Source organism: Variovorax sp. YR634 (assembly GCF_900106655.1).
Taxonomy (GTDB): domain Bacteria; phylum Pseudomonadota; class Gammaproteobacteria; order Burkholderiales; family Burkholderiaceae_C; genus Variovorax.
In genome coordinates this window covers 111,871-155,087 of the sequence record NZ_FNOL01000017.1, presented here as the reverse complement: position 1 = coordinate 155,087, position 43,217 = coordinate 111,871, and the positions used below count along the sequence as shown (strand labels likewise).

Here is a 43,217-nt window from a genome sequence, read left to right as displayed (position 1 = left end):
TTTGGAGTCTTGAATGGTGTCCACCTGTGAGTCTGGTGGACACCATGCTGGTCGGGCCTCCCGGCGGATTCAAGATGCGTTGGCCGGACGCTTACTCTACGGATGCTTGCTGAAGCAGCTGGCTTGCTAGCAGGGGCTACGACTGCACGACTCGTGCTATTGCCCCTCACCTCTGCGGCATATCCTTAACCGAATACCCCAAACTAACCGTCGCATCCTCCGGAATAGCCGGCATCGTCGCATTCCAAGCAGCCCAGTCCGCCCGCATAGCAGCCAACCTCTCCGGCTCCTTCTTCCCCAGATTAGCCCGCTCGCGCTCATCCGCAGGAATGTTGAACAGGTACTCGTTCCCGTCCACCTTCAAATACTTCCAGTCCCCATCGCGCATCGCTTCCTGCCCGCGATGGTTCATGCGCCAGTGCAGCGGCCGGCGGAAGCTGTGCTTCGCGTCCTTCAGCACGGGCATCAGCGACACGCCGTCCAGCGGATAGTCCGGATGCGATGAAACCCCAGCCGCGTCAAGCATGGTGGCTGACCAGTCCATGGTCATGCACAGCTGCGTGCTCTCGCCGCCTTTTCCGATCACCGCGGGCCAGTGCGCGATCCATGGCACGCGGATGCCGCCTTCGGTCAGGTCCATCTTGCCGCCCACCAGCGGCCAGTTGTCGGAGAAGCGTTCGCCGCCGTTGTCGCTGGTGAACACCACCAGCGTGTTGTCGGCCATGCCGTGCTTTTGCAGCGCGGCCATGATCCAGCCGATGCCTTCGTCCATGTGATGGATCATGCGGCGGTACACATGAATGTTGCCGCCGGCCAGGTCGAACAGGTTGTCCTTCACGGTGGGCGCCTTGGCGGCGTCGTCGCGTGTTTCCCACGGCCAGTGGGGGGCGGTGTAGTGCAGGCTCAGGAAGAAGGGTGCTTCCTGCTCTGACATGCGCTCCACATACTCGACCGCCCGCTTGGAGAGGATGTCGGTGAGGTAGCCCTCTTCCTGCTTGTCTTCTTCGCCAAACCACAGGTCGTGGCGGCCGGTGGAATCGCAGTGGGTGAAGTAGTCGACGCCGCCCGACATGGGCCCGAAGAATTCGTCGTACCCCGAGCGCAGCGGGCCGAAGCTGGGCGGGTAGCCCAGGTGCCATTTGCCGATGAGCGCGGTCTGGTAGCCGCTGGCTTTCAGCAATGAAGGCAGGGTGGGGTGGTCGGTGGGCAGGCCGAGCGTGGTGCTGCCGCGGCTCTTGCTGTTGATGGGCTCTTCGGCGGCGCCGCGCAGGCGGTACTGGTAGCGGCCGGTGATCATGCCGAAGCGGGTGGGCGAGCACACGGGCGAGTTCGCGTAGCCCTGCGTGAGCTTCAGGCCGTTGGCGGCCAGGCCGTCGAGCACGGGCGACACGGGGCCGAACACGGCATCGCGGCCGCCGTAGCAGCCGAGGTCTGCATAGCCGAGGTCGTCGGCAACGATGAAGATGATGTTGGGTCTTGTGGTCATGTCTCTTTGACGTTCTTCTTGAAGGGGTTCAGGGCTGGTAGCCCGACTTCTGCACTACGGGCGCCCATTGCGCGCGGTAGGCTTTGAGCATTGCGGCGGTCTGTGCCTGCGTGCTCACCACCGGCGTCATGCCGGAGTCCTTGAACTTGCGTTGCGTGTCCGGGTCTTGCATGACTTCGCGGATCAGGTTGGACAGGCGCTCGACCTTGTCCTTCGACATGCTGTTCGGCGCGAAGAAGGTGTTCCAGCCGGTGGCGGAGAGATCGAGGCCGGCTTCCTTGAAGGTGGGCACGTTCGGCGCAAAGGGCGAGCGCTTGGCGCCCGACAGCGCCAGGATGCGCAGCTTGCCCGCGGCATGCTGCGGCACGACCACGTCTTCGGTGTCCACCGCAATGGGCACCTGCCCGCCGATCAGGTCGTTCAGCAGCGGGGCCGAGCCGCGGTAGCCGATCACCTGGGTCTGCACGTTGGCCTTTTCGCCGACCATGAGGCCGAAGAAGTGCGGCAGGCTGCCGGTGGCCGGCACGCCCACGTTGGCTTGCGTGGGGTTGGCGCGCATCCACGCCAGCAGGTGGTTCAGCTCGCGCACGGGCAGGCTGGGCGAGACGGCAAGCGCAAAGTTGTAGTCGTTGACGTACGACACGGGCACGAAGTCGCGCTCGGGGTCGTAGTTGTTGTCCTTGAAGACCAGCGGCGCGACGATCATCACGGCGGGGTTGGCGAGCATCAGCACGTTCTGGTTGGCGGGCGTGATCTTCACCTGCTGCGCCGCAAGGCGGCCGCCCGCGCCGGGCTTGTTGTCTACCACCACCGCCACGCCCAGCTTTGCGCCGAGCTTGTCGCCCACGATGCGCGCCACGCGGTCGGTGGCGCCGCCGGGGGCGTAGCCGACCACGATGTGCAGGGGGGTGTCGAACTTGGCCTGGGCGCTTGCCTGGGTGGCGAAGGCCGCCGCAAAGCCGGCAATGGCCAGCAGGCCGGCGGCGCGGCGGGTGAAAAGGGAGGTCGGCAGCATGATGGGCAAGTCCTTGTCGTCGTCTTCGGTCGGGCGGTGACCAGTAAGTGTGACCGCGAGGCTCGCGGTTGCGGACGATTCTGAAGACGCTGCGTTCGATTGATCAAATCAACCATTGCCGGGGTTTACCCCGCGACAACACCGGCCTCATCAGTCCACCTTCATGCCGGTTGCCTTGACGATGCGGCCGTAGCGCGCCTGGCTCGCGGCCAGGTGCTCACTGGCTGCGCTGCCGGTTTCTCCTAGCGGCACCATGTCGAGCGAGGCCAGCCGGGCCTTGACCTCGGGCAGGGCCATCGCCTTCTGCAGCGACTGGCGCAGCGTCTGCATGACCGGTTCGGGCGTGGCGGCGGGCACCATCGAGATATAGAGCACCTCGAACTCCAGGCCCTTCAGGCCCAGTTCGCTCACGGTGGGCACCTGCGGCAATAGCGGCGAGCGTTGTTTGCCGGTAACGGCCAGCGCGCGCAGCTTGCCCGACTGCACCTGCGGCAGCAGGCCCGGCGTGGCGAGGATGCCGGCCTGTACTTCGTCACCCATCAGTGCCAGCACGGCGGGCGAGTTGCCCTTGTAGGGCACGTGCGTGATCTTCGCGCCCGTTTCGCTGGCGAAGATCTCGGCGGCAATGTGGCCGGGGCTGCCGTTGCCGGCCGAGCTGAAGGTGGCCGGCTCGGCCTTGGCCTGCGCGATGAACTCGGGCAGCGTCTTCGCCTTGACGCCCGGGGCCACGCCGAAGCTCAGGCCAGAAGAGCTGAAGATCATCAGCGGCTTCAGGTCTTTGGCCGCGAAGGGCATCGACGCGTACAGATGCGGATTGATGGTGAAGGTGCTGTCGATGCCCAGCAGCACGGTGTAGCCGTCTGCCGGGCTCTTGGCGACCAGGTCGGCACCGATGTTGCCGCCGGCACCGGGCCGGTTGTCGACGATGAAGGGCTGCTTCAGGTCTTTCTGCAGCGCATCGGCCAGCGCGCGGCCGAGGATGTCGATGGGGCCGCCTGCGGGGAAGTTGGTGAGGAACTTCACCGGCTTGGTGGGGTAGGGCGCGTCGGCTGCGGTGGCGTGGGGGGCGATGGTGCCAAGGGCGAGTGCCGCGCAGGTCGTGATGGCAATGGCAAGGCGGCGCGTGCCGCCGAAGGCTTTCGGTGAACCGGTGGTCATGTCTCTGTTTGTCTCCTTGTTGGAGGCAACTCTAGGAGGCTGGGAGCACCGGCACAACTGAAAGCTCTTCTGCCAGGTATTCCTGATGGTTATATTCAAACGGCCGCTCGCTCAAGGAAAGCCCCATGTCAGCCATGAACTTTGCGCGCCTGAAGCTGCGCCATCTGCAATGCCTCGTGATGGTGGCGCAGGAGCGCAACCTCGTGCGCGCGGCCGAGGCGCTCTCGCTCACGCAGCCGGCGGTGTCCAAGACCGTTGCCGAGCTGGAAGAGATCGTCGGCCGCCAGCTGCTGCTGCGCCGCCGCCGCGGCGTGGAGCTCACGCCGGCCGCCGAGGTGCTGGTGCGCCATGCCGTCTCTGCCCTGCGCGGCCTGCGCGAAGGCATGGGCCTGGCCATGGACCATCCCGATGCCGACCAGTTGCGCGTGGCTGTCGGCGCCTTGCCGAACATGGTGGCCAACCTGCTGCCCGAAGCCGTCGCCCTGCTGAACGAAGCGCACCCCGCGCTGCGCGTGCGCGTGGTGAGCGGCACCAATGCGCAGCTCATGACGCAGCTGCGCCAGGGCGAAATCGACGTCGTGCTCGGTCGCCTCGCGCAAGCCTCGGCCATGGCTGACCTGGCCTTCGAACAGCTCTTCAGCGAGCCCCTGCTGTTGGTGGTGCGCCCCGGCCATCCGCTCGCGTCACGGCGCAAGCCGACGCTCGACGCGCTGGCCGCGCACCCGCTGGTGCTGCCGGTGTCGGGCACGCTGATACGGCACACGGCCGATGCCTTCCTGATCGCGCAAGGCCTGGCGCTGCCCAACCGGCTGGTGGAGGCGACCGACACGAGCTTCGTGGTGGGGCTGCTGCAGCGCTGCGACGCAGTATGGTTCGCGCCGCAAGGAGCGGTGGAAGGCTTCATCGCGCGCGGCGAGTTGAAGCGCGTGGCCATCGACACGTCGAGCACCGAAGGCCCGGTCGGGTTCACGGTGCGCCGCAGCGGCGAGCTGGGGGAGGGCGCGCGGCTGCTGCTCGCAACGATCCGCGGGATCGTGCTCAAGCGAAAGGGTTGAGGCCCTAGGCGGGAGCCTTGAGGTCGTTTTCCCGCAGCATCACGGGCTCCATCGAGCCCTGTGCCAGCCGGCGCCGCACGGCCGCGTCGATTTCCTGGGCATGAAGGCCGTAGGTGTTCAGTGGGTCGGCGTCTTCGCCGGTGCGGTAGTGATAGCGCAGGGTTTCCCTTCCGATGCTCGCGTTCACGTCGTGGCCTTCCACCGCCACCGAAAAGCGCACCGTGCCCGAAGCGTCGTGAAAGAAGGCGGCGTCAGCCATCGCAAGGCCTGGTGTGTGTCATGGGAGTCCTTTCGGTGATGCGCAGAAAGACATCCGCGTGGGGCACTCTAGTCCTTAATGCCGGTGGCGTCTGTCCGGTCTCACGCTTATGCTCTCGCCGGCATGGACATACAGAGGAGGAGCAGCCGATGAGTTCGTTGGAAGAAGTCTGGGCCTACCGCGAGGAGACCCTTTACCCGCAGCTGTTCGGCGAAAAGCACAACGGCATCTTCGTGTTGGACCACGACGACTTCACGTCGCTGGGCGCCGAAAACATCGATCCGCGCTGGCTGCACCTCGGCGTGTTCGAGTTCGAGCCGACGCCCACGCGCAACTCGTGGCTCTACGTTACTTCGGGCGGATCGACCCCCTGGGAGACGGAGCCTGCCGACTACAACCCTGAAGAATATTCATGGCTGGGCTCCGAGCTGGTCATCGAAGTGCCCTCGCAGCCCAAGGACCAGTGGCCGATCAAGCTGCTGCGCCGGCTGCTGGCCTACAACGTGCTGCTCGCGCACGGGCAATTCGGTGAAGACAAACCGCTGCTCGACTACGGCGGCCGCATCCCCATCGGCGATGTGATCCGCGAGAAGGGCGCCATCGGCTTGCGCTGCGTCGTGCTGGCGGAGCCGAAGCACTACCCCGCCACGGCGCAGCTGGCCTCGGGCCAGTTCGACTTTCTTCATGCCGTGGGCATCACCGATTCAGAAAAGGACTGGGCCAGGGCGCACAGCTCCGAAGCGCTGCTCCGGCTGCTCGAAGTGCATGGTGGCTTCCCCGTGACGGACCCGCGACGCAAGGCCGTCGCATGAGCCGTGCAAAAGGAGCTACAGCCGCACCAACAAAGTCCGAACCGTCGCGTGAGCGTGCGCTCGAGCTGGCCGAGTCGCTGCATGCGATGGGCGTGATCGAGGTCAAGCGCTTCTTCGGCGGCTTCGGGCTGGCCATGCAGGGCGTGCAGTTCGCCTTCGTCATGAAGAGCACGCTCTACCTGCGAGTGGACGACACCACCCGCCCGGAGTTCGAACGCATCGGGGCGACGCCTTTCACGTATGCCACGCGCGCCTCGAACGTCAAGGTGGCGAGCTACTACCAGGCGCCGGTCGATGCGATGGACGACCCGCACGTGCTGCGCGAATGGGCCGTGAAGGCTTATGCGAGCGCGGTGGGCGCGCAGCGGCCTAAGCCTGCTGCGCCGCGCAAGAAGCGCCCCGCTCAGGCGCCGACGTAAGCCGCGAGATGCTCGCCCGTGAGGGTGGAGCTGGCGGCGACGAGGTCAGCAGGCGTGCCCTCGAACACGACCCGGCCGCCGTCATGCCCGGCGCCGGGGCCGAGGTCGATGATCCAGTCGGCGTGCGCCATCACCGCCTGGTGGTGCTCGACGACGATGACCGACTTGCCTGCATCCACCAGCCTGTCTAGCAGGCCGAGCAGTTGCTCGACGTCGGCAAGGTGCAGGCCGGCTGTCGGCTCGTCGAGCACGTACACGCCGCCTTTCTCCGCCATGTGAGTTGCCAGCTTGAGCCGCTGCCGCTCGCCGCCCGACAGCGTGGTGAGCGGCTGGCCCAGGCTGAGGTAGCCGAGCCCGACGTCGGCCAGCCGGTCGAGGATGGCGTGCGCAGCCGGCGTGCGTGCATCGCCAGCGCCGAAGAACTCTTTGGCTTCAGTCACCGACATGGCGAGCACTTCGCTGATGTCGCGCCCGCCGAAGTGATGCTCGAGCACCGAGGCGTGGAAGCGCTTGCCCTCGCACTCCTCGCAGGTGGTGGCAACGCCGGCCATCATCGCGAGGTCGGTGTAGATGACGCCGGCGCCGTTGCAGGCGGGGCAGGCGCCCTCGGAGTTGGCGCTGAAGAGCGCCGGCTTCACGCCGTTGGCCTTTGCGAACGCATTGCGGATCGGGTCGAGCAGTCCGGTGTAGGTGGCCGGGTTGCTGCGCCGCGAGCCGCGGATCGCGCCCTGGTCTACCGACACCACGTCCGCGCCGGCAGGAATCGATCCGTGCACGAGCGAGCTCTTGCCGGAGCCGGCCACTCCCGTCACGACGACCAGCACGCCGAGCGGCACGTCGACGCTCACGTTGCGCAGGTTGTGCGTCTTCGCGCCGCGAATCGGCAGCTTGCCCGTGGGCTTGCGCACCTTTTTCTTGAGGGCGGCCCGGTCGTCGAGGTGCCGGCCGGTGAGGGTGTTGCTGGCCCGCAGTGCTTCGACGGTGCCCTCGAAGCAGACGGTGCCGCCGGCAGTGCCCGCGCCGGGGCCGAGGTCGACGACGTGGTCGGCGATGGCGATGGCCTCCGGCTTGTGCTCCACCACGAGCACGGTGTTGCCCTTGTCCCGTAGCCGCAGCAGCAGGCTGTTCATGCGCTGGATGTCGTGGGGGTGCAGCCCGATGGTCGGCTCGTCGAAGACGTAGGTCACGTCGGTGAGCGAGGAGCCGAGGTGGCGAATCATCTTCGTGCGCTGCGCCTCGCCGCCCGAGAGCGTGCCCGAGGGCCGGTCGAGGCTCAGGTAGCCGAGCCCGATTTCCACGAACGAGTCGAGCGTGTGTGCCAGCTTGGCGAGCAGCGGCGCCACCGATGGCTCGTCGAGGCCGCGCACCCATTCGGCCAGGTCGCTGATCTGCATGGTGCAGGCATCGGCGATGCTGATCTTCTTGATCTTCGAAGACCGGGCCGCCTCGCTGAGCCGGGTGCCTTCGCACTCGGGGCAGGTGCTGAACGTTACCGCGCGCTCCACGAAGGCGCGGATGTGCGGCTGCATGGCGTCGACGTCCTTGGCCAGGAATGACTTCTGCACCTGCGGAATCAGCCCTTGGTAGGTGAGGTTGATGCCGTCGACCTTGATCTTGGTCGGCTCCTTGTGGAGCAGGGCGTCGAGCTCTTTCTTCGTGAATTTGCGGATCGGCTTGTCGGGGTCGAAGAAGCCGCAGCCGTTGAAGATGCGGCCGTACCAGCCCTCCATGCTGAAGCCGGGAATGGTGAGCGCGCCCTCGTTGAGCGACTTGCTGTCGTCGTAGAACGCCGTCAGGTCGAAGTCGGTAACGGCGCCCCGGCCTTCGCAGCGCGGGCACATGCCGCCGGTGCGGTTGAAGCTTTGCTTCACGGTCTTGCTGGCACCGCGTTCGACGGTGATGACGCCGGTCGCCTTGACCGATGGCACGTTGAAGGCAAAGGCGCTTGGCGAGCCGATGTGCGGCTTGCCGAGGTGGCTGAAGAGAATGCGCAGCATCGCGTTGGCGTCGGTCGCGGTGCCAACGGTGGAACGTGGGTCGCCGCCCATGCGCTCCTGGTCCACGATGATCGCGGTCGTCAGGCCGTCGAGCACGTCGACCTCGGGCCGCGCCAGCGTTGGCATGAAGCCCTGCACGAAGGCGCTGTAGGTTTCGTTGATGAGCCGCTGCGACTCCGCGGCGATGGTGCCGAACACCAGCGAACTCTTGCCCGAGCCGGAGACGCCGGTGAACACCGTCAGCCGCCGTTTGGGCAGCTCGACGCTGATGTCCTTGAGGTTGTTCACGCGGGCGCCCTGCACGCGGATCAGGTCGTGGTGGTCGGCGGCGTGCGGTGCGTTCTTCTGTGTGTTCTTCGAGTCCTTCTTTGGGGCCTTGCTCATCGTGTCTCCGTCTTTTGGGTGATGGGTCAGCGCAGTTGCTGGATGCGGATCATGTTGCCCGCCGGGTCGCGCACGGCGCAGTCGCGAACGCCGTAGGGCTGTTCGGTCGGCTCTTCGACGATCTCGACCTTGGCGGCCTGCAGCCGCGCGAAGGCGCCGTCGAGATCCTTGGTGGCAAACAGGATCGTGGCGTAGGTGCCCTTGGCCATCATCTCTGCGATGGTGCGGCGCTCGTCGTCGGTGAGGCCGGGCGTGGCGGCCGGCGGATACAGCACGATCGAAATGCCGGGCTGGCCTGCGGGGCCGATCGTGATCCAGCGCATGCCGCCGTATCCGACGTCGTTGCGAACCTCGAAGCCGAGGGTGTCGCGGTAGAAGGCCAGCGAGGTTTCCGGGTCGTCGTGCGGGAGGAAGGTCGAGTGGATGGTGATGTTCATGGCGATAGTGCTAGGTAGGCAGGGGTGGCGATGCTAGCTGCGGCTCGAGGGCCGGCGCTTCTCGATTCCTGATCGGTCGTGTCACCTGCTTGGCCACGCACGAAGGCATTCCCTCGGTCGCGCTCGCTTCCTGGCGCCGGTAGCTGCCGGGCGGCATGCCGACGAGTTCGGTGAAGCGGGTGGTGAAGGTGCCCAGCGATCCGCAGCCGACCGCGAAGCAGACCTCGGTCACGCTCAGGTCGCCGCGCCGCAGCAGCGCCATTGCGCGTTCGATGCGCCGCGTCATCAGGTAGGCATACGGCGGCTCGCCGTAGGCGATGCGGAATTGGCGGCTGAGGTGCCCGGCCGACATGCCCGCGTCGCGGGCAAGCGTTTCAAGGTCCAGTGGCTGCGCGTATTCGCGGTCGATCCGGTCGCGAACGCGGCGCAGCCGTGCGAGGTCGCGCAGTTGCTGCGCAGCGGTGGGTCTGCTGGTCATCCGGCGGATCGTGCCACGGTGCGCCGCAGTGCTCAAGCCGAGTGGGGCGTTCGAGATCAAGGGGCTTTTGAATCGCAGATCGGCCGCTTGGTCTAATGGTGGACTCATGAGAAAAGTCGACCCCGAACGCCAGTCGCTGGTCGACGCCCTGCGCGGCTTCGCGCTGCTGGGCATCCTGGTCGTGAACATCGCGAGCTTTTCCTCGACCTACTACGGCGTCGGCGTGCCCGATCCGATGGCGCAATCGGCACTGGAGCGCGCGGCCCTGCTCGTCAGGACGCTGGTGTTCGAGACCAAGTTCTACCTGCTGTTCTCCTTCCTCTTCGGCTACAGCTTCACCTTGCAGATGCGCGCGGCCGAACGCGACGGCAAGCCCTTCGCGCCGCGCCTGCTGCGGCGCCTGGGGGCGCTGTGGGTCATCGGCCTGTTGCATGCGGTGGTGCTGTATCACGGCGACATCCTCACCACCTATGCGGTGCTGGGCGCGGTGCTGCTGATGCTGCGGCGGCGCAGCGATGTGTTCCTCGCGCGCTGCGCGGTCGGGCTGGTGCTGGCGACGGCGCTGCTCTGGGCCGGCATCGGCTATCTGTGGGCGCTGGCCGGCATTCCGCAGGACACGATGCGCAATGCCTACGGCGAGGCGGCTGCGGCACTGGGGGCCTATCGCGGAACGCCCGCCACGGTGATCGTCCAGCACCTGCGCGAGCTGTCGCAGATCTGGTGGGTCACGGGGCTGGTGCAGGCGCCGACGGCGCTGGCGATGTTCTTCGCGGGCTTCATCGCCGGGCGGCGCGGACTCTTCGCAAATGCCGATGCGCATCGCGCGCTGTTCCGGCGACTGCTGTTCTGGGGGCTGGCCATCGGGCTGCCAGGGGCCCTGGTGTATGCCTTTCCGTCGATACGGCTGGACAACGCCGTCCGCGAGCTCTACGGCCTCGCGGCCACGCTGCTGACGGCGCCTTTTCTTGCCGCCGCCTATGCCTCAGGCCTAGTGCTGCTGATGCAGACGCCGCGCGGTCACGTGCTCGAAGGCCTGCTGGCGCCGGCGGGGCGCATGGCGCTGACCAACTACCTGATGCAGTCGCTGGTGTGCGCATGGCTCTTCCTGGCGTACGGGCTGCGCTGGATCGGCACGGTCGGCCCGCTCGCGGCCACGGCAATTGCTTTCGCGATCTTCGCGGCGCAGCTGGTGCTGAGCCGCTGGTGGATGAGCCGCTTCGTCTACGGGCCGGTGGAGTGGCTGCTGCGCGCGTTCACGAACCTCGCGCTTCCTGCGATGCGCCGCAGGCGCTGATCCCTGATCGCAGCGTTTACGGTGGCGGAAGCGGCCGCGACCACAGCCACGCCAGCACCGTCGCCATGCACGCGATGGCCAGTACGGCGAGCCAGGTGCGGTGTGCGGTGAAAGAAACGATCACCGCGCACACCGCCATCGTTGCCGTCGCGCTCCACTTGGCGCGGCGGCTCACGGTACGGCCGTTGGCCCAGTTGTGCAGCAACGGGCCGAACAGGCGGTGATTCAGCAGCCAGGCGTGCAGCCGCGGCGAGCTGCGGGCGGCGGCCCAGGCGGCCATCAGGATGAACACCGTCGTCGGCATGCCGGGCACGACGACGCCGATGAGGCCGAGCACCAGGCACAGCAGCGCAAAGCCGTACAGCAGGGCCCGCGTGAGCGGGGAGTTCCGTTCGGGGGCTGGCGGCTCTGGCTTCAAGGCTGGATCAGGCCACAGCCTGCTGGTGTTCGCGCTCCTGGTTGCCTTCGCTCGCGATGCGCGTCTTCGGCAGGAACTGCGGGTACTCGCGCTGCATGAAATCGATCAGCCCCTCGCGCACGCTGCAGCGCAGGTCGAAGGCCAGCCCCGAGGTGGCGGCGGTGCAGAGCACGCGGACCTGCATGGTGCGCTCGGTGGCGTCGGTCACGCGCAGGTTGAAGAAGCGGCCGTCCCACTCGGGCGCGGCCTTCACGATGCGCTCTGCCTCTTCGCGCAGCGGCGCGAGCGGCATGCCGTAGTCGACGTAGATGAAGACCGAGCCGAGCAGCTGGGCCGAGTGACGTGTCCAGTTCTGGAACGGCTTCTCGATGAAGTAGGTCAGCGGCAGGATCAGGCGCCGGTCGTCCCAGATGCGGATGACGACGAAGGTGCCGGTGATTTCTTCGACGCGGCCCCATTCGCCTTCGACCACCAGCACGTCGTCGATGCGGATCGGCTGCGCCAGCGCAATCTGCAGGCCGGCGATGAGGTTGCTGAACACCGGCTTGGCCGCAAGACCGGCCACGATGCCGATCACGCCGGCCGAGGCCAGCAGGCTCGCACCCACCTGGCGTGCGCCGGGAAAGGTCATGAGCATCATCGCGCCGCCGGCCACCACGACCACTGTCATGGCGGTGCGCGCGAGCACGCGGGTCTGCGTGAGCACGCGACGAGCCTGCAGGTTGTCGGCGATGTCGGAGGGGTTCTGCGCCAGCACGCCGTCGGCGAAACCGCTGATGGCCTTCACCGTGAGCCAGGTGGCGGCGGCGATGAGCAGCAGTCCGTTGAGGTGGCGAACGTTGCCGATGAAGCGAAGGTCGTCAGGCGCCGCCTGGAAGATGAGCAGCAGCGCCACCAGCGGCAGCACGAGCCGTGCCGGCGCGTTGCAGTTGATCACCATCGCGTGCACCGTGGGTACGGGGCGGGTGATGCGCTTCAGGACAAGGCCGCCGATGCGGTGAACCAGAAGAGCGAGCGGGATGGCGACGAGGATGGCAATCCATGTGCCGAACCAGGGGTGGGCAAGTATCTCTTTGGTCATCAGGCGGTGGTCGTCGTGGCTGCTGTTGTCTCGTTCAGGGGTTGAAGAATTCGCGCCGCGTCGTCGCGCAGCTGCGTGGCCAGGGCCGTGGCCAGGTCGAGCCGGCGCAGCAGCCAGGGGCTGATGTCGTTGTCGAACGGGTCGGGCAGGGGGATCGGGCCACCGACGGTGGTCGAGCCGGCGCTCTCGGGGTGAGAGGGGCCGGTGGTGGGAGTGGTTCCGATGGCCGCCTCGATGCGCTGCGCGGTGCGGCTGATGGGGCCCTCGACCTCTGCCGGCGTGAGGCGGTCGCGCCGCAGCACGAGCATCGACTTCACCGCGCTCAGTTGCGCGAGCAACTGGTAGCTGTGGGCCTGCAGGTGTTCGAGCGGCTCCAACGGCGGTTGTACTGCGCGCGGCTCTGAAAGCGAGCGCTGCGTGGCCTGCACCAGCGCCGAGAGGCTGTCGTAGGCCTCGCGGCGCGCGAGACGCCATTCGAGCTCGGGGCTGCTGTCGATGGCCTGCAGCTGGCCCAGGCCGAGCGCCAGGCGCGCATGCCGGGCCTGCGCGGTGAGCACGCGCGACACCAGCGCCGGAATCTGCGTGCGCTCCCACGAGGGCAGCACGTAGCAGAAGCCCCAGGCCAGCGCTGCGCCGATGAGCGTGTCGGCGATGCGCTCGAACAGCGCGAAGATGGGCGCCACGCCCACGTTCAGCATGTGGGCCTGCACCAGGCCGAGCACGGTGGCCGCCACGGCGGTGATGAGGTAGCGCCGCACCGCGAAGCTGTGCGCAATGGCCTGCGCCACGGTCACGATCACGAGCAGCATCAGCGCCGACGGGTGCGCCGACAGCAACCCCACCGCGAGCACGCAGCCCAGCAGCGTGCCGGCCACGCGCGCGTTGCGGCGCTCCAGCGTCTGCGAGAGGCTGCCGCGCAGCACGACCACGATGGTCAGCAGGATCCAGTAGTCGTGAGAGCCCCAGGGCATCGACACGGCGATGGCGTAGCCCGCGGCAATGGCCAGCGCGGCGCGGATGGCGTGGCGCAGCGGCGGCTGGTCCCAGCGCCACAGCGTGAGGAAGGGGCGCAGCGACCAGTCGGTCGGGCTCACGAACAGCTGCCAGTTGGCGCGCACCACGGCAAGGTTGGGCTCGGCATCGCCGCGCGCCATGGCCGACAGGCGCAGCACCTCGTCGTTGATGTGGCCGATGCGGCTGGCCAGCCCGCGCGCGAGCATGGCAGCCGTGGGGCCGATGTGGCCGCCGCCTCCACCGTGCATGTTTGCGCTGTCGTCGGCCGAAACGTGGATGGCCGCGAGGCGCGGGCGCCGGTCGGCCACGGCTTCGGGGTGGCGGCCCATCATGAGGGCGTCGGCCAGCGCGATGGTTTCGTCGGCGAGTTCTTCGAGCACGCAGCGCATTTCGATCAGCGCCTCGGCGTGTGCGGGGTGGGCACGCAGGGTGTCCAGGTCGAGCTCGCTGGCCAGCAGCTGGTCGCGCATTTCGAGCACGATCACCAGCATGGCGGCCAGGCGCTGGCGGCGCGGGGTGCGCGGCGATTCGAGCACGATGTCGCGCGTGGCCTGCAGCTGGTCGGCCAGCGCGGCCTGTTCACGCAGCAGCTGGCCCAGCACCGGCGCGGGGGTGTCGCGCACGTCGCGGGTTTCGTCCTGCGGCAGGAACTGGCTGGCCTCGGTGCGCATGAGCGCGGCCAGCGAATACAGCACGTCGGCCACCGACTGGGTGCGAAAGCGCCCGTTGAGCGCCAGGTTGGCGAGCGTGGCCCAGATCACGTACAGGCCTGCGCCCAGGCCGAAGTGCCAGGTGCGCTCCAGCGCGTCGGCCATGCCGGTGGGCGCCGGCGTGGCCATGGAGAACACCATCGAGAACATCACCGCGATCGCGATCGGGATGCCCCGCTTGCCCCAGGCCATGGCCAGGAAGGCCATGAAGGTGGCGGGCACCAGCAGCAGCCCGAGGCGGATTGGCGCGGTGTGCAGCATCTGCACGGCAAAGAACAGCGGCAGGCCGATGAGCGGCGCCGGCAGCATCTGGAAGAACTTGCCGCGGCGCGGGCCGGGCAGGTCGGGCGGCGCGGTGACGATCACGCCGGTGGCGGCGGCCGAGGCCGCGATGGTGCCGAGCCAGAAGTGGATGCCGCCCGAGATGAACAGCAGGCCCAGCGCAACGGTGAGCCCGCTCGCGACGTAGTGGCTCAGCGCAATGCGCAGAGCGGCACGAACGCGGGGCGCGGCGTTGGGCCCCAGCATCGTCACTTGGCGGAAGCGTCGCCCTCGCGGGGCTGGGAAGGCTGGGAAGACTGGGGAGAGGCACCGTTGGCGGGCGCGTCACGGCGCACGCGCGTGAGCTTGCGGGGAGCGGGCTTCGCTTCGGCAGCGGCCGGGGTGGCGCCTTCGGCAGCTTCGTCGGCAAAGTCGACCACGGTGCTGCGGGCGTAGAGGTCAGCCGAGGCATCGTCCGCGTTCGACTTGGTCGAGGCGGACACGGCGCGCACGCGGTCGCTGGCGCGCAGCTTGTCGTCGACGTTGGCGAACTTGGAGTACTTGGCGAGCAGCGGCACCAGCTGGCCATAGATGCGCGGGGCGCCGGCCAGGCATTCGCGCTGTTCGAGGAATTCGGGCTCGCCCGTGAAGTTGCCGATGAGGCCGCCGGCCTCGGTGACCAGCAGCGAGCCCGCGGCCACGTCCCAGGGGTTCAGGCCGGTTTCGAAGAACGCGTCGGTGAAGCCGGCGGCCACGTAGGCCAGGTCGAGCGCAGCGGCGCCGGGGCGGCGCAGGCCGGCCGCGCGGGGCATCATGTCCGCCATGATGGCCAGGTACTGCTTGAAGTTGTCGCCGGTGCGGAACGGGAAGCCGGTGGAAATCAGGCACTCGTTGAGGCGGGTGCGCTTCGAGACGCGGATGCGGCGCTCGTTCATGTAGGCGCCGCGGCCCTTGGTGGCGGTGAACAGGTCGTTGCGGGTGGGGTCGTAGACCACGGCCTGCTCGATCTTGCCGCGCACCGACAGTGCGATGGACACGCAGTACACAGGGAAGCCGTGGATGAAATTGGTGGTGCCGTCGAGCGGATCGATGATCCAGACGTAGTCGGAGTCTTTGGCGCCGTATTCGGTGCCCGATTCTTCGGCCAGGATGCCGTGCCCCGGGTATGCGCCAAGCAGCGTCTCGATGATCGCTTTTTCGCTGGCGTGATCGACTTCGGTGACGAAGTCGTTGACCTGCTTCTGGGAGATGCGCACGGCCTCGACGTCGAGGGCGGCGCGGTTGATGATCGCGCCGGCGGCGCGTGCGGCCTTGACGGCCACGTTGAGCATGGGATGCAGGTTGGGGGACGACATTCTGGATTGTGAGAAGAACGGTGGGGTTGGTCCCCCGGAGGCGACCCGGCGATGCGGGCGGCGAGAATCGGGCATTTTACCGGCTCCGCCCGTTAGTGTCTCCAAACCCGCCATGCGCACCCGTTTCATCCTGATCCAGACCAGCCACGCCGGCAATGTGGGCGCCGCCGCCCGCGCCATGAAAACCATGGGTTTCGACGACCTCGTGCTGGTGGCGCCCCGCTGGGCCAACGTGCTGCGGCGCGAGGAAACCATCCAGCGCGCGAGCGGCGCGCTCGACGTGCTGACCAACGCCCGCATCGTCGAAACGCTGGACGAAGCCCTGGACGGCGTGACCCACCTGTGCGCCACGGCCATGATCCCGCGCGACTTCGGCCCGCCCACCCGCACGCCCCGGGAGCACCTGGAGCCGCTGGCGAAGCAGGGCGACCAGCACGTGGCTTTCCTGTTCGGCTCCGAGCGTTTCGGCATGCGGAACGAAGACGTCTACCGCTGCAACGTGGCGCTGAGCATCCCGACCGACCCGAAGTTCGGCTCGCTGAACCTGGGCGCGGCAATCCAGGTGGTTGCTTATGAATGGCGGCTGGCGCTCGGCGGCTACGAGGTGCGCGAGGCCATCAACCCGGTGCAGGCGGCCGATGCGCAGGCGGTGGCCGGCATGCTCGACCATTGGGAGCGCTCCCTCGTGGAGATCGGCTTTCTCGACCCCGAGGCGCCCAAGAAGCTCATGCCGAGGCTGCAGCAGCTCTTCAACCGCGCCCAGCCCACGCCGGAAGAGATCCACATCCTGCGCGGCATCGCCAAGGCCATGAGCGACGCAACTCGCCCGCCGCGAGGCTCGTAGCCTTTTAAAACCTTATCGCCTGTAAGCGATGACGGCGGGTTATAGACTGCCCGCCCCATATCGATATAACGACAAAAGGCAGCGATGTTCTCTCGACTGCGCGCCGACATCCGGTGCATCCTCGAACGCGACCCGGCCGCCCGCAGCGCCTGGGAAGTGATCACGGTCTACCCCGGCTTCCATGCCGTGGTGCTGCATCGCTGGGCGCATGCCTGTTGGACGCATGGCTTCAAGTGGCCCGCCCGCTTCATCGCGCACTGGGCGCGCTGGATGACCGGCATCGAGATTCACCCGGCGGCCAAGATCGGCGAGCGGGTGTTCTTCGACCATGCCATGGGCGTGGTGGTCGGCGAAACGGCCGAGATTGGCGACGGCTGCACCATCTATCAGGGCGTGACGCTGGGCGGCACCTCGCTCTACAAGGGCACCAAGCGGCATCCGACGCTGGGACGCAATGTGGTGGTGAGCGCGGGGGCCAAGGTGCTTGGCGGGTTCGTCGTTGGCGACGGCGCGAAGATCGGCAGCAATGCGGTGGTCATCAAGCCGGTGCCGGCAGGGGCGACGGCGGTGGGCATTCCCGCACGCATCATCCCGTCGAAGACCGACGAGAGCGCCGATGTGGCCGAGCCGCAGAAGTTCTCCGCCTACGGCATCACGCTGGACGATGACCCGCTGAGCCAGGCGCTGCGCGGGCTGGTCGACAGCGCGTCGGGGCAGGAGCACCAGATCGCGCTGTTGTGGCAGGCCATCGAGAAGCTGTCGGCGCAGCCCGGCACCAAGGACTGCGTGCCCGGCGACGCGGCGCGCGACGAGAGCTTCGAGGCGGACAAGCTCACGCAGCTCATCGGCAAATAGCGAGCCCGGCCGGCCGGCCTGACTAGCCGGCGCGCTTGGCGGGCGCGTGCAGCGCCCCATGCACGTGGCCTGCGTGCTGGCTGAAGGCCTCGGGTGCGAGCGCGGCGGTGTCCAGTTCCTGCAGGATGCCGCAGGCGCTTGCCGATTCGGGGCCACAGCACTGTTGGCGCAGCGCCTTCAACTGCTTTTCCAATGTCTTGAGCTCGGTGATGCGCGCGGCCACGTGGCCGATGTGGTCGTCCAGCAGCTGGTTGACCTCGCCGCAGTCTTCCTGTGGTGCATCGCGAAATTTCAGCAGGCTGCGGATCTCGTCGAGGGTCATGTCCAGCGAGCGGCAACGGCGGATGAAACCCAGGCGCTGGGCGTGGTCTTCGTCGTAGATGCGGTAATTGCCGTCGGTGCGCGCGGGCTCGGGCAGCAGTCGCTCGCGCTCGTAGTACCGGATGGTTTCGACCGGCGTGTTCGCGACCTTGGCCAGTTCACCGATTTTCATGATGCGGCAAATGTACGAGTGGAAATGAGCGGTTGACTCTACACCTGCTTCAGGGTTTCCAATCGATTCCATGACGAATCAGACCACTCTGAACCCGGTCACTCCGGCCCTTCACCCGCACGATCACGACCATGGTCACAGCCATGCGCACGGACACACGCATGCGCATGCTCCGGCCGAAACCTCCTGCTGCGGCAATCCGGTCTGCGGCTCGTCGCCAGCCGCCGATACGGCCGATATTCCGAAGGGCGCCTTGCTCTTTCGCATTCCCACGATGGATTGCGCCGTCGAAGAGTCCGAGATCCGCCGCGCGCTGGAGCCGGTAGCCGGTGTGCAGGGCCTGCGCTTTCGCCTTGGCGAACGCACGATGGCGATCACGGCTGATGCCGCCGCCTTGCCCCTGGCGCTCGATGCAATCCGCAAGGCCGGCTTCAAGCCCGAGCCTGTAGTCGAAGCGACAGGCGCGAAACCCGTCGCGCCGGCGCGCATTGCGGGCATGAGCATGGGCCTCGCGCGCCTCGTCGCCGCATTGGTGCTGGCCATCGCGGCCGAGTCGATCTCCTTCATGGGGCTCGAGGGCAAGGGCTTCATGGCCGCCGAGATGGTGCTCGCGCTGGGTGCCATCGGCCTTGCCGGATTCGACACCTACAAGAAGGGCTTCGGCGCATTGGTGCGCGGGCGCCTCAACATCAACGCCCTGATGGCCGTGGCCGTGACGGGCGCTTTCATCATCGGCCAGTGGCCCGAAGCCGCGATGGTGATGGCGCTCTATGCGATTGCCGAGCTCATCGAAGCCCGCGCCGTGGACCGCGCGCGCAACGCCATCCAGAGCCTGCTGGCGCTCGCGCCCGAGCAGGCCGAGGTGAAGCAGGCCGACGGCAGTTGGAAGACCGTGATGGCCGACACCGTGGTGCTCAACACCATCGCGCGCATCCGCCCCGGCGAGCGCGTGCCGCTCGACGGCGTTGTCACCGCCGGCTTCAGCGCCATCGACCAGGCACCAGTCACGGGCGAGAGCATTCCGGTCGACAAGACCATCGGCGATCCCGTGTTCGCAGGCACCATCAACCAGACCGCCGCGCTGGAATTCCGCGTGACGGCCGTGGCGGCCAACACCACGCTCGCACGCATCATCCACGCGGTCGAAGAGGCGCAGGGCTCCCGCGCGCCGACGCAACGCTTCGTCGACAGGTTTGCCGCCATCTACACGCCCACCGTCTTCGTGCTGGCGCTGGCCGTCGCGACGCTCACGCCGCTGTTCATGGACTGGACCTGGTTGCAGGCCATCTACAAGGCGCTGGTGTTGCTGGTCATCGCATGCCCGTGCGCACTGGTCATCTCCACGCCCGTCACGGTGGTGAGTGCGCTCGCATCGGCCGCGCGGCGCGGCATCCTCATCAAGGGCGGCACGTATCTCGAAGAAGCGCGCAAGCTCAGGGCTGTGGCGCTCGACAAGACCGGCACGATCACCGAAGGCAAGCCGAAGCTGGTCGAGTCCGTGCTGATCGACGCATCGGGCAACGAAGCCACGATGTTCGCCATTGCCGCCAGCATCGCGGGCCGCTCCGATCACCCCGTGTCGAAGGCCATCGCCGAAGGCTTGAAGGGCCAGCGGGACGAGGTCGGCGACTTCACCGCGCTGCCCGGCCGCGGTGTGCAGGCCACGCACGCGGGGCAGGCCTACGTGCTCGGCAACCACCGCCTGATCGAGGAACGTGGCCTGGGCACGCCGTCGCTCGAAGCCGAATTGAAGCGCCATGAAGAAGCGGGCCGCACTGTCACGCTGCTGGCATCGGACAAGGCCGTGCTCGCGCTGTTTGCCGTGGCCGACACCATCAAGGAATCGTCGCAAGCAGCGGTGGCGGAGTTGCGCGCGCTTGGCGTCGTGCCCGTGATGCTCACCGGCGACAACACCGCCACCGCGAAGACCATCGGCGCCCACGCCGGCATCGACGACGTGCGCGGCAACCTGCTGCCCGAGGAAAAGCTCGACGCCATCAAGGCCATGCAGCAGCGCTACGGCGCGGCCGCGATGACCGGCGACGGCATCAACGATGCCCCCGCGCTCGCGCAGGCCGACATCGGCTTCGCGATGGGCGGGGCCGGTACCGACACTGCGATGGAAGCGGCCGACGTGGTCATCATGAACGACGACCTGCGCCGCATCCCCGAGACCATCCGCCTTTCGCGCCGCGCCCATTCGGTGCTGTGGCAGAACATCACGCTCGCGCTGGGCATCAAGGGCGTGTTCTTCGTGCTCGCCGTGTTCGGCAGCGCGACGATGTGGATGGCGGTGTTCGCCGATATGGGTGCGAGCCTGCTGGTGGTGGCGAACGGGCTGCGGTTGATGCGCGTGCCGAAATAGGTCGTTGCTGTCGGCATTACCAGCGTGCCGCCCACTTCTCCAGCGGCACGCGCGCTGCATTGCACACATAGCTCACCGAGTGATACCACCCCGCGAGCATCATCAGCTCGACCAGTTGCGCGTGGCTCCAGTGTGCGTTCAAGGCTTCCCAGAGCGCATCGTCCACGTCGCTGGTGTCGTGCAGCTGGTCGACCATCGACACCAGCAGCCGGTCGCGCGGCGCGAGCAATGAGAGATCACCGTCTGGCGAGGCCATCACGCGCCGGTCGGTCTCGCTGAAGCCGGCCGCGTCTGCGAAGCCTGCCCAGTGCACACCCCATTCGTACTCCGCGCCGCAGCGGGCGCAGACCCGCAGGATCACGATCTCGCGTTCGCGCAGGCTGATGGCTGCCTTGCGGCCCAGCAGGTAGCGACCCAGGTCGAGCGTGCGCTCGGCCAACGTGGGGTTCACGGCCATCACGCGGAACAGCGCGAGGACCTCGGGCGCCTGTGGCGGCGTCATGCGCGTGAGCAGTTCGCCGATGGGTTCGGGGTAGGGGGCTTCGAGTGGGGGGATCCTCGGCGCGCGGTTCGCGGCTGTCTCGGCCATGGGTGATTCCTTCGATGAAGTGGATGAAGTCGCTACGGAAATCGTAGCGATCGGGTGCAGTCTATCGCTACGAAATGCGTAGCGCAAGGACGTACACTCGCCAATCAGTCATTCGAAGGATTCGGCATGGAAGACGCACAACCCACGGCATCGCGCCGACCCATCATGCGGCTGCTGGAGCAGCTCGGCCGCAAGGGCACGCTGCGCATCCTGTGGGAGCTGCGCGACGGCCTGCCGCAGAGTTTCAGGGCGCTGCGCGTGAGCACGGACGACATGTCGCCCTCGGTGCTGAACGACCGGCTCAAGGAGCTGCGTGCCGTCGGCGTGGTCGAGCTTGCCGACGCAGGCTATGTGCTCACCGAGTCGGGCAGCGAACTCGTCAAACGCCTCACGCCGCTGAACCAGTGGGCCAACCGCTGGCTCGACGACGCGGCTTCGAACTAACATCGGCCGAATTTCTTCACCGATTCCAACCCCTCGATGTCCGTCACTTCGCTCCTGCTGCAGCTCATCGTCATCCTGGCCACCGCGCGTTTGTGCGGGTGGGTGCTTCGCCATGTGGGGCAGCCCGGCGTGGTCGGCGAGATGGCGGCGGGGCTGATGCTCGGGCCGGTCGTCATGGGCGCGCTGTTTCCTTCGCTGCATGCGCAGCTGTTTTCCAAGGAGTCGCTGCAGGGGCTCTCATCGCTGTCGACGCTGGGGCTGGTGCTGTTCATGTTCGTGGTCGGCCTGGAGCTGCGGGCGTCGCAGGGCGTGCGTGAGCAGCTTCGCTCGGCGGGCTATGTGGGCGTGCTGAGCGTGGTCGTGCCGATGGCGCTGGGCATCGCGATTGCGCCGGCGCTGCATCCCACGCTTGCGCCGGCCGGCGTCGGCTTCTGGCCGTTTGCGCTGTTCATCGCGGCGGCGCTGTCGATCACGGCCTTCCCCGTGATGGCGCGCATCCTGAAAGACCGCGGCATGACGCGCACGCCCTTCGGCCAGCTGTCGCTGGGCGCTGCGGCCGTGGTCGACGTGTTCGCCTGGATCCTGCTGGCCTTCGTGGTCGCGATGGTCGGCGCGGGCGAGGGCTACCAGGGCCTGCTCAAGACCACGCTGGGCATGGCGGTTGTGCTGCTGGCGCTGTTCTTCGGGCTCAAGCCGGCCTTCGCACGGCTGCTGCGCGCCAAGGCGCCCGAGGGCGAACCATCGACCACCGTGATGGCGGCGCTGATGCTCGGCCTGCTGGCGACGGCGCTGGTCACCGAGTGGCTGCACCTGCACGCGGTGTTCGGCGCCTTCCTGTTCGGCGCCTGCCTGCCGCGCGACGACCGGCTGCTGAAGTCGCTCACCGAACGCATCGAGCCGATCTCCATCGTCGTGCTGATGCCGCTGTTTTTCGCGCTGGCGGGGCTGGGCACCACGTCCAACGCCTTCTCGGGCGCGAGCCTCGGCGCGATGCTGCTGATCGTGGGCGTTGCCACCGTCGGCAAGATCGCCGGCGGCGCAGCCGGCGCGCGCATGGCGGGCTACGGCTGGCGCGACAGCCTGGCCACCGGCTCGCTGATGAATGCGCGCGGGCTGATGGAACTCATCGTGATGAAGATCGGCCTCGACGCGGGCCTGATCGGCCCGGAGCTTTTCACGATGCTGCTGGTGATGGCGCTCGTGACCACGGCGATGACGGGGCCGCTGATCAACCTGTTCATCGGCCGCAAGGCAGCGGTTGCGGCAGATGCCGCGCACGCCAAGCCCTAGTCGCTGCCGCCGCGCCGCACAGTAAATCCGATGCGCGTCTCGCCGCCCTGGCTGGCCGCGAACACGCGCCCGCCGTGCATGCGCGCGATGGCTTCCACGATGGACAGGCCCAGGCCGTGGTGCCGGGTCGAGCCGTCCCGCGCCTGCGCCACGCGGTAGAAGCGCTCGAACAGGCGGGGCAGGGCGGCAGGGTCGATCGGCTCGCCACGGTTGACGACTGCGACTGCGAATTCATCGTCGTTCTCTACCCCGATCTCGATGCGAATCGTCGAAGCCGGCGCCGCGAAGCGGATCGCATTGCCCAGCAGGTTGAAGAGTGCGCGCCGCACTAGCGCGGCGTCCACGTCGGCCATGGCGTCGCCCTTCACTTCCGCACGCAGGCCGGCTTCTTCCAGCATGGCGTCGTAGAAGTCGATCACGTCGCCGGCCTGCACCGCCAGGCTCGTCACCGCCCGCGTGCGCATCGGCGTGCCGCGTTCGGCCTGCGAGAGAAACAGCATGTCGGTGACGATGCCCGAGAGCCGGCCGATCTCTTCGAGGTTGGAGGCGAGCACGGTCTGCAGCTCTTCGTTGCTGCGCGGGCGCGTGAGCGCGAGTTCGGTGGAGCCGATCAGGTTGGCCAGCGGTGTGCGCAGCTCGTGCGCCACGTCGGCGTTGAATGATTCGAGCTGCACGTAGGCGCGCTGCACCCGCAGCAGCAGCGCGTTGAACTGCGTGATCCATGGGCGCAGTTCCTCGGCGAAGTCCATCGCGTCGATGGGGCGGTTGGCCTTGTCGGGCGCCATTGCGGCGGTGCGCTGGGCCAGCGCCTTGAGCGGGCGCAGGCCGCGCCGCACCAGCCACATGCCCGTGAGCGAGACCAGCGCCGTGCCCAGCACGACGGCCCCCAGCAGCGTCCATGCGAGCCGCTCCAGCAGGCGGGCTTCCTGTGCCGTGTTCACGCCGAGCTGCACCTGCAGCTGCGTCGTCAGGCCACTCTGCTGCCAAGGCACCACGAGGTCGCGCCGCATCCAGCGGCCGCCGGCCGTGGGACTGGACTGGAAAAGCTGTTTGCCCGCATGCGAGATCGACAGGCTCACGTCGTCCTGCATCGAGAAGAAGTCGTCGAGCTTGTGCCGCAGGAAGACGAGGTCGCCGCCTTTCTCTGCCTCCTTGAGCAGGTGCTCCACCAGGACTGCCTTCTGGTTGAGCTCCTCTTCCTGTTTCTGTCCGAAGCTCCAGGCCGTGACGAGGTAGATGGCGAAGCAGATCACGCTGAGCCCGAACAGGGTCTGCGCGGCGAACCAGAGCGACAAGCGGCTCTGGAGTGAATGCGGCCGGGCGGTCAAGACCAGGAGCGGTCTTCGAGGACGTAGCCCATGCCGCGCACGGTGTGCAGCAGCTTCACCTCGAACGGGTCGTCGAGCTTGCTGCGCAGGCGCCGGATGGCCACTTCGACCACGTTGGTGTCGCTGTCGAAGTTCATGTCCCACACCTGCTCGGCAAGCGTGGTGCGCGACAGGATCTGGCCGCGCCGGCGCAGCAGCACCAGCAGCAGCGTGAACTCCTTGGCCGTGAGGTCGAGGCGCGTGCGGTTGCGCACGCACTTGCGGCTGAGGAGGTCGACCTCCAGGTCGGCCAGCCGCAGCACGGTCGATTCCTGCGGCTTGCCGCGTCGCAGCAGGGCCTGCACACGGGCCAGCAATTCGGAGAAGGAGAAGGGCTTGACGAGGTAGTCGTCCGCGCCCTGTTGCAGCCCCTGCACGCGGTCTTCGACCTTGTCGCGCGCCGTGAGCACCAGCACGGGCACGTTCTTTGTGCGCCGGATGGCCTGCAGCACGGCAAAGCCGTCGATGCCGGGGAGCATCACGTCGAGCAGGACCAATGCGTATTCCCCCTCTGTGGCGAGGTATCTCCCCTCGATGCCGTCGCGGGCGATGTCCACGACGTAACCGTTCTCCTCCAGCCCCTTTTTTAGGTAGTCGCCTAGTTTGGGCTCGTCTTCGATGACAAGTATTCTCATTGCCGCATGGTATCGAAGCACTTTCAATAAGCGGGTTACGTTTCGGTAATCCTATTGACGGACAAACCCCTACCCCCGTGTCATACATTGCGCCGGGCCTGCAGTTCGCAGGGCCATTGCCGGAATGCCCGCCGCAGGCCGTCGATATACTTTTTGCCTCCATGCGCCGCTGGCTCCTCATCTTCCTGCTCGTCCTGTTGCCGTTCCAGTTCAGCTGGGCGTCGGCATCGGCGTATTGCCAGCATGAGCGCGATACGCAGCCCGAGCACTGGGGCCACCACGAAAGCGAAACCCGCGGCACCGACCGCAGCCACAGCGGCGAGGGCGCGCAGAAAAACTCCAGCACCCAGCCCAATGCAGTGGTCGGCGAATGCGCGGTCTGCCATGCAGGCTATGCCCAGCATGCGGATGCTTCGGTGGCGCCGGTGCTGGCTGCGGCGCGCGTGGCCCAGGCCCTGCGCGCAATGCCTGCCGAGCGCTTTGCCTCGCACATCTCCGACGTTCCGGTCCGTCCCGACTGGTCTCTCGCCCTCTGATTCGGCGAGAGAACACAACCCCCTCTGATCCCCATCATCAGCTGAGCTCTTCTCGCCGAATTCGTCCGTCCGTTGTTTCGCAACCCAGGAGAATTCGATGCGCACGCTCTTCGTGCCGCTGGCCATGTTGGCCTTTGCGGCGCCCCCGGCTTTTTCACAACAGGTCGCGGTGTCGGCCGCTGCCGGCACCCCGTATTCACAGCAGGCCCACGCGGCTGCCCGCACTCTGGAGCCCGCGGGCCCGCTGACCCTGCGCAACGCCGTTGCAATGGCGTTGCAGGCCAACCCCGGCCTGTCTGCCGCGTTCCGCGAGCAGGAGGCTACCGAGGCCGCCATCGTCCAGGCCGGCGCCTGGCCCAACCCCACGCTCGACGCGCAGGTGGAAGACCTGCGCCGCGACAACCGCACCACCACGCTGCAACTGAGCCAGCCCCTCGAACTGGGTGGCAAGCGCGCGGCCCGCGTGACGGCGGCCGAACGCGCGCGCGACCAGGCCGCGTCGGCGCTGGCAGGCCGCCGCGCCGAGGTGCGCGCGGCGACTGTCACCGCCTTTTTCGACGTGCTCACCGCGCAGGAGCGCCTGCGGCTCGCGCAGGACTCGGTGAGCCTTGCACAGACAGCCACCCGCGCAGCGGCCAACCGCGTGGCCGCCGGCAAGGTCTCGCCGCTGGAAGAAACCAGGGCGCGTGTGGCCGAGGCCGGCATCCGCGTCGAGCTGCTGCAGGCTGAGGGCACGCTGCGCTCGTCGCGCCAGCAGCTGGCCGCGCTGTGGGGCAACCCGAACCCGCGCTTCACGCAGGTGGATGGCGCTGTCGACCAGCTGCCGGCACCGGTGCAGGACGTGGCCAGCCGCCTGGGCGCGGCGCCCGTGGTGCAGCAGGCGCGGCTCGAAGTCGAGCGGCGCAAGGCGCTGTCCGACCTGGAGCAGGCCAAGCGAATCCCCGACGTGACCGTGTCGCTCGGCGCCAAGCGTGTGCCGGCATCCGAAGGCGAAACCGGCAGCAGCCGACGCAACCAGGTGGTCGTGGGCCTGTCGATTCCATTGCCGATCTTCGACACCAACCGCGGCAACGTGGCCGAGGCGCTGAGCCGCGAAGAGAAGGCGCGCGACGACCTCGTCGCTGCCGAGCTGCAGCTGGGCACCGATGTCGCACAAGCTTCGGAGCGCCTGCGCTCCGCGCGCGCCACCGCTGAAACGCTGCAGCGCGACGCGCTGCCCGGCGCCGAGACCGCCTACAAGGCCGCCACCAAGGGCTTCGAGCTGGGCAAGTTCAGCTTCCTGGAAGCACTCGACGCGCAGCGCACGCTGTTCCAGGTGCGAGCGCAATACCTGCTGGCACTCGCCGACGCGCACCGCGCCGCCGGTGACCTCGACCGACTGCTGGGCAACGAAGGCAACGACATCTCTGCCGCGACACCACCCGTCGCGCGCTGACAAGCAAGCAAGGAACTCCACACATCATGAACACCGAAGAACGCAAACCTTTCGCCGAGCGCGTCGGCAAGAAGCAATGGATCGCCATCGCGGTCGTGCTGGTGCTGGGCCTCGGCGCGGGCGCGATGATCCTGCGCACATCACCCGCCAAGCCCGAAGCGGCCGGCCATTCGGAAGCTGCCGGGCACGGCGACGGCGAGCATCACGAAGAAGGCGGCAAGCAAGCCAAGGAAGAGGGCAAGGACCACGACCACGATCACGGCGAGGCCAAGGGCCATGCCGACAACGAGCACCACGAGGAAGGCAAGGACAAGGAAAAAGCCGCAACGTCGGAGCACAAGGAAGACGAAGAAAAGATCGCCTTCACCGACGAGCAGGTCAAGGCCGCCGACATGACCATCGAGAGCGCAGGCCCCGCGCGCATCAAGTCGTCACTGCAACTGCCCGGCGAAATCAAGTTCAACGAAGACCGCACGGCCCACGTGGTGCCGCGGGTGGCGGGCGTGGTCGACAGCGTATCGGCCGACCTCGGCCAGGAGGTCAAGCGCGGCCAGGTGCTGGCGGTGCTTTCGAGCCCTTCGTTGTCGGAGCAACGCAGCGCGCTGCAATCGGCACAGCGCCGGCTGGAGCTGGCCCGCTCCACCTACGAGCGCGAGAAGAAACTGTGGGAAGAAAAGATCTCGCCCCAGCAGGACTACCTGCAGGCCCAGCAGGCCATGCAGGAAGCGCAGATCGCAGTGGCCAATGCCAACCAGAAGCTGCTGGCACTCGGTGCCACTCCGGGCTCGTCGGCGCTGGGCCGCTACGAGCTGCGCGCGCCCTTCGACGGCATGGTGGTCGAAAAGCACATCTCGCTCGGCGAATCGGTGGGCGAGGCCGTCAACGTCTTCACCATCTCTGATCTATCGACCGTGTGGGCCGAGATCAGCGTGGCCGCCAACAACCTGAACCTGGTGCGCATCGGCGAGCCGGTGAGCATCCGCTCCAGCGCCTTCGACCAGACCGCGACCGGCAAGGTGTCGTACGTGGGCTCGCTGATCGGCGCGCAGACGCGCACCGCCACCGCACGCGTCACGCTGACGAACCCGCAGCGCATCTGGCGCCCGGGCCTGTTCGTGAATGTCGAGCTGGTGGCCTCCGAGACGGATGCCCCCGTGACCGTATCGGCCGAAGCGGTGCAGACGGTGGAAGACAAGCCGACCGTGTTCCTGCGCGTGCCCGGCGGCTTTGTGCCGCAGCACGTGCAGACCGGGCGCAGCGACGGCAAGCGCATCGAGATCGTGAGCGGCCTGAAGCCCGGCGCGCCCTATGCGGCCAGCGGCAGCTTCGTCGTGAAGTCGCAGCAGGGCAAGAGCTCGGCCACGCACACCCACTGAGGAAGCCCGCATGTTCGAACGCATCATCCGCTTCTCCATCGAGCAGCGCTGGCTGATCCTGCTTGCCGTGCTCGGCATGGCGGCACTCGGCATCTTCAGCTACCAGAAGCTGCCCATCGACGCCGTGCCCGACATCACCAACGTGCAGGTGCAGATCAATACCGCCGCGCCCGGCTACTCCCCGCTGGAGACCGAGCAGCGCGTGACCTACCCCATCGAGACCGTCATGGCGGGCCTGCCGGGCCTGCAGCAGACCCGTTCGCTATCGCGCTACGGTCTTTCGCAGGTAACGGTGATCTTCAAGGACGGCACCGACATCTACTTCGCGCGGCAGCTCGTCAACGAGCGCATCCAGTCCGCGCGGGAGAGCATGCCCGGCGGCATCTCGCCGGTGATCGGCCCCATCTCGACCGGCCTCGGCGAAATCTACCTCTGGACCGTCGAAGCGGAAGAGGGCGCGAAGAAGGCCGACGGCAAGCCCTATTCGCCCACTGACCTGCGCGAGATACAGGACTGGATCATCAAGCCGCAGCTGCGCAACGTGGCGGGCGTGACCGAGATCAACTCCATCGGCGGCTATGCAAAGGAGTTCCACATCGCGCCCGACCCGGCCAAGCTGCTGGCCCACGGCCTCACGATGACCGACCTCGTCACCGCGCTGGAACGCAACAACGCCAACGTGGGCGCGGGCTACATCGAGAAGCGCGGCGAGCAGTACCTCATTCGCGCGCCGGGGCAGGTGAAGTCGGTGGAAGACATCGGCAACGTCATCCTGGGCAACGCCAACGGCATTCCGCTGCGCGTGCAGGACGTGGCCGAGGTCGGCATCGGCAAGGAACTGCGCACGGGCGCCGCCACCGACAACGGCCGCGAGGTGGTGCTGGGCACCGTGTTCATGCTGATCGGCGAGAACAGCCGCACCGTGTCGCAGGCGGTCGACAAGAAGATGAAGGAAATCAACCGCACGCTGCCCGCCGGCGTGAAAGCGGTGACGGTGTACGACCGCACCGTGCTGGTCGACAAGGCCATCACCACGGTGAAGAAGAACCTGTTCGAGGGCGCGGTGCTGGTCATCGCGATCCTGTTCCTGTTCCTCGGCAACATCCGCGCGGCGCTGATTACCGCGCTGGTGATTCCGCTGTCGATGCTTTTCACCTTCACCGGCATGGTGAACCAGAAGGTCAGTGCCAACCTCATGAGCCTGGGGGCGCTGGACTTCGGCATCATCATCGACGGGGCGGTGGTGATCGTGGAGAACTGCGTGCGAAGGCTGGCCCATGCACAGGCGCACAAGGGGCGGCCGCTGACGCGCAGCGAGCGCTTCCACGAAGTGTTCGCGGCCTCGCAGGAGGCGCGCCGGCCGCTGCTGTTCGGCCAGCTGATCATCATGATCGTGTACCTGCCGATCTTTGCGCTCACGGGCGTCGAGGGCAAGCTGTTCCACCCGATGGCCTTCACCGTGGTGATTGCGCTGCTGGGCGCGATGATCCTGTCGATCACCTTCATTCCCGCGGCAGTGGCGCTGTTCATCGGCAACAAGGTCAGCGAGAAGGAAAACCGCCTGATGGTGTGGGCCAAGCGCGGCTACGAGCCGCTGCTGGCGCGCGTCATGGCGGCCAAGCCGCTGGTCATTACCCTGGCCGCCGTGGCGGTGGTGCTGTCGGGCCTGCTGGCCACGCGCCTGGGCACGGAGTTCGTGCCGAGCCTGAGCGAAGGCGACTTCGCCATCCAGGCGCTGCGCATTCCGGGCACCAGCCTCACGCAGTCGGTCGAGATGCAGAAGCAACTCGAACGCACGCTGAAGGCGAAGTTTCCGGAGATCGAGCGCGTGTTTGCGCGCACCGGCACGGCCGAGATTGCTTCGGACCCGATGCCGCCGAACATCTCCGACGGCTACATCATGCTCAAGCCCGAGAGCGAATGGCCCAAGCCTCGTCGTACACGCGAGGAGCTCCTCGCAGCGGTGCAGGAAGAAGTGGAGAAGCTGCCGGGCAACAACTACGAGTTCTCGCAGCCCATCCAGCTGCGCTTCAACGAGCTGATCTCGGGCGTGCGCAGCGACGTGGCCGTGAAGATCTTCGGCGACGACATGGACGTGCTGAACAAGACGGCGGCCGAGGTGTCGGGTGTGCTGGGCAAGATCGCCGGCGCGGCCGAGGTGAAGGTCGAGCAGACCACCGGCCTGCCGATGCTCACCGTGAACATCGATCGCAACAAGACCGCGCGCTACGGCCTCAACGTGGGCGACGTGCAGGACGCGATCTCCACCGCGGTAGGCGGGCGCGAGGCGGGCACGCTGTTCGACGGCGACCGGCGCTTCGACATCATCGTGCGCCTGCCCGAGAACCTGCGCACCGACCTCGAAGCCATCAAGCGCCTGCCCGTGGCCCTGCCCAAGGGCGCGGGCGCGGAAGGCCAGCGCACCAGCTTCATCCCGCTGGGCGAGGTGGCCACGCTCGACATCGCGCCCGGCCCCAACCAGGTGAGCCGCGAGGACGGCAAGCGCCGCATCGTGGTGAGCGCCAACGTGCGGGGTCGCGACCTCGGTTCCTTCGTGGCCGAGGCAGAGGAGGCCATGCGCAACGTGAAGATTCCCACCGGCTACTGGACCGTGTGGGGCGGCCAGTACGAGAACCTCGCCTCGGCCACGCAGCGGCTGCAGATCGTGGTGCCGGTGTCGCTGCTGCTGGTGTTCACGCTGCTGTTCGCCATGTTCGGCAACCTGAAGGACGGCCTGCTGGTGTTCACCGGCATTCCGTTCGCGCTCACGGGCGGCATCGTGGCGCTGTGGATGCGCGGCATTCCGCTGTCGATCTCGGCGGCGGTGGGCTTCATTGCACTGTCGGGCGTGGCGGTGCTCAACGGGCTGGTGATGATCTCGTTCATCCGCAATCTGCGCGAAGGCGGCCTGCCGCTGGATGCGGCGATACGCGAAGGCGCGCTCACGCGGCTGCGGCCGGTGCTGATGACGGCGCTGGTCGCCTCGCTGGGCTTCGTGCCGATGGCCATTGCCACCGGCACCGGCGCCGAAGTGCAGCGGCCGCTGGCCACGGTGGTGATCGGCGGTATTCTTTCGTCGACCGCGCTGACGCTGCTGGTGCTTCCGCTGCTCTACCGCATTGCGCACCGGCGCGATGAAGAAGAGGAAGAAGTGCAGGAGCAGGTTCATGGCGCGCCACTCGATCCTGCACTGCAAGGTTCCCATGGCACATGAGCATTCACACGCCACCGGCGGCAATGAGAAAGCGCTGCGCTGGGCGCTGCTGCTGACCACGGTCTATCTCGTGGCCGAGGTGGTCGGCGGGCTGGTGTCGGGGAGCCTCGCGCTGCTGTCCGATGCAGCCCACATGTTCACCGACACCGTGGCGCTGGCAATTTCGCTGGCCGCCATCTGGATCGGCAAGCGGCCCGCGGACAGGCGGCGCACCTTCGGCTACTACCGCTTCGAGATCCTGGCGGCGGTGCTGAATGCGGTGCTGCTGTTCTTCGTGGCTATCTACGTGCTGTACGAGGCCTGGCGGCGCATCTCCACGCCGGCCGAGATCCAGTCGACCATGATGCTGCTGGTGGCCGTGGGCGGGCTGGTCGTCAACCTGATCGGCATGCGGCTGCTCGCGGCAGGCAAGGACAAGAGCCTCAACGTGAAGGGCGCGTACCTGGAGGTGTGGGCGGACATGCTGGGCTCGATCGGCGTGATCGTCGGGGCTCTGGTGATCCGCTTCACCGGCTGGGCGTGGGTCGATTCGGTGATCGCGGTCGCCATCGGCCTGTGGGTGCTGCCGCGCACCTGGCGGTTGTTGCGCGAGAGCCTGAACGTGCTGCTCGAAGGCGTGCCTGACGACGTGGACCTGCCCGAGGTCGAGCGTGCGCTGCTGGGCAGCGAAGGCGTCGCCAGCCTGCACGACCTGCATGTATGGGCACTCTCGAGCGGCAAGGTGAGCCTGAGCGTGCACGTGGTGTGCACGCCGGATGTGGATGACATGGCGCCGCTTATGCTGCAGTTGCGCGCCCTGCTGGCCGAGCGCTTCGACATCCACCATTCGACCGTGCAGGTCGAGCGCGTGCCTTGCGAACAGGCGGCCGAGAGCCATGGCTTCGGGCCTGCGGTAGCGGCCACCTAGCTGGCTCGATCGGTCGATTCCCGGGATTTTTCGGTCCCGGTGTCACAAACGCCCCCCGCTGGACGTCTTTCTCGCATGGACGTCCACGGGGGGCGTTCTTTTTGACTCCATCCACCGAGGAATCAACCATGAAGATCGTCATCATCGGAGGCTCCGGCCTCATCGGCTCCAAGCTCGCCACGCGCCTGCGCGATGCAGGCCACGAGGTCAACGCCGCATCGCCCTCGACGGGTGTCAACGCGCTCACCGGCGAAGGCCTGAAGGCCGCGCTGGCGGGCGCCAATGTGGTCGTCGACGTGGCCAACTCGCCCTCGTTCGAGGACGGGCCGGCGCTGAATTTCTTCGACACCGCTGGGCGCAACCTGCTGGCCGCCGAGGCGGAAGCCGGCGTGGCGCATCACATCGCGCTGTCGGTGGTCGGCACCGATCGCCTGCTGGCCAGCGGCTATTTCCGCGCCAAGCAACGCCAGGAAGAGCTGATCGAGGCCTCGCCCGTGCCCTGGACCATCGTGCAGGCCACGCAGTTCTTCGAATTCGTGGCCGGTATCGCCGACGGGAGCGTGCGGGGCGGCGAAGTCCGGCTGTCGAACGCGCTGATACAGCCGATGGCGGCGGACGACGTTGCGGCTGCGCTCGCCGCCGTGGTGGCCGAGCCGCCCGCGCGGGGCCGGATCGAGATCGCGGGCCCGCAGGCGTTGCCGCTCGACGCGCTGGTTCGGCGCCTGTTCGCGGCGACCGGCGACAAGCGGCCGGTGGTCACCGATGCCGGGGCGAGCTACTTCGGCGTGCAACTCGACGACCGCTCACTGACGCCCGGTAACGCCCCGCGCCTCGGGACGATCCGCTTCGAAGACTGGCTTGCGCAGCGTGCGCTGGCCTGAAAGGCAACCCATGACCCGATTCCAGAAAATCTGCATTTCCCTCGGCCTCGCGTTCGGCGTGTTCGCCGCGATGCCCGCCATGGCCGCCCCTGAAGCCGCCGTGACCATGCTCATGACGAAGGACTTGGCGGACATGCCCGGCAAGGAAGCAGTCACGTTCGTTGTCGACTTTCCGCCAGGCTCAGTCGATCCCGTCCACCGCCACGACGCCCACGCCTTCGTGTACGTGCTCGAGGGATCGATCGTGATGGGCGTGAAAGGCAGCAAGGAGGTCACGCTGACTCCTGGCCAGACTTTCTACGAGGGCCCGGCCGACATCCACACGGTCGGCCGCAACGCCAGCGCCACCAAGCCCGCAAAGTTCCTCGTGACGATGGTTAAGGACAAGGGCGTGCCGTTGCTCACGCTGGTCAAGTAGACGCTCAGCGCGGTGGCCGGATGGCCGACTTGGGCCTGAAAGCCTTGCAGACCGTGTCGTCGGTCTCCAGGTACGGCCCGCCGATCAGGTCGATGCAGTAGGGCACCGCTGCGAAGATGCCCGGCACGACCTGCACGCCCTCGGTGTCCTTCAGCCCTTCAAGCGTTTCCGCAATCGACTTCGGCTGGCCCGGCAGGTTGATGATCAGGCTCTTGTCGCGGATCACCGCCACCTGCCGCGACAGGATCGCCGTCGGCACGAAGCGCAGGCTGATCTGTCGCATCTGCTCGCCGAAGCCGGGCATTTCCTTGTGGGCCACGGCCAGCGTGGCCTCGGGCGTCACGTCGCGCAGGGCGGGGCCGGTGCCGCCGGTGGTCAGCACCAGTGAACAGCCCGCGTCGACCAGTTCGATCAACGTGGCGCTGATGCGGTCGGTCTCGTCGGGGATCAGCCGGGGTTCGAATTCGATGGGGTTCTTCAGCGCCCGGCCCAGCCATTCCTTCAGCGAGGGCAGGCCCTTGTCTTCGTAGGTGCCGCTGGAGGCGCGGTCGCTGACCGAGACGATGCCGATGCGGACCGGGTCGAACGAACTCATGCGTCCTCTTCCCGGTCCTGGGCGGCTGCTGCGGCTGCATGGTCGGCTCCGCCGTGCACCGCCAGTTGGGCACGCACCAGCTGGAAGATCTCGCGGTAGGCCTTGCCCTGGCGCGGCGCTTCGCCGGCCGGGCCGGTCTTCATGTCCTTGCGGGCCTGGCGCACCAGGGCGCGCAGCTGCTGGGAATCGGTGGCGGGGTGGGTTTCTATCCAGCCGCCGAGGGCGTCGTCGTCGGCAATCAGCCGGTCGCGCCAGCGTTCGGCCTCGTGCAGGGCGGCGGTTTCGGCGGCCGGCGCGATGCTTTGCTCGGACAGGGCTTGTTTAACGGCCTCCAGCACCTCGGGCTCGAGCTTGCGCATGAGCTTGCCGATGAACTGCATCTGGCGGCGCTTGCCCTCGAAATTGGTGATGCGCTTGGCTTCGGCGATGGCGTCGACCAGTTTTTCGTCGAGCTGGAGCGTATCGAACAGGCCGGCGCGTAGCGTGAGCAGCTCGGTGCCTAGCTTCTGCAGCTCGTCGCTTTCGCGCTTGAGGTCGGTACGGCTGGCTTCGTCGGTGCCCTTGAGCTCGCGCTTGAGCTCAAGGTCGAGTTCGCTGCCTTCGGCAACGAATTGGCCACGGACGAAATAGCCTTTTTTGGGTTTGCGGGACATGGAGTGGATTCTGGGCCGCACCGTGCGGCGTTGCAACGCGGTGGGAAGCTGGGGAGAAAACGTGAAACAGGGGGCGCAAGTATCATAGCCACCACATGACGACATCCTCCTTGCGCGCCGATTCCGGCTTCGCCTACAGCCGCTCCTTCTTCGAAAACCTGGTCGACACCGCCTTGGCGCATGCCAAAAAGCTCGGTGCCACCGACGCCGGGGCCGAGGCCTCCGAGGGCTGCGGCCTGAGCGTGTCGGTGCGCAAGGGCGAACTCGAGAACGTCGAGCGCAACCGCGACAAGTCGCTGGGCATCACGGTCTACGTGGGCCACCGCCGCGGCAATGCCAGCACCTCCGACTTCTCCGAAGGGGCCATCAATCAGACCGTTCAGGCGGCCTACGACATCGCCCGCTTCACGGCCGAAGACCCCGTCAGCGGCCTGCCGGACGAGGAAGACATCGCCAAGGTGCACCCCGAACTCGACCTGTTCCACCCCTGGGACGTGACGAGCGAACAGGCCGCCAAGCTGGCGCTGGAGTGCGAAGAAGCGGCCCTGTCGACCGACAAGCGCATCACCAACAGCGAGGGCGCGGGCGTCTCGGCCCAGCAGAGCCACTTCTTCAGCGCCCACACGCACGGTTTTCGCGGCGGCTACGCCAGCTCGCGGCATTCCATTTCGGTGGCGCCCATCGCCGGCAAGGGCGACGACATGCAGCGCGACGCCTGGTACAGCTCCATGCGTTCGGCCGATGAACTGGCCAGCCCGCAGGCCGTGGGCCGCTACGCCGCCGAACGGGCGCTCAGCCGCCTGAAGTCGCGCAAGATCAAGACCACCGAATGCCCGGTGCTGTTCGAGTCGCCGCTGGCCGTGGGCCTGCTGGGCGGGCTGGTGCAGGCTGTGAGCGGCGGGTCGCTGTACCGCAAGAGCAGCTTCCTGCTCGATTCGCTGGGCAAGCCCGTGCTGCCCAAGCACGTCGACGTGGCCGAAGACCCGCACGTGCTGCGCGGCAAGGGCAGCTCGCCCTTCGACGACGAAGGCGTGACCACCCGGGCGCGCAAGGTGGTCGATGCCGGCCGCCTCGAAGGCTACTTTCTCTCGACCTACTCGGCCCGCAAGCTGGGCATGAAGACCACCGGCAACGCCGGCGGCTCGCACAACCTGACGCTGAGCTCGCGCCTGACGAAGCACACCGACGACCTCGACGCCATGCTCGCCAAGCTGGGCACCGGCCTGTTCGTGATCGAGCTGATGGGCCAGGGCGTGAACTACGTGACCGGCGACTACTCGCGCGGCGCCAGCGGCTTCTGGGTCGAGAAGGGCAAGATCGCCTTCCCGGTGCAGGAGATCACCATCGCCGGCAACCTCAAAGACATGCTCATGGGCATCGAGGCCATCGGGGCCGATGCCTACACCTTCGGCGCCAAGACCACGGGATCGGTCCTGGTGAACCGGATGAAGATCGCCGGCAGCTGAGAAAGCACCGCCGGCCACCGCGCGAAGGCTCACAGAACCATGAGACACAACGCAGCGCGCAAGCCGGAACTCGAGCACGAACTGCTGCGCGACCCGAGGCTCGGCTTCGAGCCGGCGGGTGGCAGCTCGGTGCGCTGCCTGCAGCACGGCGTGCCTTGGCCCTTCGACTGCTGGCACTACCACGACGAATACGAACTGCAGTGCATCAACCGCAGCAGCGGCGACGCCTTTGTCGGCGACCACATCGGCCGCTTCGAGCCCGGCTACGTGGCCCTGGTGGGCGCCCGGCTGCCCCATACCTGGATTTCGCACGACGTGCCGCCCGAGGGCATAGCCGAGCGCAGCATGGTCATCCACTTTCGCGACGAGCCGCTGCGCAAGGGCACCGACCTGTTCCCGGAGCTGAAGGCGGTGCTGCCGATGCTCGACCGCGCCAGGCTCGGCATCGAGTTCTTCGGCATCCACGCGCTGGTGCGCGAACGCTTCTTGCGCGTGCAGGCGCAGGAGGGCATGGCCCGGCTGGCGGAGTTCATCGGCCTGCTGCACGAGCTGGCCCGCTGGCCCGACTGGCGCCAGATTTCGAACACCACAGGCACGGCGAGCGAAGACCCGAGCGCCAACACCCGCATGCGCCGCGTACTCGACTACCTCGACCAGCACCTGACCGAAGAGCTGTCGCTGCCGGCCGTGTGCGCCGTGGCCAACATGGCCGAAAGCAGCTTCTCGCGCTATTTCCACAAGCACATGGGCGCCACCTTCACCGACTTCGTCACTCGCCTGCGAATCGCCAAGGCCTGCGAGATGCTGCAGACCTCCGACCGGCTGGTGAGCGATATCTGCTACGAGGTGGGCTTCGCGAACCTCGCGAACTTCAACCGGCGCTTCCTGCAGCTCAAGGGCATGACCCCCTCGGCCTACCGCCAGCAGGCGCAGGACCGCTTCGGCCTGCGCACCGCGCAGAACACGCCGCTCGCCACCACGGCCTGAGCTTCCCAGTGCTGAAGCTCATCAGGGGCTGGCATCCTGCGGCGTCAGGTGCCGGGTCATGGCCCAGAACGCCAGCGCCAGGCCGCTGGTGAGAGCCCCGGCCAGGCAGACGATGTTCCAGCCGCCGTGTGCATACAGCATCGTCGAGGCGATCGATCCGGTGGCGGAGCCGATGGAATAGAAGATCATGTAGCCGGCGGTCAGGCGGCTCTGGGCTTCCGGGCGCACGCGGTAGATCAGGCTCTGGTTGGCGACGTGCACCGACTGCAGGCCGAAGTCGATCGTGACCACGCCGACCACCATCGCCCAGATGGACCACGGCAGCATGGCGATGAGCGCCCAAGACAGCAGCATCACCGACAGCCCGATGCCGGTAGTGCGCTGTGCGCGGCCCCGGTCCGCCTGGCGGCCCGCGCGCGCAGCGCCCATGGCGCCGGCCGCGCCCGCCAGGCCGAACAGGCCCACCTGCGTGTGCGACAGCGAGAACGGCGCCGCCGTCAGCGGCAGCACCATCGGCGTCAGCAGCATCGTGATCGCCATGAAGATCAGCATCGCGAGCACTGCGCGGATGCGCAGCACAGGCTCTTCGGCGAAGAGCGTGAACACCGACCGGATCAGCTGCAGGTACGAAATGCGCACCGGCGGCGGCGCGCGTCGCGGGAGCGCCTTCCACAACAGGCCAGAGACGACCAGCGTGGCCGCGGCAGACACCAAATACACCGAGCGCCAGCCGACAAGATCGGACAACGTGCCCGACACCGCCCGCGCCAGCAGGATGCCGACGATGATGCCGCTGGTGACGATGCCGACCACGCGGCCGCGCTCGCCCGGCGGGGCCATGAGTGCGGCGTAGGCGACCAGCACCTGCGTCACGACGGCCAGCAGGCCCACGGCGGCCATCGCCGGCAGCAGGACCGCCGCGCTGGGCGCCAGCGCAACGCAGAGCAGGGCGATCACCGACAGCAACGATTGCCCCACGATCAACTGCCGCCGGTCGATCAGGTCGCCCAGCGGAACGACCAGCAGCAGCCCCAGGCCGTAGCCGACTTGCGTGATGGTGATCACGATGCCGACCGTGGCGGGGCGGATGCCGAAGGTGGCCGCCAGCGTGTCCAGCAGCGGCTGGGCGTAGTAGACGTTGGCCACGGCCAGCCCGCAGGCGACCGCGAACAGCAGCGCCATCGCGGCCGTTATCTGTGGCGTGGCAGTCCGTGTCTGCGCATCACGGGCCGCAGCCGCATCGATGTTCAATTGCATGGCGATGCTCTGTTTTGCTTCTGGCATTTCCGGTCGTTTTGGTTTCAAAATAAAACCAAACAGATTCTATCGATCTGGTTTTACATTGCAACCAATTGGCGAATTCGTACGCCACCCCCGGCAAAACCCCAAGCCCGCTGGTCATCGAAGTACCAGTCCACCGGCGCGCGTGTACGCAGCGCCGGCCCGCGGCTGCATACGCTTCGTCCCTCTCGCAAGCCCTTCACAAACAAGACCAGGAGACGAACGATGACGAACCGAGCCACGCGCCGCATCAAGGCCGGCGCACTGTTGCTGGCGGCATTGGCCGCAGCGGGCCATGCGCAGGCGCAGCAGGCCTGCAAGGACGATGTGCGCGTGCTGTCCCAGCCGCGCGACGGACTGACCCTGCTGGAAAAGTACAAGGACGAGTTCAAGGCCCTGAGCGGCGCATCGTTCAGCATCGACAACCTCAACGAGAACGACCGCCGTACCAAGACCCGTGCCGACGCCTCGACCGTCGGCAAGTACAACGTGTACTACGTCGACGAGGCCAACGTGCCGCTGTTCGCCCAGTCGAAGTGGATCGTGCCGCTTGCCAGGTACTACCCGGCCGACTACGACTACGCCGACTTCGACCCCGGCCGCCAGAAGGTCGCCACCTTCGACGGCCAGGCCTGGTTTGCGCCGCTCACCGGTGGCGGCGACTTGCTGGTCTACCGAAAGGACCTGCTCGAGAAGGCCGGCATCAAGCCGCCCACCACGCTCGAGGAATTCGCCGAAGCCGCGAAGAAGCTCAACGACCCGGCCCACGGCATCTACGGCGTGGCCCTGCGCGGCCAGCGCGGTTCGGGTGCCAACGTGTGGCGTTGGATGCCGTTCTTCCGCGGCTACGGCGGCCAGTGGTTCGATGGCGACAAGCCCGTGTTCGATTCGCCCGCCGCGGTGAAGGCCACGCAGACCTACCTCGACCTGTTCAAGTACTCGGCGCCCGGCACCAAGACCGGCGGCTGGGACGAGGCCACCGGCGCCTTCCTTGCGGGCAAGGTGGCGATGCTGATCGAGTCGACCCCGCTGGCCGGCAACGCGCTCGACCCCAAGATGTCGACCGTGATCGGCAAGGTCGCCTACCTGCCGCCGCCCACACCGCTGACCGGCGGCGGCTACGGCCACGGGCTGGCCATCGGTGCGAAGGCCAACAAGACCGAGGAGGCGAAGAAGTGCGCGGGCCTGTTCGTCGCCTGGGCCACTTCCAAGCAGCAGGAGCAGCGCCGCCTCGCCGAAGGCCAGTTCGGCGAGCTCAACCGTACCAGCGTGCTGGGCAGCCCCGAGTTCGCCAAGCGCTATGGCGCCGACCTCGGCAAGGCGCTGGCCGACACCGGCAAGCTCACGGCCGTGAACTTCTGGCAGGACGCCGCCTGGCCTGACCTCGGCGACCGCTGGGGGATCATTCTCGAAGAGCTGATCACCGGCTCGCGCACCGACATCAAGGCCGGCCTCGACGAGCTCGACGCCTACGCGAAGCAACTGATCGCACGGCGCAAGAAGTGATGGCCGCCAGGGAGAAACGAAAAAAGACAAGGCTGCCGGTCGTCTTCATCGGGCCGGGCCTGCTGGTGCTCGCGGTGCTGGCGCTGGTGCCGACGCTGTTCGCGATCGGCATCTCCTTGCAAGACCGCGAGCTCGGGCAGGCCGATTCCAGCTGGGTCTGGCTGTCGAACTACATCCAGCTGTTTTCCGACCGACGCTTTCTCAACTCCGTGCGGGTGTCGCTGGTGTGGGAGGTGCTGACCGTGAGCGCGACCATGGGGCTCGCGGTGCTGCTGGGTGTGCTGCTGTTCCAGTGCACCACCGCGCGCTGGCGCAACGTGTTGTCGATGCTGTTCATCGTGCCCGTGCTGCTGCCGCGCGTGTCGGCCGCCTTCGTGTGGAAGTTCGCCTTTCATCCGCTGTTCGGACTGCTGACGTATCCGTACAAGGCGATCACCGGCGAGCCGCTGGACCTGCTGGCCAGCCCGCTCACGGCGCTGATGACGGTGGCGTTCGTGGACGTGTGGCAGTGGGGGCTGTTCTTCGCGGTCATCGTGCTGAAGCTGCTCGAGACGTTGCCGCCGCAGCCCTTCGAGGCCGCGCGCATGGACCATGCGAAGACCTGGGAGGTGTATGCGTACGTCGCGCTGCCGATGCTGAAGGCGCCACTCATCAGCCTGACGTTCGTGAAGATGGTCGAGTCGTTGCGCGCCTTCGACCTGATCTACGTGATGACGCGTGGAGGGCCCGGCATCTCGACCGAGACGCTGGACATGTACGCCTTCTCGCAGGGCTTCATCGAGTCTGGGCGCATCTCGTACGCGTCGAGCATGGCGGTGCTGATGATGGTCGCGTCGACCGTGGCGTTCACCTACATCTGGAAATGGACGCGACCGAAATGAGCGCTTTGCCAAAAAAGAAAACCCCGTTCTCCCCAGGCACGCTGCTAGCCCGGCTGGTGCTGGTCGCCGCAGGGCTCTCCGCACTGGTGCCGGTGTTCTGGACCTTTCTCAACTCGTTCAAGAACCGGGTGGACATCGTCTCGGCAGTGCCGAAGATTTTCTTTACGCCGACACTGGAGAACTACGTCTACGTGCTGAGCCGCGAGGCCGTGGCGCAGGGGCTGCTCAATTCCATCGTGGTGGTGGGCGCGGCAGTGATTGCCGGCGCGGTGCTCGGGCTGCCGGCTGCCTATGCGCTCGCCCGCTATCCGCTGCGCTGGGCGGACGACATCCAGTTCTTCGTGCTGTCGATGCGCTTCCTGCCACCCGTGGCCGTGGCCATTCCGCTCATGGTGATCTGGCTGCAGCTGGAGTTGTACGACACGCGCTTCGCGCTGATCGTTACCTACACGCTGCTCACGCTCTCGACCGTGATCTGGCTCGCCATACCGGCCTTCAAGGCTGTGCCGAAAGAGGTGGAAGAAGCGGGCCGCGTCGACGGCTACGGCCCCTATGCGATCTTCTTCAAAGTGGCGCTGCCGATTGCCGCGCGCTCGCTGGTCGGCGCCATCGCCTTCGGCTTCGTGCTGGTGTGGAACGAGTTTCTCATCGCGCTGATGCTCACAACGTCGGACGCGAAGACGCTGCCCATCGTTGCCTCGGAGCTGAGCCAGCTCGGGCGCGACGTGCCGTGGGGCATCTTGAATGCCTCGGTCATCCTGCTGTCGCTGCCACCGCTCTTGATGGTCGGCGTGCTCAGCGGCTTCCTCAACGCCGCCTTCAAGCGCAAGCGCGACGCAGCATGAGCCAGATCATTTCCTTTCCCTCGAAGAACAACATGTCCGCAATCAGCTGTCACAACATCATCAAGCGCTACGGCGAAACACAGGTCGTGCACCAGTTCGACCTCGACGTGTCGGACAACGAGTTTGTCGTGTTCCTGGGCCCCTCGGGCTGCGGCAAGTCGACCATCCTGCGCATGCTCGCGGGGCTGGAAGATATTTCCGACGGCGACCTGCTGATCGGCGGCCAGCGCGTGAACGACCTGCCGCCGCAGGAGCGCGGCATTGCCATGGTGTTCCAGAACTACGCGCTCTATCCGCACATGAGCGTGCGCGACAACATCGCGTTCGGCCTCAAGCGCCTGAAGGTGCCCAAGGCCGAGATCGATGCGCGCATCAAGGAGGTGTCGGACACGCTGGGCCTGGAGCGGTACCTGCAGCGCAGGCCCACCGAGCTGTCGGGCGGCCAGCAGCAGCGCGTGGCGATTGCGCGCGCCATGATCAAGACGCCCAAGGTGTTCCTGTTCGACGAACCGCTGTCCAACCTCGACGCCAAGCTGCGCAACCACATGCGCATCGAGATAGCCCGGCTGCACCAGGCGCTGAAGACCACCACCGTGTACGTCACGCACGACCAGCACGAGGCGATGACGCTGGCCGACCGCATCGTGCTGCTGCGCGACGGGCGCATCGAGCAGGTCGGCTCGCCGCGCGAGATCTTCGAGCGGCCGCGCTCGGCCTTCGTGGCCGGCTTCATCGGCACGCCGCCGATGAACCTGGTCGAGATGATGGTGCGTGACGCCGATGGCTACTTCGAGCTGGCGGGCCGCGAAGGCACGGTGCGCGTGGACGCGCGCCGCTTCGCACTCGAAGGCCGCGAGCGTGTGACGCTGGGCGTGCGGCCCGCGCACCTGCAGGTCGACACGCAGGGCGGTCGCGGAGGGGGCTTTGCCGGCGAGGTGCAGCTCATCGAATACCTCGGCAACGAGGTGCTGGTGAGCTTCGGGCAGGGCGAGAGCGAAATCGCGGCGCTGATGCCCTCGGCCCAGTGCCCGCGGCTGCGCGATGCGGTGCGCTTCGTGGCGGACCCGTTGCAGGTGCACCTGTTCGACATCGACACGGGCGCCTCGCTGCTGCGCACCGACACCCCTTTGCATTGACGCACTGACACACCCAAACACCCCTTCAAGGACGCAAAGAAATGAAAGCACTGGTTCTGGAAAAAGCGCACGAGCTCAAGCTGCGCGACGTAGACCTTCCCCTGGACGTGGGGCCGCGCGACGTGAAGATCCGCATGCACACCGTAGGCGTGTGCGGCAGCGACGTCCACTACTACCAGCACGGCGGCATTGGCCCCTATGTGGTGGAAGACCCGATGATCCTGGGCCACGAAGCCTCTGGAGTGGTGGCCGAGGTGGGGGCGGAAGTCACGCACCTGAAGCCGGGCGACCGCGTATGCATGGAGCCCGGCATTCCGCAGATGGATTCGCGCGCCACGCTCGAAGGCATCTACAACCTCGACCCGGCCGTGCGTTTCTGGGCGACGCCGCCAATCCACGGCTGCCTCACGCCTTTCGTGGTGCACCCGGCGGCCTTCACCTTCCGCCTGCCCGACAACGTGAGCTTCGGCGAGGGCGCCATCGTCGAGCCGCTGGCCATCGGTCTGCAGGCCGCGAAGAAGGCGGCGCTGAAGCCGGGCGACGTGGCGGTGGTCATCGGCGCGGGCACCATCGGCGCGATGACGG

General features: G+C 67.2%; 41 protein-coding genes (1 of these 41 running past the window's edge). 23 read left to right on the top strand and 18 right to left on the bottom strand.

The window, feature by feature from the left end:
* Positions 1-166: 166 nt before the first annotated feature.
* The 3 genes from BLV60_RS24705 to BLV60_RS24695 form a co-directional block, all read right to left on the bottom strand.
* A complete protein-coding gene (locus BLV60_RS24705; protein ID WP_093057917.1) occupies positions 167-1,486 on the bottom strand; it encodes a sulfatase family protein in 1,320 nt (439 codons plus the stop codon).
* A gap of 28 nt (positions 1,487-1,514) precedes the next feature.
* Positions 1,515-2,501: a Bug family tripartite tricarboxylate transporter substrate binding protein gene (locus BLV60_RS24700; protein ID WP_093057916.1), complete on the bottom strand. Its 987-nt coding sequence runs from the start codon at positions 2,499-2,501 to the stop codon at positions 1,515-1,517.
* Between the two features lie 150 nt (positions 2,502-2,651).
* Positions 2,652-3,659: a Bug family tripartite tricarboxylate transporter substrate binding protein gene (locus tag BLV60_RS24695; RefSeq protein ID WP_093057915.1), complete on the bottom strand. Its 1,008-nt coding sequence runs from the start codon at positions 3,657-3,659 to the stop codon at positions 2,652-2,654.
* Positions 3,660-3,784: 125 nt separating this feature from the next.
* Here BLV60_RS24695 and BLV60_RS24690 point away from each other — a divergent pair, with 125 nt between their 5' ends.
* On the top strand, positions 3,785-4,714 hold the full coding sequence (locus BLV60_RS24690; protein ID WP_093057914.1) for a LysR substrate-binding domain-containing protein: 930 nt from the start codon (positions 3,785-3,787) through the stop codon (positions 4,712-4,714).
* A gap of 4 nt (positions 4,715-4,718) precedes the next feature.
* Here the strand turns inward: BLV60_RS24690 and BLV60_RS24685 are convergent, their stop codons facing one another.
* The gene (locus tag BLV60_RS24685) at positions 4,719-4,973 is read right to left on the bottom strand and encodes a DUF1488 family protein (RefSeq protein ID WP_093057913.1); all 255 of its coding nucleotides are present in this window, start codon (positions 4,971-4,973) and stop codon (positions 4,719-4,721) included.
* A gap of 149 nt (positions 4,974-5,122) precedes the next feature.
* Between BLV60_RS24685 and BLV60_RS24680 the strand changes: the two genes are divergently transcribed.
* Together BLV60_RS24680 and BLV60_RS24675 are read left to right on the top strand one after the other, a co-directional pair.
* A complete protein-coding gene (locus tag BLV60_RS24680) occupies positions 5,123-5,785 on the top strand; it encodes a suppressor of fused domain protein (protein ID WP_176928914.1) in 663 nt (220 codons plus the stop codon).
* Positions 5,782-6,204, top strand: a complete 423-nt coding sequence (locus BLV60_RS24675) for a TfoX/Sxy family protein (protein ID WP_218132246.1) — start codon at positions 5,782-5,784, stop codon at positions 6,202-6,204. The genes BLV60_RS24680 and BLV60_RS24675 overlap by 4 nt, the downstream gene beginning before the upstream one ends.
* Here BLV60_RS24675 and BLV60_RS24670 read toward each other — a convergent pair.
* From BLV60_RS24670 to BLV60_RS24660, 3 genes are read right to left on the bottom strand one after another with little or no spacing between them, the layout of a single operon-like run.
* Positions 6,189-8,585, bottom strand: coding sequence for an ATP-binding cassette domain-containing protein (locus BLV60_RS24670; RefSeq protein WP_093057911.1), 2,397 nt, complete (start codon positions 8,583-8,585; stop codon positions 6,189-6,191). The genes BLV60_RS24675 and BLV60_RS24670 overlap by 16 nt on opposite strands.
* Positions 8,586-8,611: 26 nt before the next feature.
* On the bottom strand, positions 8,612-9,022 hold the full coding sequence (locus BLV60_RS24665; protein WP_093057910.1) for a VOC family protein: 411 nt from the start codon (positions 9,020-9,022) through the stop codon (positions 8,612-8,614).
* Positions 9,023-9,032: 10 nt separating this feature from the next.
* Entirely contained in the window at positions 9,033-9,500 is a 468-nt protein-coding gene (locus BLV60_RS24660) for a helix-turn-helix transcriptional regulator (protein ID WP_093057909.1), read from the bottom strand.
* A 106-nt stretch (positions 9,501-9,606) separates the two neighbouring features.
* Between BLV60_RS24660 and BLV60_RS24655 the strand changes: the two genes are divergently transcribed.
* Positions 9,607-10,794 carry a DUF418 domain-containing protein gene (locus BLV60_RS24655; protein ID WP_093057908.1) on the top strand — a complete coding sequence of 396 codons (1,188 nt, stop codon included), beginning with the start codon at positions 9,607-9,609 and terminating at the stop codon, positions 10,792-10,794.
* 16 nt (positions 10,795-10,810) lie between these two features.
* Here the strand turns inward: BLV60_RS24655 and BLV60_RS24650 are convergent, their stop codons facing one another.
* From BLV60_RS24650 to BLV60_RS24635, 4 genes are read right to left on the bottom strand one after another with little or no spacing between them, the layout of a single operon-like run.
* Positions 10,811-11,212, bottom strand: a complete 402-nt coding sequence (locus BLV60_RS24650; protein WP_256329565.1) for a YbaN family protein — start codon at positions 11,210-11,212, stop codon at positions 10,811-10,813.
* Between the two features lie 7 nt (positions 11,213-11,219).
* Positions 11,220-12,293 (bottom strand): mechanosensitive ion channel family protein, encoded by a 1,074-nt coding sequence (locus BLV60_RS24645; protein ID WP_093057906.1) that lies wholly within the window; start codon positions 12,291-12,293, stop codon positions 11,220-11,222.
* On the bottom strand, positions 12,293-14,545 hold the full coding sequence (locus BLV60_RS24640) for an FUSC family protein (protein ID WP_093057905.1): 2,253 nt from the start codon (positions 14,543-14,545) through the stop codon (positions 12,293-12,295). Before BLV60_RS24640 ends, BLV60_RS24645 begins: the two co-directional genes overlap by 1 nt.
* A gap of 2 nt (positions 14,546-14,547) precedes the next feature.
* Positions 14,548-15,633, bottom strand: a complete 1,086-nt coding sequence (locus BLV60_RS24635; RefSeq protein ID WP_093057904.1) for an inositol monophosphatase family protein — start codon at positions 15,631-15,633, stop codon at positions 14,548-14,550.
* Between the two features lie 112 nt (positions 15,634-15,745).
* Here BLV60_RS24635 and BLV60_RS24630 point away from each other — a divergent pair, with 112 nt between their 5' ends.
* Both BLV60_RS24630 and cysE read left to right on the top strand, forming a co-directional pair.
* Positions 15,746-16,477, top strand: coding sequence for an RNA methyltransferase (locus BLV60_RS24630; RefSeq protein WP_093057903.1), 732 nt, complete (start codon positions 15,746-15,748; stop codon positions 16,475-16,477).
* An 84-nt stretch (positions 16,478-16,561) separates the two neighbouring features.
* Positions 16,562-17,332 (top strand): serine O-acetyltransferase, encoded by a 771-nt coding sequence (gene cysE / locus BLV60_RS24625; RefSeq protein WP_093057902.1) that lies wholly within the window; start codon positions 16,562-16,564, stop codon positions 17,330-17,332.
* A 22-nt stretch (positions 17,333-17,354) separates the two neighbouring features.
* On the opposite strand, the gene cadR is transcribed toward cysE, so the two are convergent.
* Positions 17,355-17,825, bottom strand: coding sequence for a Cd(II)/Pb(II)-responsive transcriptional regulator (cadR, locus tag BLV60_RS24620; RefSeq protein ID WP_093057901.1), 471 nt, complete (start codon positions 17,823-17,825; stop codon positions 17,355-17,357).
* 70 nt (positions 17,826-17,895) lie between these two features.
* On the opposite strand from cadR, the gene BLV60_RS24615 reads away from it, so the two are divergent.
* Positions 17,896-20,190, top strand: coding sequence for a heavy metal translocating P-type ATPase (locus BLV60_RS24615; RefSeq protein ID WP_093057900.1), 2,295 nt, complete (start codon positions 17,896-17,898; stop codon positions 20,188-20,190).
* Positions 20,191-20,206: 16 nt separating this feature from the next.
* Here the strand turns inward: BLV60_RS24615 and BLV60_RS24610 are convergent, their stop codons facing one another.
* Positions 20,207-20,779, bottom strand: a complete 573-nt coding sequence (locus BLV60_RS24610) for a carboxymuconolactone decarboxylase family protein (protein WP_093057899.1) — start codon at positions 20,777-20,779, stop codon at positions 20,207-20,209.
* Positions 20,780-20,905: 126 nt separating this feature from the next.
* Here BLV60_RS24610 and BLV60_RS24605 point away from each other — a divergent pair, with 126 nt between their 5' ends.
* Positions 20,906-21,223, top strand: a complete 318-nt coding sequence (locus tag BLV60_RS24605; RefSeq protein ID WP_093057898.1) for a winged helix-turn-helix transcriptional regulator — start codon at positions 20,906-20,908, stop codon at positions 21,221-21,223.
* 36 nt (positions 21,224-21,259) lie between these two features.
* A complete protein-coding gene (locus BLV60_RS24600) occupies positions 21,260-22,513 on the top strand; it encodes a cation:proton antiporter (RefSeq protein WP_093057897.1) in 1,254 nt (417 codons plus the stop codon).
* Here BLV60_RS24600 and BLV60_RS24595 read toward each other — a convergent pair.
* Both BLV60_RS24595 and BLV60_RS24590 read right to left on the bottom strand, forming a co-directional pair.
* Positions 22,510-23,841 carry a heavy metal sensor histidine kinase gene (locus tag BLV60_RS24595; RefSeq protein ID WP_093057896.1) on the bottom strand — a complete coding sequence of 444 codons (1,332 nt, stop codon included), beginning with the start codon at positions 23,839-23,841 and terminating at the stop codon, positions 22,510-22,512. The genes BLV60_RS24600 and BLV60_RS24595 overlap by 4 nt on opposite strands.
* Positions 23,838-24,515 (bottom strand): heavy metal response regulator transcription factor, encoded by a 678-nt coding sequence (locus BLV60_RS24590; protein WP_093057895.1) that lies wholly within the window; start codon positions 24,513-24,515, stop codon positions 23,838-23,840. Before BLV60_RS24590 ends, BLV60_RS24595 begins: the two co-directional genes overlap by 4 nt.
* Positions 24,516-24,676: 161 nt before the next feature.
* Here BLV60_RS24590 and czcI point away from each other — a divergent pair, with 161 nt between their 5' ends.
* The 7 genes from czcI (at position 24,677) to BLV60_RS24555 (ending at position 33,282) form a co-directional block, all read left to right on the top strand.
* Complete coding sequence (gene czcI, locus BLV60_RS24585; RefSeq protein ID WP_093057894.1) at positions 24,677-25,051, top strand: cation efflux protein, CzcI family; 375 nt, start codon at positions 24,677-24,679, stop codon at positions 25,049-25,051.
* A gap of 97 nt (positions 25,052-25,148) precedes the next feature.
* A complete protein-coding gene (locus BLV60_RS24580; RefSeq protein ID WP_093057893.1) occupies positions 25,149-26,486 on the top strand; it encodes a TolC family protein in 1,338 nt (445 codons plus the stop codon).
* Between the two features lie 26 nt (positions 26,487-26,512).
* Positions 26,513-27,862, top strand: a complete 1,350-nt coding sequence (locus tag BLV60_RS24575; protein WP_093057892.1) for an efflux RND transporter periplasmic adaptor subunit — start codon at positions 26,513-26,515, stop codon at positions 27,860-27,862.
* 10 nt (positions 27,863-27,872) lie between these two features.
* On the top strand, positions 27,873-31,076 hold the full coding sequence (locus BLV60_RS24570) for a CusA/CzcA family heavy metal efflux RND transporter (protein ID WP_093057891.1): 3,204 nt from the start codon (positions 27,873-27,875) through the stop codon (positions 31,074-31,076).
* A complete protein-coding gene (locus tag BLV60_RS24565; RefSeq protein ID WP_093057930.1) occupies positions 31,066-31,983 on the top strand; it encodes a cation diffusion facilitator family transporter in 918 nt (305 codons plus the stop codon). Before BLV60_RS24570 ends, BLV60_RS24565 begins: the two co-directional genes overlap by 11 nt.
* 128 nt (positions 31,984-32,111) lie before the next feature.
* Complete coding sequence (locus BLV60_RS24560; protein ID WP_093057890.1) at positions 32,112-32,864, top strand: SDR family oxidoreductase; 753 nt, start codon at positions 32,112-32,114, stop codon at positions 32,862-32,864.
* 10 nt (positions 32,865-32,874) lie between these two features.
* On the top strand, positions 32,875-33,282 hold the full coding sequence (locus tag BLV60_RS24555; RefSeq protein ID WP_093057889.1) for a cupin domain-containing protein: 408 nt from the start codon (positions 32,875-32,877) through the stop codon (positions 33,280-33,282).
* Positions 33,283-33,286: 4 nt separating this feature from the next.
* Here BLV60_RS24555 and mog read toward each other — a convergent pair whose 3' ends face one another.
* Together mog and yjgA are read right to left on the bottom strand one after the other, a co-directional pair.
* Positions 33,287-33,877, bottom strand: coding sequence for a molybdopterin adenylyltransferase (mog, locus tag BLV60_RS24550; RefSeq protein ID WP_093057888.1), 591 nt, complete (start codon positions 33,875-33,877; stop codon positions 33,287-33,289).
* Complete coding sequence (gene yjgA, locus BLV60_RS24545) at positions 33,874-34,530, bottom strand: ribosome biogenesis factor YjgA (protein ID WP_093057887.1); 657 nt, start codon at positions 34,528-34,530, stop codon at positions 33,874-33,876. The genes mog and yjgA overlap by 4 nt, the downstream gene beginning before the upstream one ends.
* Positions 34,531-34,625: 95 nt before the next feature.
* On the opposite strand from yjgA, the gene pmbA reads away from it, so the two are divergent.
* Both pmbA and BLV60_RS24535 read left to right on the top strand, forming a co-directional pair.
* The gene (gene pmbA, locus BLV60_RS24540) at positions 34,626-35,996 is read left to right on the top strand and encodes a metalloprotease PmbA (RefSeq protein WP_093057886.1); all 1,371 of its coding nucleotides are present in this window, start codon (positions 34,626-34,628) and stop codon (positions 35,994-35,996) included.
* Positions 35,997-36,035: 39 nt separating this feature from the next.
* Positions 36,036-36,983 (top strand): helix-turn-helix domain-containing protein, encoded by a 948-nt coding sequence (locus tag BLV60_RS24535; RefSeq protein WP_093057885.1) that lies wholly within the window; start codon positions 36,036-36,038, stop codon positions 36,981-36,983.
* 21 nt (positions 36,984-37,004) lie between these two features.
* Here the strand turns inward: BLV60_RS24535 and BLV60_RS24530 are convergent, their stop codons facing one another.
* Positions 37,005-38,240 (bottom strand): MFS transporter, encoded by a 1,236-nt coding sequence (locus BLV60_RS24530; protein ID WP_093057929.1) that lies wholly within the window; start codon positions 38,238-38,240, stop codon positions 37,005-37,007.
* Between the two features lie 249 nt (positions 38,241-38,489).
* On the opposite strand from BLV60_RS24530, the gene BLV60_RS24525 reads away from it, so the two are divergent.
* The 5 genes in view from BLV60_RS24525 to BLV60_RS24505 are tightly spaced (at most 41 nt apart) and all read left to right on the top strand, a layout consistent with a single transcriptional unit that may run on beyond the window.
* Entirely contained in the window at positions 38,490-39,770 is a 1,281-nt protein-coding gene (locus BLV60_RS24525) for an ABC transporter substrate-binding protein (protein WP_093057884.1), read from the top strand.
* On the top strand, positions 39,770-40,651 hold the full coding sequence (locus BLV60_RS24520) for a carbohydrate ABC transporter permease (RefSeq protein WP_093057883.1): 882 nt from the start codon (positions 39,770-39,772) through the stop codon (positions 40,649-40,651). The genes BLV60_RS24525 and BLV60_RS24520 overlap by 1 nt, the downstream gene beginning before the upstream one ends.
* On the top strand, positions 40,648-41,496 hold the full coding sequence (locus BLV60_RS24515) for a carbohydrate ABC transporter permease (RefSeq protein ID WP_093057928.1): 849 nt from the start codon (positions 40,648-40,650) through the stop codon (positions 41,494-41,496). Before BLV60_RS24520 ends, BLV60_RS24515 begins: the two co-directional genes overlap by 4 nt.
* 32 nt (positions 41,497-41,528) lie before the next feature.
* Positions 41,529-42,632 (top strand): ABC transporter ATP-binding protein, encoded by a 1,104-nt coding sequence (locus tag BLV60_RS24510; protein WP_093057927.1) that lies wholly within the window; start codon positions 41,529-41,531, stop codon positions 42,630-42,632.
* Between the two features lie 41 nt (positions 42,633-42,673).
* A protein-coding gene (locus BLV60_RS24505; protein ID WP_093057882.1) for an NAD(P)-dependent alcohol dehydrogenase crosses the window boundary here: on the top strand, positions 42,674-43,217 show its 5' portion. 509 nt of this gene lie beyond the right edge of the window; the window shows 544 of its 1,053 coding nt (coding positions 1-544); its start codon is at positions 42,674-42,676; its stop codon lies off the right edge, out of view.

Coding starts and splice junctions, on each gene's coding strand:
- BLV60_RS24705 (WP_093057917.1), bottom strand. CDS start 1,486: ATGACCACAAGACCCAACATCATCTTCATCGTTGCCGACGACCTCGGC.
- BLV60_RS24700 (WP_093057916.1), bottom strand. CDS start 2,501: ATGCTGCCGACCTCCCTTTTCACCCGCCGCGCCGCCGGCCTGCTGGCC.
- BLV60_RS24695 (WP_093057915.1), bottom strand. CDS start 3,659: ATGACCACCGGTTCACCGAAAGCCTTCGGCGGCACGCGCCGCCTTGCC.
- BLV60_RS24690 (WP_093057914.1), top strand. CDS start 3,785: ATGTCAGCCATGAACTTTGCGCGCCTGAAGCTGCGCCATCTGCAATGC.
- BLV60_RS24685 (WP_093057913.1), bottom strand. CDS start 4,973: ATGGCTGACGCCGCCTTCTTTCACGACGCTTCGGGCACGGTGCGCTTT.
- BLV60_RS24680 (WP_176928914.1), top strand. CDS start 5,123: ATGAGTTCGTTGGAAGAAGTCTGGGCCTACCGCGAGGAGACCCTTTAC.
- BLV60_RS24675 (WP_218132246.1), top strand. CDS start 5,782: ATGAGCCGTGCAAAAGGAGCTACAGCCGCACCAACAAAGTCCGAACCG.
- BLV60_RS24670 (WP_093057911.1), bottom strand. CDS start 8,585: ATGAGCAAGGCCCCAAAGAAGGACTCGAAGAACACACAGAAGAACGCA.
- BLV60_RS24665 (WP_093057910.1), bottom strand. CDS start 9,022: ATGAACATCACCATCCACTCGACCTTCCTCCCGCACGACGACCCGGAA.
- BLV60_RS24660 (WP_093057909.1), bottom strand. CDS start 9,500: ATGACCAGCAGACCCACCGCTGCGCAGCAACTGCGCGACCTCGCACGG.
- BLV60_RS24655 (WP_093057908.1), top strand. CDS start 9,607: ATGAGAAAAGTCGACCCCGAACGCCAGTCGCTGGTCGACGCCCTGCGC.
- BLV60_RS24645 (WP_093057906.1), bottom strand. CDS start 12,293: ATGACCAAAGAGATACTTGCCCACCCCTGGTTCGGCACATGGATTGCC.
- BLV60_RS24640 (WP_093057905.1), bottom strand. CDS start 14,545: ATGCTGGGGCCCAACGCCGCGCCCCGCGTTCGTGCCGCTCTGCGCATT.
- BLV60_RS24635 (WP_093057904.1), bottom strand. CDS start 15,633: ATGTCGTCCCCCAACCTGCATCCCATGCTCAACGTGGCCGTCAAGGCC.
- BLV60_RS24630 (WP_093057903.1), top strand. CDS start 15,746: ATGCGCACCCGTTTCATCCTGATCCAGACCAGCCACGCCGGCAATGTG.
- cysE (WP_093057902.1), top strand. CDS start 16,562: ATGTTCTCTCGACTGCGCGCCGACATCCGGTGCATCCTCGAACGCGAC.
- cadR (WP_093057901.1), bottom strand. CDS start 17,825: ATGAAAATCGGTGAACTGGCCAAGGTCGCGAACACGCCGGTCGAAACC.
- BLV60_RS24615 (WP_093057900.1), top strand. CDS start 17,896: ATGACGAATCAGACCACTCTGAACCCGGTCACTCCGGCCCTTCACCCG.
- BLV60_RS24610 (WP_093057899.1), bottom strand. CDS start 20,779: ATGGCCGAGACAGCCGCGAACCGCGCGCCGAGGATCCCCCCACTCGAA.
- BLV60_RS24605 (WP_093057898.1), top strand. CDS start 20,906: ATGGAAGACGCACAACCCACGGCATCGCGCCGACCCATCATGCGGCTG.
- BLV60_RS24600 (WP_093057897.1), top strand. CDS start 21,260: ATGTCCGTCACTTCGCTCCTGCTGCAGCTCATCGTCATCCTGGCCACC.
- BLV60_RS24590 (WP_093057895.1), bottom strand. CDS start 24,515: ATGAGAATACTTGTCATCGAAGACGAGCCCAAACTAGGCGACTACCTA.
- czcI (WP_093057894.1), top strand. CDS start 24,677: ATGCGCCGCTGGCTCCTCATCTTCCTGCTCGTCCTGTTGCCGTTCCAG.
- BLV60_RS24580 (WP_093057893.1), top strand. CDS start 25,149: ATGCGCACGCTCTTCGTGCCGCTGGCCATGTTGGCCTTTGCGGCGCCC.
- BLV60_RS24575 (WP_093057892.1), top strand. CDS start 26,513: ATGAACACCGAAGAACGCAAACCTTTCGCCGAGCGCGTCGGCAAGAAG.
- BLV60_RS24570 (WP_093057891.1), top strand. CDS start 27,873: ATGTTCGAACGCATCATCCGCTTCTCCATCGAGCAGCGCTGGCTGATC.
- BLV60_RS24565 (WP_093057930.1), top strand. CDS start 31,066: ATGGCACATGAGCATTCACACGCCACCGGCGGCAATGAGAAAGCGCTG.
- BLV60_RS24560 (WP_093057890.1), top strand. CDS start 32,112: ATGAAGATCGTCATCATCGGAGGCTCCGGCCTCATCGGCTCCAAGCTC.
- BLV60_RS24555 (WP_093057889.1), top strand. CDS start 32,875: ATGACCCGATTCCAGAAAATCTGCATTTCCCTCGGCCTCGCGTTCGGC.
- mog (WP_093057888.1), bottom strand. CDS start 33,877: ATGAGTTCGTTCGACCCGGTCCGCATCGGCATCGTCTCGGTCAGCGAC.
- yjgA (WP_093057887.1), bottom strand. CDS start 34,530: ATGTCCCGCAAACCCAAAAAAGGCTATTTCGTCCGTGGCCAATTCGTT.
- pmbA (WP_093057886.1), top strand. CDS start 34,626: ATGACGACATCCTCCTTGCGCGCCGATTCCGGCTTCGCCTACAGCCGC.
- BLV60_RS24535 (WP_093057885.1), top strand. CDS start 36,036: ATGAGACACAACGCAGCGCGCAAGCCGGAACTCGAGCACGAACTGCTG.
- BLV60_RS24530 (WP_093057929.1), bottom strand. CDS start 38,240: ATGCAATTGAACATCGATGCGGCTGCGGCCCGTGATGCGCAGACACGG.
- BLV60_RS24525 (WP_093057884.1), top strand. CDS start 38,490: ATGACGAACCGAGCCACGCGCCGCATCAAGGCCGGCGCACTGTTGCTG.
- BLV60_RS24520 (WP_093057883.1), top strand. CDS start 39,770: ATGGCCGCCAGGGAGAAACGAAAAAAGACAAGGCTGCCGGTCGTCTTC.
- BLV60_RS24515 (WP_093057928.1), top strand. CDS start 40,648: ATGAGCGCTTTGCCAAAAAAGAAAACCCCGTTCTCCCCAGGCACGCTG.
- BLV60_RS24510 (WP_093057927.1), top strand. CDS start 41,529: ATGTCCGCAATCAGCTGTCACAACATCATCAAGCGCTACGGCGAAACA.